A 55,810-nucleotide genomic window follows, 5' to 3' on the forward strand; every position below is an offset into this window, starting at 1 on the left:
GTGGAGCTGCATGACAAAGTCATCGGGCATTATCTGAACATAAAACACTATCAATAAGTTGGAGTCATTACCGCATGGTTCACAACCCGGGCTACGACTTTAACGATGAAATCATCTCCACCGGCGCGTCGTTTTTCTCGCGCCTGGTTGAATCTTACTGCCGCTAATACAGGATGTTGCTATGAAAAAGTTTATGCTGCCGCTGCTCGCGCTGTTAATTTCCGCGCCTGCGCTGGCGAATGAAATTAAGGAAATTCGTTTCGGGGTAGACCCGACCTTCGCGCCGTTTGAATCAAAAGATATCGACGGCAAGGTTATCGGCTTCGATGTGGATTTAGGCAACGCGATTTGCCAGAAGCTACAGGCGAAATGCGTCTGGGTGGAAAATAATTTCGACGGCATTATTCCGGCGCTGAAGGCGCGCAAGTTCGACGCCATTCTCTCCGGCATGTATGTCACCGATAAACGCAAAGAGCAGATTGATTTCACCGACAAGCTCTATAACGGCCCGGTCTTTTTAGTGGCGCGCAAGGGCGCCTTTACTGCGCCGGATATTAAAGAGTTGAAAGGAAAAACCATCGGCGTGGAGCAGGGTTCCGCCCAGGAAACGTATGCCAATAAATACTGGCGCAACGCGGGCGTGAATGTGGTGGCGTATCAGGGTGCGGACCGTGTGATTCAGGACCTGGAGTCCGGGCGTATCGACGGCGCCGTACTCTCGGGCGTGATGGCGGAATACAGCTTCCTGAAAAAGCCGCAGGGAAGAGATTACGCCTTCGTGGGCGGCGCGCTTCAGGATAACGAGCTGTTCGGCGCGGGTGCGGCGATTGGCCTGCGTAAAGACGACGCTGCGCTTCGCGAAGCGATCAACGGCGCGATTGCCCAGATCCTGGCAGACGGCACCTATAAAAAGCTGGCCTCGCAATATTTCAGCTTCGATATTTACTCCGGCGCGTAATAAAAAGAGCGGCTTGCGGGCCGCTTATTTTCCCTCCCTGAATTGATGAATTTCCCCCGCTCCCGGCTTGCTTTACACTTCGCGTAACTTAGTGAAAAGGAAAAGCGTTATGGCGGGGTACTGGAAAGATTTTCGCGACCGGGACAACAGCTGGCAGGGGCTGGAATTTGTTATTCAGGATAAACCCGCTGCCGGGCTCGCCATGGAGATGCTGAGCGGCCACGCCAGCCGTATGGCGCTCAACGCCCAGGGGACGCCGCTCTTCTGGGCCTCGGTGCTGGCAGACCACTCCGGCGTCTGGCTGGTGTTCAATGCCGACCATTCCTGCGCGCAGGCGCTGCTGCCGCCAGTCACCTCTGCTGATGTCGAAACCATCAAAAAAGCGGGGCCGGAAGCCCGGCTTTCACAGTGGAGCCGTTACTTCGCGCAGCGCCTGATAGATTCCCCCGCCGCGCTGCTGCCCGCCCGCCGCTGGCTGCTGCGCCCGATGACCCAGGTAAAGCCCGCCGCGCCATATGCGATAAACGCCTCTCTGCCTTTAGCGCAGTGGCGTTTTAACTCTCCCGCCAGTAGCCAGCATATCTGGTGCGACTGGACGCTCTACGGCGAAGATTTCCCGAACCTGACAAACCCGGAAAAAGTAAAGCTGGTGGACTGGTGGTGGGGCGGCAACCTGCTGCTCGGGCGCTACGCCATCACGCCTGAAGAAGGGCGGCTGAAGTGGTGGCGCAAGAAGTGCCGTGAAGGCGCGCTGCCGCCGGTGCTGGTCTGGTATATCGCGGGCCTCGCGTCGTTTGTGGTGCTGGACGGACACTATCGTTTGCAGGCGGCGATAGCAGAGGGTATTGCGCCCGATTTCCTGGTGCTGAGCGAATTGAGCGAGCACGACTATCCGCTGGACCCGGAGCACGAAGCGCGCATCCTGCATGCCCTTGAGATGCAGCAGCGCAAAAATCCGCAGTTCAACGTCGACGGCATCAACCAGACGCTGATGAATCTCTACGACAACCGCTATTACTACGCGCCCACCCACAGCCGCGCCATTTTAGGCAACGGCGAAGCCTGGGCGCAGGAACTCACCGCCTACCTGCAAAAACATGGTCTGGCGGATGCGTATCTGGAGAAGATTTTGCAGCGTCAGGAATAAGCGAAAGCCAGCGCCGCTGGCTTTTTATTGTGGAATTTGTCTCTCTTAAACCCGCTCCAGCCCCAGCATGCCCCGCGCCTGAATAAAGCAGAGCAGCAATATTCCCCAAAGCGCCATGGTCAGGTAGGGACTGATGCCGAGGATATTGAAGCCGCTCTCGATGGTTTGCAGCAGAAACAGCGCCAGCACCATGCCGACGATGCGCCCGGCGCCGCCGTCCGGATTCACCCCGCCAAGCACAGCGGCGAGAATGGAAACCAGCAGGTAAGATTCGCCATACGACGACTTGGCGGAGTTAAGCTTCGACATCATCAGAAACGCCGCCACGCAGCAGAGCAGGGCGGAGATAACGTAAACCCAGATCAGCACGCGGCGGGTATTAATGCCGGAATACCAGGTGGCGCGCTCGTTGGCGCCAATCAGGTAGATGGCGCGCCCGAGCGGGCTTTTCTCAAGCACGACCCACAGCCCCAGCGCCACCGCCGCGAACAGCCACATCGGCAGCGGAATGCCGAACCACTGCGCGCCGTTCAGCCACAGCACCCAGTCCGGGTAGTTGGCGATGGCGCTGCCGCCGGTTATCAGAATGTTCACCCCCTTGAGCAGCGTCATCATCCCAAGCGTCGCCAGAATCGGCGAGACGCGAATGCCAGCAATCAACACGCCGTTGCACAGCCCAATAATCACCGCCGCCCCTGCGCCCGCCAGCAGCGTGGCGACAGCGGTGCCAACGCCTGGCGGGTAGCTGGTGGCGACCCACGCCATGACCAGCGAGCAGGCGTTGGCGGTAGCGATAATCGAAAGGTTAATGCCGCCGCACAGCATGGTCACCGCCATCGCCAGCGCCAGAATGCCCAGCACCGGCATCTGCGAGGCGATGGACTGAAAGTTGCTGGCGGACCAGAACACCTCCGGCATGGTGATGCTGAACGCAATTACCACCAGTGCCAGCAGGCCAATCAGGTAAGTTTCAACGTTATTACGCCACGAACGTTTCATAACAGGCTCCGGTTCTGGTGCTGGCTCCATGCGGTGGCGCTGATGCTAACAACGATGATCGCGCCGGTAATCAGCGTCTGCCAGTAAGAGGAGACGCCAAGCAGGTTAAGGCCGTTCTGCATGACGGCGAGCAGCACAACCCCCAGCAGCGTGCCGGTGAGCGTGCCGCGCCCGCCTGTCAGGCTGGTGCCGCCAAGCACCACCGCCGCCAGCACGGTTAGCTCGTAGCCGAGCAGCGAATCGGGCGCCACGGTCATCACCGTCCACGACTGCACCACGCCCGCCGCGCCGGACATCAGCCCCATATAGCCGTAAACAAAGAGTTGCAGCTTCAGCACGCTAAAGCCGATGCGGCTTGCAGACTCCCGGTTGCCGCCCATGGCGTAAATCTGGCGGCCCACGGCGGTAAAGTTCATGAGAAAGGCGGTAAGCAGCACCACCGCAATCATGGCGATGAGCGGCAGCCCCAGGCCGTAGTCGTAGCCGTCCGCGTCGGTAAATTTAAACAGCATGATCCCTTGCTCGAACCAGGGCGGAAAGTCATACAGCCACACCCCTTTGCTGAGCCACAGCAGCAGCCCGTAAAAGATGTTCAGCGTCGAAATGGTGATGATGATGGAGGGCACCCGCAGCCGGTTAACCAGCAGCGCGTTAACCAGCCCCAGCAGCACGCCAATGCCGCCCGCCGCCAGAAACGCCACGGCGAAGTTGCCGCCAATCTTCTGCAACAGCAGCACCATGCCGTACTGGGCGATGATGGTCATGGCGGGGAAAGAGATATCGATGCCGCCGGAAATCAGCACCACAAACAGCCCGCAGGCCAGGATGGTCAGCATCGCGTAGTTGTTCACCAGGTCGTAGAGGTTGCCGAAGGTTAAAAACTCCTCCGTGCGCCAGGCAAGCGCGGCAAACAGGATGACGATAAGCAGCGCCAGCCAGACTTCATGCCTTTTTCTCAGTTCAGCCATTCACCACCCCGGCAATCTGCTCCTGTGAACTCTGGTCCGGCAGGAAGCTGTGGGTAATACGCCCCTTCTGCATCACCAGAATGCGGTGGCTTTGATACCACGCTTCTTCAATCTCATCGCACACCATCAGCACCGCGATGCCGTGCGAGGCAAGGTCGCTGATGATGTGATAAATCCCCGCTTTGTTGGCGATATCCACCCCAACCGTAGGGCTGTCGAGAATTAACAACTTCGGGGTAATGGCGAGCCATTTAGCGATAGACACGCGCTGCGCGTTGCCGCCGGACAGGGTGTTAACAGCAAGCCGCGTATCAGACGTTTTAATGGTCAGCGCTTTTACCAGCCGGTCGACCAGCGCGCGGGTTTTCGCCTCGCTGATAAGCCCGAAAGCCCCCTTCACCTGGTGAAACACGGTGCTGATGACGTTGTTCTCAATCGACTGGGTCATGACCAGACCGCGCGACATGCGGTCTTCTGAAACGTACCCGATGCCATGACGAATGGCGTCCTGGTTGCTGTGAAAACGCACCGGATGGCCGTTAATCAGGATCTCACCGCGGTCGGGCTTCGTCATGCCGAACAGGCTTAAGCAAAGCTCGGTGCGGCCCGCGCCCAGCAGGCCCACAATAGAGACCACTTCGCCCGCCTCGACCTTCAGCGACACATCCTCATATTCGCCGTGGCGGCTTAAGTTGCGCACCTCAAGCACTGGCGTGCTCTGCGCCCCCTGGCGCAGTTCGCGCACCTGATACTCGAACTCCATGCCGGTCATCAGGAAGCCGAGACGTTTGGTGGTAATGTCGCTCGCCTGCCAGGTGCCGACCAGGTTGCCGTCTTTCAGCACCGAGATGCGGTCGGAAACGGCCATCACCTCTTCAAGACGGTGGCTGACGAACACCACGCAGATGCCGCGCTCGCGAAGCTGGCGCACCACGTGCAGCAGTCCTTCCACCTCCTGATGGGTGAGCGAAGCGGTGGGTTCATCCATGATGATAAGCCGCGCGTCCTGCGCCAGCGCCCGGCAGATGGCGACAAGCTGGCAGCGGGCGATAGATAACGACTCCACTGGCGCATCCAGCGGCAGGTGAACATTAATGCTCGCCATCGCCTGCGCCGCCGCCCGGCGAAGCGCGCCGCGCTTTACCAGCAGGCCATGGTGGTAGTGGTTAATGGCGATGTTCTCCCAGACGTTGAGGTTGGGGAACAGCGATAAATCCTGGTAAATCACCTGAATGCCCTGCGCGACGGACGCCGCCGGGTGCAGGCGCGGCCAGCTTTTGCCGCCAAGCGTTATCTGCGCGCCGTGATCCGGCTGGTAAACGCCGGAGATAATCTTAATCAGCGTCGACTTCCCGCAGCCGTTCTGCCCCGCCAGGCAATGCACTTCGCCCGGCATAAAGTCGAGCGAGACATCGTTAAGAGCGCGGGTGCCGTGAAACGTTTTGCTGACGTGACGAAGGGAAAGGAAAGGTTCCATAGCATCCCCTGGTGTTAGCGCGGGGCGGTCGCCCACCCCGAAAAAGGTTTAATAGAGGGAGTCGATATTCTCTTTATTGACCAGCAGCACCTTGTGAAAGCGGATGATGCGTTTGTCAGTATCCACGTCCGCTTTGCCGAGGTTTTTCAGCTCAAAACCGGGCTTGATCTCTTCGCCTTTAAACAGCGTGCTGGCCACGGCGGTAAGCGCGTAGCCTGCGGTCGCCGGGTCGTAGGTAATGCCTTCGGTAATGTCGCCGCTTTTGATTAACGACGCCGCCTGCGACGGGATCATCATGCCGTAGACCGCCACTTTGTTTTTGGCGCGCTTCTCTTTGACTGCGCGACCTGCGCCGATCGGGCCGTTGGAGCCAAAGGAGACGACCGCTTTGAGATCCGGGTAGGTTTTCATCATATCGAGCGTGGTGCGGCGCGAGTCGTCCACGCTTTCCGCCACGGGCATACGCTTAGTGACCTCATGCATCTCCGGGTATTTCTCTTTCTGGTACTTCACCAGCAGGTCCGCCCACAGGTTGTGCTGCGGCACCGTCAGGCTGCCGACGTAAATCACATAGCCGCCTTTGCCGCCCATGCGCTTCGCCATATGCTCTACGTACTCGGCGGCGAACTTCTCGTTATCGATGATTTCCACATCCCAGTTGGCGCTGGGCTGGCCGGGGGATTCATTGGTCAGCACCACGATGCCCGCGTCCCGCGCTTTCTTAAAGACCGGCTCCAGCACGTTGGCGTCGTTCGGCACGATGGTAATGGCGTTGACCTTGCGGGCAATCAAATCTTCGATGATTTTCACCTGCTGCGGGGCGTCGGTGCTGGCCGGGCCAACCTGTGACGCATTGACATTAAACGCTTTGCCCGCTTCGACCACGCCTTCGCCCATGCGGTTAAACCACGGCATGCCATCAACTTTGGAAATGTTTACCACCGTTTTTTGCGTCGCGCTTTCGGCTGCATAAAGGGGCGCAGAGGCACACGCCATGCCGAGCAATAAAAAAGAAACCGTATTCATAACAAGTCGTTTATTCATGACGTTGCCTCGTAACAGGTCAGGTGCAGAGGGGCGGGCGAGATAACGGCCCGCAGGGTAGGGAATATCTGTAAGATTTATTTAATGAATATATTGGAGAGTAAACAGGCGATTACTTCCGAGATAGTTAATAAGCTGCTACAGATATGGATAAAAAACCTCTTTTCCCCGTTTGTGACTGGTTTCACACGAGGTTGTGCAACGGCTTATAAATTAAACATGAAAATGTATTATGGCGTTTTTTAGCGCAATGAATAACCTGGGAAATTATTTTGCTTATTCCCTGAACTCAACCGAAAAATAAATAAAATGGCGCTGAAACGCGCCATCGTATTTACACGCCCGCCATACGCAGCAGCGCGGGAATTTGCGACAGCAGATAGAGCATTAGCCCAATCGCGCCGCCGACCAGCGTGCCGTTAATACGGATAAACTGAAGATCTTTGCCGATATTCAGCTCAATTTGTTGCGACATATCCCGCGCGTCCCAGCTTTTTACCGTGTCGCTGATGTGGCGGGTAAGGAACGCGGCAAACTCCGGCGCCACGCTGGTGGCCGCCCGCTCAAGATGCTCGTTTAGCGAAGCGCGCAGCGCGCCATCGTTGACCAGCGTTTCGCCGAACCACTGTCCGGCATCGGCGATGCGCTGGCGGGTGCGGGAGTCTTCGCTGTTCATATCCGCCTTAAGCCAGCCGCGCAGGTCTCCCCACAGCTCGCTCAGGTAACGGTTAAACGCCTCGTCTTCCTTGAGATAGCTTTTGATGTTTTCCGCCCGCGCCGCCATTTCCGGGTCGCTTTTCAGCCTGTCGATAAATTTCAGGGTGGCGCGGTCAAAGGCCTGGCGCAGCTGGTGGGCCTGATCCTGGCTGATGTCGTCAAGCATGGAGTTCACGGCGCTTGATACCAGCTCGGCGCTTTGCTCGCCCAGCCACTCGGTAGGCAGGATTTTTGCTTTACGCGGATGCTCGGTTTTGAGCCAGTGCACGACCTGGCGGGCGATAAACTCGCGCGAGCTCTCTTTTTGAATCAGCTTAATGAGCTGCGCAATAAGCGAATCCAGCAGTACCTGGTGGCGGTTGTTCTTCGTCAGGCTTTCCAGCACCAGCGCGCTGGAGTGCGTAAGGTCGACTTTATCAATCGCTTTATGCACCGCACGACGCAACAGCCCCTGAATGCGGCTGTCGTCGGTCAGTTCCAGAAAGCCGCTCATCACCTGTAAAAGCTGCTGGCCGACGCGCTCTGCGTTCTCCGGCTTGCTAAGCCAGGCGCCGATGATGTTTGCTGGTTCATGACGGCGAATGAGCGCCACCAGCGATTGGGTGTCGAGAAATTTCTCCTGCACAAAGCGCCCGAGGTTATCGCCGATGCGGTCTTTGTTGCGCGGGATAATGGCGGTGTGGCGCGAGATAAACGGCAGCGGCACGCGGCGGAACAGCGCCACCACGGCAAACCAGTCCGCCAGCGCGCCGACCATCGCCGCCTCTGATATCGCCTTCAACCCGCTCACCCAGAAGTTCGGCGGCAGAAAGAGCGTAGTGATAAAAGTTGCTATCGCGACCAGCAGCAGCGACAGCGCCAGCCGCTTGGTACGTTTGAGTTCAGCTAATTTTTCCATGGGTTAAGCATAGAGGCGAAGGGGGGGAAGGTGCAAAGATGTTATGTGCGGCCTCAATGCGGCTAAAGGTTTAAGCGAGGGGAAAGATGGGCTCGCTTATTCTCTTGCTCATCAATAGTGAGCTCCCAGCCCGCGCAGGTGTCATGTTTGAAAGCAGCAGTATTAACTGGAACACGGCATCGGTCGCCTGGCGGACTACAGGGCAATAGGGGGTAATTTTCCATTCGTTACAAGGCGCGAATTAACTTCTTAATGGTGCAAAGCACTCTGCTAAGCCAAAGAAAAAAGTGAAGCAGCAAAGTAAGTCAGGCCCGATGCCTTTGATTTGCCGGGCCAGGCTTCAATATCAAAAACTCACTTTCCAGTCATGTTATGCCGGATCTGTCTTCTTACCCATTACCCTTTCAATTAGCTTTAAAAGCTCTTTCTGACGCAGCTCGTAAAAGGTAAAAAAATCATCTTCACGCATCGGCGTAACTGGCAAGCGATGGCTTTCCAGCAGCTTATTCATTGAAGCCTCGTCCAGTTGAACCTGCTGATGTGATTGTAGCGCCGCCAGGTAAACAGAAGGGGCTGAGCCGCCAATCATTCTGTTTGCTTTATAAGAAATTGGCGTTTTGTTAATAATCGAATCGTACTGACGTTTTGTAATGCCATTTTTCTCGCACCAGTCTTTGGGAAAAATATGATGAATATCTAACGCAACTTCATCAGCCTCAAGGTGCCTGATTTGAGACTTCCAGAAAAGATCGTATGCGCCTTCACGCATCACCAGAATGTTAATTCCTTTATAGGCTGCGCTTAAACGAGAAGTAAGAGAACTAAGGCGATCAATCTGGAATGTTGCATCGTTGATTGTACGTGGTACGTCACCGGACATCTCAATCCAGTCTGATAATTCTTCCACATCATTTGCCATGCGGCTTTCAACCGCACCGCCGTAGAGCTCACCCAAAACACCACACCAGTACCAACGTGTAAGTTTCTGATAGATTTGGGGTTCGCGCCAACGTTCGTTATCTCCCATAATAGCCAGTACAGCAGCAAGGGGGGCCAATTGAGTGCGATAAGGTAAATCCCGTTGTGAAGTAAAGCACTCCTGACGCAGAAATTTGGCTGTCCTCAGGAACCCCTGTTCAACGACATCGGCCCACTTCAAGTAAGCAGAAAGCGGCAATTCCAGCACAGAGGCACGCTTGGCGCTTACGGGGGAGATCTGTTTCCCTGTTTTGCCCGCTGCGAGATCGGCACGCCTTTTTTCCAGTGTGTGAAGCATGGTGATAGTCTGGAGAAAATCGGTATTTTCTACACCACGCAGAACAGGCTCTTTAGTAAGACGTTGCATGCGGGATGAAACACCGCGTTGTTCGCTACCGTACCAGTCATCACGCAAGTTATAACCATCGGCAGCGTAACTTGCAGTCACCAGTTCAAATACAGAAAGCGGTACGCCGCCAGTATTTACCTTTTCGAATACCAGACATACTGCTTCTTTGCTGGTCTCTTTCTTCAGTACAATAAGCGGAAGTTGATAATCGTTAAAAGCGTCCAGAATATGCGATTTAAATTCGAAGAATTGTGGCACAGCAGAGCTGTTCATTTTATATAGATCTTGTAGCCATCCCATGGCTTCCAGAATTTCAGAACAAGGAAAATAAAGCTGCTGACATTCTTGTTCTCGTGTAGAAAGATCTAAAACGATATTGCGCCCAAAATCATTGCGAATCTGACGATTGCCATCAGTGGCTATTAGCGCGTCATCCAGTTTGTCTGGCCCAGCCAGGGCTGTTGGAATATGAATGTAGTAATAACGGTCAATTGGCTTCCCTTTTTCTGTTGTTGTTTTTACCGGGCCAGAGAGTTTTAAAACCTGGGTCAGAGTGGTTAAGCGTTGCTGACCATCCAGAATCAGTTTTTCCGGGGCCGACAGCGCCTGCGGTGGAACATTTTCCACGGGCCTGACCTGGAAGCGCACCTCACCGCCTGTCTCAAGCAACATTACCGCTCCGACAGGAAACGAGCGCCCAAGGCTTACCAGTAAGCTGCGGACATGCTCATCATCCCATACCCAACCGCGCTGAAAGTCTGGTAGCTGTATTTTGCCGCTTACAATCTCTTTGAGAAGGTCTTTAAGAGGAAGCCTGGTGCTATCAAAAGTCGACATAAGCACATCCTTGCTGAGTGTTTAAATCTATATACATTTTTTATAAAGATATCCGGCATTAAGCATGCATTCGGATCCATGTATTGTCTTTTTAAAACCTTATGTAGCCTTTACGCATGCCGGTAACATTGTAAATCTTCCTTACGGCTTTGCTTCAAAAAACGCCGGGTCAATATGTTGTTCCTGCAACCACGGGTGGGCGCGCAGATATCCATATATCTCTTCTTTCGTAGTCAGAAGAGGGTAGCCGTATATGGCATCAAGCTGGCTTAGCGTGACGTGCAGCAGCGGGTTGCGGCAATACTGCTGAACAGACTCGTGCTGCTCGCGATGCTCTTTTTGCAACTGCGCTATTAGCCAGAGGGTGGGCCGCCACCAGTCATAAGCGAAATCGACATGCTTTATCACGTCTTTTGCCGCCTCTTTATGAGAAAGCATGGCGAAAAAGTTGAGTGCGTCGTCAAGCTTCAGCCGGGCGGCGCGATCATAGTCGATGATCTCTTCGCGGCTTTTATCTGCCAGCTCCGGCTTAAGCGTTTTGTAATGGGCCATCACGGAATCCGGAAACGGCCTGCGTTCAATCGGAAAGAGGCGGCTGGTAAGAAAACGTGCGTACTGGCTGTCTTTCACCGCCAGCAGCAGACAAAAGAAGGCGTGATCTTTGGTTTTCTGAAAGTCGCTGGCGGTATAAATAGTAAATAGCTCCAGAATAGAACGCTCGACTAATTCTTTAGATGCGCGTCGGGATTCCGCCGTCTGGTAATAGAGCGAACCAATTACTCCGGTAAAGGCCAGCGCTGTAAAAAGCACGTTGAACATATTAAACAGGGTATTTGTGGGTTCACTGACATCCGACATCGCTATATAGCGGGATAATATGTAAACCAGCAGCCAGACAATAAAAATGGCGACGGTAGGCACAAGCACATAGCGTTTTTTCATAAACTCATTCCTGAGAAGGGCGCCGTACGCCAGGCCATGGCGATCCGGCAAAAAGAGAGCCATCTTAGGGAATCTGCCTGGCGATTCATACGCCATATTCTGGCAGGTCTGCTTTTAAACGCGGCGCTTACCGCTTCGCCGCTTTCCCCGCCACCACGCTAATAAACTCCTGCACCTGCTTTTGCTTGCGCGCCGAGAGCTTGCAAACCTTGCGCAGCGCCGTCATTAGCTCCGGCTCTTGCGGCGCCTGCGCGGCGGGGCGGGCGGTGATGACGAGGCAGCCCGCCATCACGCGAATGTCCGCCTCAGTGCCGGTAGCAAAACCTGCGGCTTCCAGCCATTTGCCCTTCAGGTTCAGCGCCGGAATAGACTCATGGTCGCTGTAGCGGGTCGAGTAACTGACTTTGATGCGGTGCAAGGCCGCCGCTTCCACGCATGGTTCCATCGCGGCGTTATTCTCAATCGGCGTCATCATGATCTCCTTCCTGAAGCTGGTTACGGTATGCATAAGCCGCAAAACGCCATGACTACGCGTAAAGGCTTACGTGGAATGATGCTGTGATTATATACAGCTAAATTCGCTGGGCTATTTATGTAATCCGAAACCAGAGCTTCGGTTTCTGTTTCTTCTTCGCTACAAAACCAGACTTGTTGTCAGAGCAGAAAAAGGGCGGAGGATAACGCGTTAATTGCGCATCTTTTTATGGGCGTTATAGTACGGCGGGCCTGTTCAAAACCCACGGCGATTTACTGCCGGCATGTTCCCGGCACAGCGTTAAGCATGCCCGGTCCGTACTGGTTAACGTTGTTATAAGGATGCTCTATGCAAGAAGAGGAACTCCAGGCGCTGCTTGATAAACTGACGACGCTGCCTGCCATTGAGAAGCGTGAGCCCAATATGTTTTCTATTGGCGCCCGAGGCCACTATGAAAACCCCGTCAGCGATGTGCTTGCGTTTTTTCTGTGGCCCGAGGCAGAGCACGGGCTGGGAAACCGCGTTCTTGAGGCGCTGCTCTCTTGCCTGCCGCAGGGGCAGGCGCTGGATGCGTCATTAGTTTGCGCGCCTGAGCGAGAAGCAAGTACGGAAAAAGGCAACCGAATCGATATGTTGCTGGAATCGGACGAATGGGTGTTGGTGCTGGAAAATAAAATTCGGCATCAACAAAATAACCCTTTTGAAGATTATCAGGATCACCTTAAAACGGAGGCGGCCTACCGCCACAAAGATTTTTACTACGTGGTGTTGTCGCCCGAAGGCAAAGCCCCGGCAGGCTGGCACGGCATTGCTTATAAAGCGTTGTTAACGGCCCTTTCGGAATGTTTAGGCAAAGCTTTTATTACCGGTCCGGTAAATAAATGGCTGGTTCTTTTACGCGAATTTATTCTCCATCTGGAGTCGTTAATGATGAAAAGCGCTATTCCTGAGACCACAGAACGTTTTGTACTGGAAAATCTTGATCAAATTCAGGAAATGCTAAACCTGAAAAACAACGTAATTAAATCAGTTCAGGAAGAGGGGCTACGCTACCTGGAAAACCATTTTGCTGACCAGGGGTATGAAATATCAACCCGCCTTAACCACTGGTATGGTTATCCGGCCTTACGTTACGCCTTTTCACACTGGGTAAGCGCATCAGACGTGGTGCTGTATCTCAACGCAACGCCGGGAGAAACGTTTGATGTTCGTACCTACGCCTGCAACCTCACCAGCGAGGCGCTTCGTGAAGAAGCAAAAGCTTGCCTGAACCATGAAACGTATGAAGCGCCCTGGAATGAAGGCCAGGGAAAAATTATCGGCTTTCAGGTGTTAATTGACCAAAAAAATGTTGATAAGCACGCTTTATTTGCGGAAATCGCCAGACAAATGGCAGTGCTCGACGATTTCGAACTGACAAAGCGCGGCGAATAACCCCCTCAGGCCGGGGTAACGTTATCCCGGCCGCCAAATGTGACCTTCACTCCAGATCCTGCTTTACCGCCTGCCTGCTGCACCAAAACTGCACTATGCTGCACACTTGTTGATCATTTGTTAAACAAAAGTATTTCTTATGACCCCGTCAGGCCTGTTATTACGCGCCGTTTCGCGTTCGGCGTGAACCTGGCATACGCCGTGCATTGTTAGTCACGTAACAGCGTGATGCGCGATGACAGCGAGATAACATCGAGGCGGTAATGGCGAGCAAACCTGAACTGATTGCCCGAATCGAAGCGACATTCAGCCAGCAAACCCCGAGCGGCAAGCGCGTGGCGGGGTGGCTGCTGAACCACGCGGCGCAAATTCCGTTTGAGACGGCGGACAGCATTGCGCGCGCAACCGGCACCACCGGCATTACCGTTGGGCGCTATCTGCGCAAGCTCGGCTACCGCAACCTGGACGATGTCAAAAGCAGCCTGCGCGAGCAGCCCCAGGCGCCGTATCAGCCGTGGGGCATTAACGAGCGTCTCGATTCCTGGCAGCAGCAGCGCGACCTGCCGGATCGCGCCCGCCAGTCGCTGGCGCTGGAGCTTGACGCCATCAATCACGTTTACCAGCTGGCGCAGAGCGAGGCGTTCCACCGCGTGGCGAAACGGCTCGCCAGCGCCGACGCGGTGTTTATCCTCGGCATCCAGTCCACGCGCGGCATCGCCAATGCGTTTTTCAGCCACCTTGAATACCTGCGCCCGCGAGTCAGTTACGCCGAAGGGCTTTCAGGCAGCTGGCTGGAGTCGCTGAACTCTGAATACGACCATCCCTATGTGGTGGTGACGGATACCCGCGCCTATTCCAGCGTGGCTCGCCAGTATTGCCGGGTGGCAAGCAGCCGCAACATCGGCCTTGCGCTGGTGACCGATGTCTGGTGCCCCTGGGCGCGGGATTATGAACTCGACCTTCTCCAGGTAAAAACCGATACCGGCCACTTCTGGGATTCGCTCGCGCCGGTGAGCTGTCTTTTCAACCTGCTGCTTTCGGCAGTGGTGGATGAACTCGGCGAGCGGCTGGCAGGCCGGCTTGCGGCAAACCGCCAGTTGCAGCAGGAATTTGGTCAATTTGAACGTTAAACAGGACACGCGCCATGACTCAGCAATCTGAACTGGTCGATATCGAAGCCGCTTTCCCGGCGCTGCTTATCGATCTGAAATACGCCAGCGCCGACAACATCACCGGCGCGCCGATTTACCGCGAAGCCCGCTGCCTGCTGCACCCGGACGCCGCCGCGGCGCTTGAGAAAAGCATTCATATCGCCGCGCTGGCGGGGTTCCGGCTGATGGTGTACGACGCGTACCGCCCACAGCAGGCCCAGGCGCTGCTCTGGCAGGCCTGTCCCAATCCGGAATATGTGGTCGCGGTAGATATCGGTTCCAACCACAGCCGGGGCACGGCGATAGATCTCACGCTGATGGACGATCAGGGCCGCACCCTCGACATGGGCGCAGGTTTCGACGAAATGCACGACCGCTCGCACGCCTGGCACCCTTCCGTGCCGCCTGCCGCCCAGCGCAACCGCCTGCTGCTGAACGCCATCATGCACGGCGGCGGCTTTGTGGGCATTGAAAGCGAGTGGTGGCACTTCGAACTGCCGAACGCCGCCAGTTATCCGCTGCTGAACGACCTGTTCGGCTGCTACGCGCCAAAAACCATAACGACACTTCCCCTTTGATCCGGAGCTTTGTGATGAAGACAACACACACCTGCGTTTCGCTGTTACGTCCGGCCCTGATTGCCGCCGCTGTCGCCCTCTCTTTGCCTGCCGCCCAGGCGGCGGTGCCCAAAGACATGCTGGTCATCGGCAAAGCGGCGGACCCGCAAACCCTCGACCCGGCGGTCACTATCGACAATAACGACTGGACAATCACCTATCCCGCTTACCAGCGGCTGGTGCAGTACAAAACCGAGGGCGGTAAAGGCTCCACAGAAGTGACGGGCGACCTGGCCGAAAGCTGGCAAACTTCCGATGACCAGAAAACCTGGACCTTTACGCTTAATAAAAATGCGAAGTTCGCCGACGGCTCGCCGGTCACCGCCGACGCAGTTAAGCAGTCGTTTGAGCGGCTGCTGAAAATCAACCAGGGCCCGTCCGAAGCGTTCCCGAAAGATCTGAAAGTGGAAGCGGTAGACGAGCACACCGTAAAATTTACCCTGGTGACGCCGTTTGCGCCGTTCCTCTATACGCTCGCCAACGATGGCGCTTCTATCATCAACCCGGCGGTGCTGAAAGCGCACGCAGCGGATGATGCGCGCGGCTTTTTAGCCGAAAACACCGCGGGTTCCGGCCCGTTTATGTTGAAAAGCTGGCAGAAAGGGCAGCAGCTGGTGCTGGTGCCAAACCCGCACTACGCGGGCGCCAAACCCAACTTTAAGCGCGTGTCGGTGAAGATTATTGGCGAAAGCGCTTCGCGACGCCTGCAACTTTCCCGCGGCGATATCGACATCGCCGACTCCCTGCCGACCGACCAGCTCAACGCCCTGAAGCAGGAAGGCAAAGTGGCGGTGGCGGAGTTTCCGGCGCTGCGCGTGACCTATCTTTACCTCAACAACAGCAAAGCGCCATTGAACCAGCCGGAGCTGCGCCGCGCCATTTCGTGGTCCACCGACTATCAGGGCATGGTGAAGGGCATTCTGAGCGGCAACGGCAAGCAGATGCGCGGGCCGGTTCCGGAAGGGATGTGGAGCTATGACGCAAACGCCATGCAGTACACCCTGGATGAAGCGAAGGCGAAAGCCGCGTTTGAGAAGGTGGCGGACAAGCCAAAAACGCTCAGCTTCCTTTACTCAGATAACGACCCGAACTGGGAGCCGATTGCGCTCTCCACCCAGGCGAGCCTCAGCAAGCTTGGCATTAACGTGAAGCTTGAGAAGCTTGCCAACGCCACCATGCGTGACCGCGTGGGCAAAGGGGATTACGACATCGCCATCGGCAACTGGAGCCCGGACTTCGCCGACCCGTACATGTTTATGAACTACTGGTTTGAGTCGGACAAAAAAGGGCTGCCGGGCAACCGCTCGTTCTATGAAAACCCGCAGGTGGACAAGCTGCTTCAGCAGGCGCTTGCGACCACCGATCAGGCGTCGCGCACGAAGGATTATCAGGAGGCGCAGAAAATCGTGATTGCCGACGCCGCTTACGTTTATCTCTTCCAGAAGAACTACCAGCTGGCGATGAATAAAGAGGTAAAAGGCTTTGTCTTTAACCCGATGCTGGAGCAGGTCTTCAACGTCGCCACCATGAGCAAGTAAGCCGTAACGCGCGGGGCCGAAACTGCGGTCCCGCGAGGGGGAGCCTATGACTTTCTGGACTATTTTGCGCCAGCGCAGCTGGGGGCTTGTTCTGGTAATGGCGGGCGTCTGCGTCATTACTTTTATTATTTCGCATATGATCCCGGGCGATCCGGCGCGCCTGCTGGCGGGCGATCGCGCGACGGATGAAATCGTGCAGCACATCCGCCAGCAACTGGGGCTGGATCAACCGCTCTACGTGCAGTTTTATCGCTACGTGGCCGATCTTTTTCAGGGCGATCTGGGGACGTCGATCCGCACCGGGCGGCCGGTGCTGGCGGATCTCAAAACCTTCTTCCCGGCGACGCTTGAGCTGGCGCTCTGCTCGCTGGTGCTGGCGATGGTCATCGGCATTCCGCTCGGCATTCTCTCCGCCGTTTACCGCAACCGCTGGCTCGACCATCTGGTGCGGCTGATGGCGATCACCGGCATCTCTACCCCCGCTTTCTGGCTGGGGCTTGGCGTCATAGTCCTTTTTTACGGCCACTGGCAGATCCTGCCGGGCAGCGGGCGGTTGGATGACTGGCTCGACCCGCCCGCCCGCGTTACCGGCTTTTATCTGATCGACTCGCTGCTGGCGGGCGAGCCGGAGGTCTTTTTCAACGCTCTCCAGCATCTGATCCTGCCGTCGCTGACGCTCGCTTTTGTACACCTTGGCATTGTGGCGCGCCAGATCCGCTCCGCGATGCTTGAGCAGCTCAGCGAAGATTACATCCGCACCGCCAAAGCGAGCGGGCTGCCGGGCTGGTACATCATTTTGCGCTATGCGCTGCCCAATGCGCTTATTCCTTCCGTCACGGTGCTTGGCCTGGCGCTGGGCGACCTGCTGTACGGCGCGGTACTGACGGAAACGGTCTTTGCCTGGCCGGGCATGGGCGCTTATGTGGTGGCCTCTATCCAGGCGCTCGATTTTCCGGCGGTGATGGGCTTTGCGGTGGTGGTGTCGTTTGCTTACGTGCTGGTTAACCTGCTGGTGGACCTGCTTTATTTGTGGATCGATCCGCGCATCGGTCGGGGGGATACGCAATGATGTTAACCGAAGAGAGAGCCGTCGCCCCTGTGCGCCGTCGCCGCATCGACTGGGCGAAAACCTTCTGGCTGCTGCGCCGCAGCCCGCTGACGCTGGCAGGCGGCATCATCATGGCGCTGATGCTGCTGTTAATGATCTTCTCGCCGTGGCTGACGCCTTACGATCCCAACGCGCTGGATCTCACCGCGCGGTTGCAGCCGCCATCCGCGCTGCACTGGTTCGGCACCGATGAAGTGGGGCGCGATCTTTTCAGCCGCGTGCTGGTGGGCAGCCAGCAATCCGTCACAGCCGGGCTGGTGGTGGTGGTGATTGCAGGCGGCATCGGCTCGCTGCTCGGCTGTTTATCCGGCGTGATCGGCGGGCGCGGCGACGCCGCCATCATGCGCCTGATGGATATTATGCTCTCTATTCCTTCGCTGGTGCTGACCATGGCGCTGGCGGCGGCGCTCGGCCCCAGCCTGTTTAACGCCATGCTCGCTATCGCTATTGTGCGCATTCCGTTTTATGTGCGCCTCGCGCGCGGGCAGACGCTGGTGGTGCGCCAGTTCACTTTCGTACAGGCGAGCCGCACCTTTGGGGCTTCGCGCTGGCATTTGATTAGCTGGCACATTCTACGCAACGCCCTGCCGCCGCTGGTGGTGCAGGCCTCGCTGGATATCGGCAGCGCCATATTAATGGCCGCCACGCTGGGCTTTATCGGCCTTGGCGCGCAGCAGCCTTCGGCGGAGTGGGGTGCCATGGTGGCGATTGGCCGCAACTATGTGCTCGACCAGTGGTGGTACTGCACCTTCCCGGGCGCGGCGATCCTTATCACCGCCGTGGGCTTTAACCTGTTTGGCGACGGCATCCGCGATCTGCTGGATCCAAAAGCGGGAGGACGAAACTGATGAGCGACACCGTACTGCAAATTGACGATCTGCAACTGAGTTTCCCGGTCTGGCGCGGCGAAGTGAGCGCGCTGAACCGCGTCTCCGTTGAGGTAAAGCGCGGCGAAATAGTGGGCCTTGTAGGGGAGTCCGGCTCGGGTAAGTCGGTAACGGCGATGCTGGCGATGCGCCTGCTGCCGGAGGGAAGCTACCGCATTCGCAGCGGAAGTATTTCGCTGCTGGGCGAAGATATATTGAATGCCCGCGAAAAACAGCTGCGTCAGTGGCGCGGCGCGCGGGTATCGATGATTTTCCAGGAGCCGATGACGGCGCTCAACCCGACGCGGCGCATCGGCAAACAAATGGTGGAAGTGATCCGCCAGCATCAGTCGCTTTCCCGCGATGCGGCGAAGCAAAAAGCGATCGCCCTGCTGGATGAAATGCAGATCCCGGACGCAGAACAGGTTATGGCGCGCTACCCGTTCGAGCTTTCCGGCGGCATGCGCCAGCGGGTGATGATTGCGCTTGCGTTCTCATGTGAGCCGCAGCTGATTATTGCCGATGAGCCGACCACCGCGCTGGACGTGACGGTGCAGCGCCAGGTGCTGCGCCTGCTGAAGCAAAAAGCGCGGGCGAGCGGTACGGCGGTGCTTTTCATCAGCCATGACATGGCGGTGGTCTCGCAGCTTTGCGACCGCATGTATGTCATGTACGCCGGGGCAGTGATTGAGAGCGGCCCGACAGCGCAGCTGATTGACCGCCCGGTGCACCCGTATTCGCTCGGGCTGCTGCGTTGCGCGCCGGAGAACGGCGAGCCGCGCGCGCCGCTGCCCGCCATCCCGGGCACGGTGCCGAATCTTACCCAACTGCCGACCGGCTGCGCTTTTCGTGACCGTTGTTTTGCGGCAGGGCCGCGCTGCGGCGAAAAGCCAGCGCTGCGCCCGTGCGCAGCACCCGGCCAGCAAGCCGCCTGCTGGTATCCGCAAGGAGAGGTAACCCATGTCTGACATCCTGCTGGAACTTGATGACGTACATGTGAATTTTCCGGCGCGCCGCAACTGGCTTGGGCGTGTAACTGAACGGGTTCATGCCATAAACGGTATGGATCTGCAAATCCGCCGCGGCGAAACGCTTGGCATTGTCGGCGAGTCGGGTTGCGGCAAAAGCACGCTGGCGCAGCTGCTCATGGGCATGCTGAAACCCAGTTCGGGCGAATGCAGCCGCGTCCGCGCGCCCAACTCCTGGGCGGGGAGCGGCATGCAGATGGTGTTCCAGGACCCGCTTTCGTCGCTCGACCCCCGGTTGCCGGTGTGGCGCATCATCACTGAGCCGGTCTGGATCCAGAAGCACAACAGTGAAAACGAGCGCCGGGCGCTGGCGGAGAAGCTGGCTTTGCAGGTGGGCATCCGTCCGGAGTATCTCGACCGGCTGCCGCACGCCTTTTCCGGCGGCCAGCGCCAGCGCATCGCCATCGCCCGGGCGCTCTCTTCAGAGCCCGATATCATCGTGCTGGACGAGCCTACCTCGGCGCTGGATATCTCGGTGCAGGCACAGATCCTCAATCTGCTGGTGACGCTCCAGCAGCAGCGCAACCTCACCTATGTGCTGATTTCGCATAACGTTTCGGTGGTGCGCCACATGAGCGACCGCGTGGCGGTGATGTACCTTGGGCAGATTGTCGAACTGGGCGAGGCGCAGCAGGTGCTTGGCGCGCCGCAGCATCCCTACACGAGGCTGCTGCTGGAATCGGTGCCGCAGGCGGGGCGGGCGTTGCCTGAAGACGCGCCGCGCAAAACCGAACTGCCCGGCAACCGCAGGCTGCCGCAGGGCTGCTACTTTCGCGACCGCTGCCCGCTGGCGACGCAAGGCTGCGAACAGCCGCAGGCGCTGCGCGAAGGCAAGGACGATTGCGCGGTCAGGTGCTGGCGGGCGGCGGAGGTTAAGCAGGCCAGATAAAACAGAACCCGCCAGCGGCGGGCTCTTTCATGCCGTTTTCAGGGCATGGATAAGCGCAGGGTTAAGCTCAAGCAGACGTAGCATTTTGAGAGCAACACCGGAAGGGATTCGACGTTTCTGCTCCCATGAGCGAACAAGATCGACGCTTGCACCCATCGCTTCAGCAAATTCCTGCTGCTTCATACCGAAACGCTGGCGCAGAATTTTGACATCCGGCACAGGATGCCTGTGCACCTGTTCCGACGCTGGCTGGGTTTCGCCTTTCTCAATCGCCACCATTTCGTTAATGCCGGTCAGAAGCTCATTAAACAATTTGTCGTCCATAAATGCCTCCTCGCTTTAGAAGGTTTCGTCGCTTCAGGCGAATTAATTCATCTGTTGTAGCGCGGATTTGATCTGCGCTTTTTGTTGATTGGTCAGGTTCTCCTGCGTGTTTTTTGGGTACATGACGATCAGGTAAATTCTGCCGCTGGCCGCTCTGACATAATAAATGATCCTCAGGCCGCCTGATTTACCAGAACCCGGACGATTCCAGCGAACCTTTTTGCACCCGCCCGTTCCCGCTACGGTATCGCCCAGTTCATGGTTCTCCAGCAACCAGGCCTGGAATTCACGGAGCTCGTCCTCCGCCATAAGATTTTTTCTTGTCCTGGTGAAAGCGGCGGTCTCAATAAATTCAAGGTATTCCACGTTTGTCGTCACTCCATGACGCTTAACTATTATTATCGTACAGGGTACGACAGTCAATTTTATGTCGTCGCCAGTAAACGAAGGTTTTAACAAAGTGGCTGTGCTTACATGCCTTGAGGAAACATTACCGTAGAAGATTTCCGGTTGCTTAAAAATAGGTCCCGGTATTTTCCTGGTTCAGCGCAACTGCGAACTGCTTCGATAAAATAAAATGGCAAGCGATTACGTCCGCGAAGTAACTAATGCTATGCAAAAACGAAGACAGGCCGGACCACAGCCGCGGGACCATGAAAACCCTTCACTTTGTGTAAAGTTTTTCCGATATGTGCCGAAACCAGTGACTCTGTCGTACCGGAAATGAGAAACCATGTTAAACCGAGTCAAAGTTGTTACCAGCTTATTATTTGTGCTGGGGCTATTTGGGATTTTACAAATGGCTTCCGGTGGTCTGTTCTTCAATGCCATCAAGAATGACAAAGAGAACTTCACTATTCTGCAAACCATCCGCCAGCAGCAGTCGACGCTGAATGCCAGCTGGGTGGCGTTGCTCCAGACCCGCAACACCCTGAACCGTGCCGGTATCCGTTACATGATGGATGCCAATAACATGGGCAGCGGTGCGACCGTAAACGAGTTGATGCAGATTGCCAGCACCACGCTCAAGCAGGCGGAAGAGAAGTGGGCCGCCTATCAGGCGCTGCCGCGCGATCCGCGCCAGAGCGAACAGGCCGCGGTAGAGATCAAGCGCAACTACGATATCTATCATGGCGCGCTGTCTGAGCTTATCCAGCTGCTGGGCGCCGGCAAGATCAACGACTTTTTCGACCAGCCGACCCAGAAATACCAGGATGGCTTCGAGAAAGAATATAACGATTACATGCAGCAAAACGACGGCCTCTATCAGCTGGCGGTAGATGGCAACAACGGCTCTTACAGCCTCGCTATCTGGATCCTGATTGGCGTGCTGGCGGTCGTACTGGCTGTGATCATCGCCGTCTGGTTCGGCATCCAAAAAGCGCTGCTCGCGCCGCTCAACAGCCTGATTGAGAGTATTCGTCATATCGCCAGCGGCGACCTGGCGCGCCGCATTGAAGTGGAAGGCAGCAATGAAATGGGCCAACTGGCCAACAGCCTGCGCCATATGCAGGGCGAACTGGTTCGTACCGTAAGCGTGGTGCGTACCGGCGCTGACGCCATCTACAGCGGCGCCAGCGAAATCTCAGCCGGCAATAACGATCTCTCTTCCCGCACCGAGCAGCAGGCGGCGTCGCTGGAAGAGACCGCCGCCAGCATGGAACAGCTGACCGCGACGGTGAAGCAGAACGCCGAGAACGCCCGCCAGGCAAGCCAGCTGGCGCTGAGCGCCTCCGAAACGGCGCAAAAAGGCGGCAAAGTCGTGGATAACGTGGTGCAGACCATGCGCGACATCGCTGGCAGCTCGCAGAAAATCGCTGATATCACGAGCGTTATCGACGGTATTGCATTCCAGACCAACATTCTGGCGCTTAACGCCGCGGTGGAAGCCGCGCGCGCAGGCGAACAGGGCCGTGGGTTTGCTGTCGTCGCAGGCGAAGTACGCAACCTGGCGCAGCGCAGCGCGCAGGCCGCGAAAGAGATCAAAGGCCTTATCGACGACTCCGTCAGCAAAGTTGACGTCGGCTCCACGCTTGTGGAAAGCGCGGGCGAAACCATGGGGGAAATCGTCAGCGCTGTAACCCGCGTAACGGACATCATGGGAGAAATCGCCTCTGCTTCTGATGAACAGAGCCGCGGTATTGATCAGGTGGGCCTGGCGGTTTCTGAAATGGACCGCGTCACCCAGCAGAACGCCTCGCTGGTGGAAGAATCCGCCGCCGCCGCCGCCGCGCTGGAAGAGCAGGCAAGCCGTCTGACGCAGGCCGTTACTGTGTTTCGCATCAAACAGGATGCGCGTGAAGCGGCGCAGGCGCCGGTTGTGCCGAAAGCGCCCGCTGCGCCGGTGGTCTCCCGTAAACCTGCCGTTGCCGAGGGCGGCGATAACTGGGAAACCTTCTGATCCCACGCTGGTAAACGAAAAACCCCTGTCCTGCGACAGGGGTTTTCTTTTTTAACGCAGCGGAAATAAACGGCGTCGCCTGGTAAAACATACGGAATATTCTTAGCTATATTGAACGGCGTTTAAAAATTAAATTCGCAGAGATTTTTTATTTACGCTTCGCTTATTTTCATCAGGGCTTCTGTTAAGCGAGACGGTAAAAGAACTCGCGTTGCGTAATTAATCGTCAATTTTCAGGCTTTGATTTTTATTAATTACGTACGCCAGCAGCATTTTTATATTTATTAACAATTTCATTTGCTCCGCTTTAATTTCTCTCCCGTGCCGTAGTCTATGCTTATAACTATGTGATTGAATAATGACTATTTATTAAGTGAACGTTTTCAGGATAATCGACCAGAGCCAGGAATCGCTATGTCAGATAAACATGATGATAACGAAACGACAAAGCCAGGCGCAGAGCAGACGCTAACGCTGGCCGAAGAACAGGCGGAAATCACTAAAACGAAAGTTGTGGATCGCCGCGTTCGCTTAACCCGAACTACCCACTCAGAGGAGAAAGTGCTCGAAACAGAATTATCTCAGGAACAGGTCGTCGTCGAGCATGTCCTAAAAAATGTACCTGTTGAAGAAAATAACATTCCGCAGGTTCGTGAAGAAGGGGATACGTTAATTATCCCGGTAATAGAAGAGCAAGTTGAAATTATCAGGCGTTATGTCCTGAAAGAGGAAGTCCATATTCGTAAAGTGAAAACGACCGAACCTTATCAGGAAACTGTTATTTTGCGACGCCAGGAGTTTGATATTTCCACGGACGAGGAATAAACGGAACGTAACCCAAAACCGAAGCACGAGGAGAATCTGTTATGGCACATGAGAAAATCGTTACTGCTTTTAAACAGCTGCAGCAGGCGGAAGTGGCAAAAGAGAAACTGATTGCAGAAGGTATCGCGGAACACAATATCGATATCATCTCAGGTGAACGGCTGCGGGTTGAAGATAAAGAGATACGCCACCCAAGCTTCTGGCAGCGTCTGTTTGGCGATGACGTTGATGATGATTACGCAGAAGAGTACAACCAGGCGATTCGTACCGGCGGCGTGCTGCTGACGGCGCGCGTACATAAAGATGAAGCGGATCGCATAGAAGCGTTGCTGGATGAATACTCATCCGATTATGCATCGTCTGGCTCTTATGGCAGCTACGGCGCCGGTAAAAATGCGGATAACGCAGAGCTCGACCGCGAATTTATGGGTGAAACCGACGACGTGACCGGCACCGGCCGTAGCACAGGCAGCCTGAACAGCGGGCTTGCTGGCGTGGGCGTAGCGGGCGCAGGCGTTGCGGGTAGCACCATTAACGATCCTTCCCAAAAAGTGCCTGGCACCAGCGACGACACCGTCCCGGATGCAGATGACGTTACCCGCGATCGCACCCTGACGGCACAAGGCGGCGCTGACTATGTAGGTGACGATACGCTGCGCGATCGCGATGTGACGGGCCGCACCGGTACTGGCCTTGTGGATGATGATGACATCAGTAACCGCGGCTACACCGGTACGCCTGGCAGCGCGGTATCCACCGCCGCCGGCGCGCTAACGGGCGACGAGCGTGACGAGACGCTGAAGCTGGCTGAAGAGCAGGTGGATATCGGTAAACGCCGCGTGAGCGACGGCGTGGTCCGTCTGCGTCGTTATACGGTTGAAGAAGATGTTTCTGAAGATATTTCGCTTTTCGATCAGCACGCCGATATGTTCCGCCGCGCCGTCGACGAACCGGCTTATCTGAACGATGTCGACTGGTCTGAAAGAACCATCGAAGTGGAAGAGTCTCACGAAGTGCCGACGGTTAACAAAACGGCCCGCGTGCGTGAAGAAGTGGGGCTGCGTACCGAAGGTAATGAGCGCGTGGAAACAGTGAAAGATACTGTGCGCCGTCAGGAAGTGGAGGTGGATAAATCAGGCACCGATCGCCTGACCAGCGACACCGACCGCGACCGCCTGACGGATGACGACGATCCGCTGCTGCGTAAATAATCCCTGAGCAAAACCCGCCCGCGCTGTTTCGCAGTGCGGGTTTTTTTGCCCTTAACCCGCCACTATCTCTACCAGGTTGCCATCCGGATCTTTCAACACCGCTTCATAAAAGCCGTCGCCCGTCATGCGCGGCCCGCTCAGCAAAATGCCCGCTTCTTTCGCGCGCGTTGCCAGCGCCTCGACAGCTTCTTTGTCGCCTACGTTGAGTGCGATGTGCGCCCAGCCGGTATGTTCTTTATCCGCAGGTCCGCCAGGAAGCGAGGGGAGCGACATCAGTTCAAGCGTGGCGCCTTCCTGTAGCGTTACAAAGCGCGACATAAAACCAGGGCGGTTTTTGCTGACGTAAAGCTCGCCTGCTTCGCCGTGGAACCAGTCTGCCCAGAACTGCGCCTGCGCGTCGATATCATTCGTCCAGAGTGCGATGTGCGTTATTTTCACGGCTCTTTTCTCCTTCATACGGGGTGGCATAAAGCAGGGCGCCGCCGTGCTGGCGAACTTCCAGCTCCATTTCCGGGTGGGCGCCGCGTAGGGTCACAAGGTAGTCAACATCGCCTGCGCCCATAAAGCGGTACGGGGCGAAGCGGCCGGGCTTGTCGCTGCTGCACAACACGGCAACGCTGCCCGCATGGGCCAGAAGCTGCTGCTTGAACTGTGCATCCTGGTAATGAAGCGCGCCGAAGCCGCTCTCTGTTTCAAAGGCGCAAACGCCGATAAACGCCACGTCGAAGCGAAAGGGTCTCAGCTGTTCCAGCGCCCGGATATCCAGCGCGCCGCCTGTCTGCTCGTTCAGCTCTCCGCCGAGCATAATGGTGCGGATCCCCGGCTTCGCCAGCAGCTGGGCTGCGATATCAACGCTGTTGGTCACTACGGTCAGTTCACTGTCGCGCGGCAGCAAATCCGCCAGCAGCAGGTGCGTGCTGCCTGCGTCCAGAAATAAAAGCTGTCCGGGGCAGAGGATTTGTAGCGCCGCCTGCGCCAGCGCCTGTTTTTCGTCGGCGCTTATGGCAAGTCGCATCAGCGGCGTGCCGCTGGCTGGCGACGGCAGCAGCGCGCCGCCATAAGTGCGTTTGCAGCGCCCCTGGCGCGCCAGCTCGCGCAGGTCGCGGCGAATAGTCGCTTCGGTAGCGCCAAGGCGCAGCGCCAGGTCGGCGGCCATCACTTTGCCATCTTCTTTCAGGATATTCAGGATGATGGTTTGCCGTTCGTCGGGGAAAAGCTTCATACGGGCAGGCTTCGGTTAAGGTGAGCGATCATGAATGTAGATGAATGTACAAAAATGAACATCTGACAGGATAAAAAATGCGATCCGGGTAACGCTTTACCGGATCGCACGGGCGAACGCAGAGACGAAAAAGGCGTTAGCGGCCTGCGAGCAGATACTTTTCCTGCTCCGCCTGCGGCACCATGCCGCCGCCGGTTGCCCAGACCAGATGCGTGGCGTGGTTAAGCTGCGCTGGCGTAAAGCGGGAGAGGTAGTCTGATGTCAGCCGCCACGGGCCTGGCATGCCTGCCAGCGCGGAAGGCTCAAGCGTGATGCGCTCTTCTTCATGCAGCAGGCGCAGCAGCGAAAAAAGCGTTTCGTCGGCAACGGTAACGTAGCCGTCGATTAAACGCTCCATGGCGCGACCGACGAAGCCGGATGCGCGACCGACAGCCAGACCGTCGGCGGCAGTGACGTTATCAATTCCCAGCTCCTGAACCGAAACCGCATCATGCAACCCCGTATGTACGCCGAGCAACATGCAGGGAGAATGGGTAGGCTCGGCGAAAAAACAGTGGACGTTATCGCCAAAAGCAAGCTTCAGGCCAAAGGCGACGCCGCCCGGACCACCGCCTACGCCGCAGGGCAGGTAAACCAGTAGCGGGTGATCAGCGTCAACGTTGATCCCTTTTGCCGCGAACTGCTGTTTAAGCCTTTCGCCAGCCACCGCGTAGCCAAGAAACAGCGTGCGGGAGTTTTCGTCGTCGATAAAAAAACAGCGCGGGTCGCTTTGCGCTGCCTTACGCCCCTGTTCCACCGCCACGCTGTAATCCTGCTCATATTCCACGACCTCCACGCCGTGTTCGCGCAGCTTATCTTTCTTCCACTGACGGGCATCGGCAGACATATGCACGCTCACTTTAAAGCCAAGCTTTGCGCTCATGATGCCTATCGAGAGCCCAAGGTTGCCGGTGGAGCCGACAGCGATGCGGTACTGGCTGAAGAACTGGCGAAACGCGGCGCTGGCAAGCTTGCTGTAGTTATCTTCTACGCTCAGCAAACCGGCTTCCAGGGCGAGTTTCTCTGCATGGGCCAACACCTCGTAGATGCCGCCGCGCGCTTTAATGGAGCCGGAGATGGGCAGGTGACTGTCCTTTTTTAGCCACAGCGCGCCAGGTAAAGGCGCGCCATAGCGCTGCGCCAGCGCATGTTGCATGGCAGGCACAGGCACTACGTCTGATTCGATGATGCCGTGCGTCGCGCGCGTTTGCGGAAAAACCTCTGCAATATAGGGAGCAAAGCGCGCAAGGCGGGCTTCGGCGTCGCGCACGTCGTTCTCATTCAGCCCCACATAAGGCAACCCTTCGGCGAGAGGGGTGCAAGCAGGGTTAAACCAGGCGGTTTCCCGCAAGGCGATAAGGTCTTTAAGCAAAGGAAAAGCGGCGATGAGTTCGTCGCGGGAGGGCGTGGTCATGGCGTTCTCGCATATCGAAAAAAGAAAAAAGCAGCATAACAGCAAGGGAATGTATCAGGATGCGCCGCAGGCGGGTAACTGCCTGCGGCGGGGGGTTAGCCTTCGGCATTAACCACTTTGATGTCCACCATGCCGATGCCAAGCTGGCGCGGCGAGTGGCCGAGAATATTCCCTTCGTTGGTGGTCTGCGGCTCCGGCGGCACTATCACCAGCGTGTTGCTGCGTGACGGGTTTTCAAAGTGCAGGGTGGTGGTAGAGACATCGTTGCCAAGCGTCAGCACCTGTTCTTTATTCCCCACCCGCACCGGGATTGGCTTGTTAGCGTTCGGGCCAAAGGCTTTGGCGGTGATCACCAGGTCGAATTTTTCCGGCAGCGGCGCGTTATATTCAATCTTCACTTCATTGCCGAGCTGCGCGTTCGACCAGCGCCCCCAGGATTCCGGGCGAGAAATGCCGGTGAACTGTTTAACTTCTTCCGGCGCGCCTGCAACGTTAAAAACGAAGCTGTCGGCTTTATAACGAATATCGTTATCGACGATTTTCAGGAGATCGACGTTGCGCTGATAGCGATCGGTGCTGATAACGGTATCGCGAAAGGCCGCTTTCCCCTGCCAGGTCGCTTTATCCACCCGCTGCACTTTTTGCTCGCCGCCAAGCTGGCCCTGCGAGACGCAAAGATCGGTCGAGAGCGCCAGTTCCGGCGACCAGAGGCGCGCCATTTTGTAGCAGTTATCCACCCACAGGAAATTGTCGCGCGGGGCGAACTCCGCCAGCTGGTAGCGCAGCGGCGCCGAGTATTCGCTTTCCGGCAGCGGCTCAATTTTTTTATCGGAAACGCGCAGCAGAAGCGGCAGATGGAAACGGCTACCGGAAAACGCGATGGTCTTTTTCTGCTGGTCGACCGTGAAATCGTCGATTTTGGTCGGGAAGTTCCACAGGCGAATAATGTCCGGCTTCCAGGCGAGCACCTTTTCTTTCATGTTCAGGAAAACGGCAGAAAGCGACTGGCCGGAAAGGCTGCTGCGCCCAAGACCGATAAAGTTATCGCCTCCCAGAATATCCAGCACCGTTGCGCCGTTATCCATGGTGCTGCGCTTCACCGCGACTACATCCTGCTGCGGTTTGTCGCCGCGCAAAACAAAGAACAGGTTTTCGCGATCCTGCTTGCTCAGGTATTTGTAAGCCGTATTGTTCATCGCCAGGTGATCGGAAGAGACCACGATGACGGTGTTTTTAAAGTAAGGCGAGGCTTTGATTTTGTTGATAAGCGCAGCGATATGCTCCTGGCTACAGGAGACGGCGCTAAACGACTGGTTCGGCTTGCCGTCGAAGGCATAACTTTTACGCTGGCAGGTGCGGGAGACAAAGCCGTCCGGGTGGTGGGTATCTACCGTCAGTGCAAAAAGCGAGAAGCGTTTGCCCGCGCTCGAAAGCGCCTCATATTTTTTCCAGACCTGGTCAAGCACCGTGTCGTCATAAAAGCCCCAGTCGTTACGGTAAGCCGGGTCTTCCACCACGCTTTTTAATTCTTCCGCGCCATAAAGATGGTCAAAACCGTGCGATTTCAGGAACACATCTTTTCCGGCGAAACGCAGGTTTGCGCCCTGCATAAAATAGTTTTCATAGCCGGAATTTTTCAGGATATCGCCAAGGCAGATATTTTGCGGAAAGAAGCTCGACATCGAAGCCGAGGCGTTGCCTTCGAACGGCGCGAAAAGCGGAATGCCGCATTGCGAGGCGACCATGCCGGCGATGGTGTAGTCGGTGCCGGGAAGCTGCATCGTTTTGCTGAAATCGACCCCTTCGTTTTTCAACGCGCTCAGCTCCGGCGCCAGTTGCGGGAACGCCTGCTCGTCGAAATAGGTGCGCTCCAGGCTCTCGCCGTAAATATAAACCAGGTTTAACTGCGGGTCGGGAATGGTTCTATTCGGTTCTTTGTAATAGGTCGCGAAGTCCGGATCGCCGTCGCGGGTTTGCGATTTAACCAGCTCGGTTATCTGACGAAACGCCGGGCTGGCGTCTACCGACGCCAGCGCCAGCACCAGCGCCAGCAGGCTGTAGCCAAGATGGTGAGGATGACGGCGGCGGCGCAGCACCCATGCAAGCAGGCTGAACACGCCGACCAGCACGACGATTAACCCGGCGGCAGGCAGAATGTATTTTGTTACGCCAGCGCCGGTCAGGCTGTTGGTAAGGGTATAAAGCACAGCATCGTTGATGCCGTCGCCGGTAAAATAGTTACTGGCGTAAAGGGTAATGTTCAGGATAACAAACAGCCCTAATACCACCAGCGTGGCGATAAACCACCACGTATTGCGGCCCGCTTTAAAGGCGTAAATCGCCACGGAGGCGAGAAAAAAGACCACGGAAAGCAATTCTGACACTACCGCACCCTCACAAAACGGCTCACGCCGACAGGCTTAATACCACTTTTTCAGCGCAACAATCTAACTTTGCTGTCACGCTCCTGCAATTCTAGTGTCATGGTTTTGTGCTGTTGTTCGGAATTGGTTTAGATACGTGAATTTTTGAGGTGTATCTCATCCCGCTGTTGCGGCGAATCGTCAGCGGTAAAACGTTTATCCGGGCGGCGGGGCGGAGAGCGCTGGCAATACGAAAGTCGTCGGGCTTGGCTAACCAGTTTCTCAGGCAGACAGGCGAAAAGAGGGGAAGAAAACGTTCCCGGCGCGCCGCAGAGCGCCAGGATAAATATCAGGAGAGGAAGTTAACGCCCTGTTTCAGTACGATGTCGCAGGCTTTGGTTTTTACCTTCTGCGCCAGCGGCGTGGTGCCGATGTTATTCAGATTCAAAGGCTGACCGTCGCCCGTATCAAGCAGACCCTGCGCGCCCTGTAAAAAATCCGGCTCTTGCTGCTGTTCTTGCGGCGTGGTGATGCCGAGCTTTTCCATAACCTGGTTTTTAATATTCTCTGTGCTGGTGGCGCTAACCAGTTTCTGCTTAATGCAATATTGCAGAATGCCCGCCGCATTAGGCATGGTTTCCGCGCTCAGCGTTGAGGCGCCGCCGTTAAGCAGGCCGGTGAGCGAGGAGAGCGACAGGCCGCCCGGTTGGGATGGGGTGGCGTTAGCGCCGTTGCCGCTCTGTTGGCTAAGCTGGGTTGCGGCGCTGGAAAGGGATTCCTGCCAGCTTGCGGCCTGGACGCCGGCGCTCATCATAAGGCCTGCGGCGATGGCCGCGAGGCAGATTCGTTTTACTGCTTTCATCACGCTTACTCTCTGTTGTGGCTATAACGCCGGAACACTGGCCCGAGTATAACGACGCCGGTGAAGGAAATAAGCCCTCGCTGCGCGTTAACGCGCAAAACAGCCCGCATAGCGGCAATTTCCAGTTTTTTCCTGGAAGGGAGTACGCATTTTGCCAGATAAAGAGTGGCTGAAAGCCTGACGGATGGGCAGAGTGAACGTTAGCGCGTCAACAGGGAGCCGTTAATATGCGCCACAAAAAGCGCCATTTTCGCGGTATCCGGCAGTTCATCAGCGCCTGTCGGGCCATTAAGCAAAGCGGGTTATTGCCGGGCTTCGGGCATAAAACCGTGACGCAGGGGGTGGGGATGATTGAACTCGATTTTTCTCGCCATGCGTTGCTTAAAGAGCGCTACCCGCGCCACGGCGCCCGATGGGATGACGCAGAGCTTACGGCGCTGATAGCCAGCTTTGCGAAGGAGGATTTTGACGCTAAAGCCTTCGCCCGTCGCTGGCGGCGTAAGCCAGATTCAGTGCGGGCGAAGCTTATCAGTTTGCCTCTGGTGGACGAAAGATACCCGTGGGCAGGCGGCTTAATACTCTTTGCCGGTTACGCGGCTGCGGTAGCTTTCCCAGTTAAAGTTAACCCACAGGCTATTACCCAGCCGCATACGATCCATGACCCGCTCGCCAAGAAGGCGGGTCATTTCTTCCATGTTCTGGTTGGTCAGCATGCCGGTCGGGCGTTTTGAGGATGATCGACGATCGACCAGTTGGTTAATGATCACTTTCTCGTAACGCGATTCGCTTTGCATGCCGATCTCGTCGATAACGAGAAGATCGATGGTGCTGAGATCCTTAAGCAGTTGTTCTTCGCTGGTTTCGCGGTTGCCGAAAGTGTCTTTCATCGCCGACATAATATCGGCCACGGTAATGACCATCACCGACTTGCCGCGCAACAGCAGTTCATTACAGATTGCGGCGGCAAGATGGTTTTTGCCTGTGCCGGGTTTGCCCGCAAAGACGAAACTGGCGAGGTTGCCATCAAACGCTTCGACATACTGCCGCGCTTTATTAAGCGCATTCATCTGGCCTTCGTTTTCAACCCGGTAGTTGTCGAAGGAGCAGTTCTGGTGCAGCGGGCGAATGCCGGAGCGGTTAAACGTACGCTGCATTTTCATCGCCCGGTTTTCACGCTCAATGGCTTCCGAGCGGATGCGCCCCTGTTCCTGTTGCCAGGCGAGAAGCTCTTCGCCGGTTTTAAACGCGGGCGTGACTTCGGGCGGCATGAGCCGCTTCAGGCGCGTCATCAGGTCAGTGACGTTTTTCATTTTTAACCTCGAAAGCCGTCGGGGATCTGGTCATCCGGCTGTGGAATGGCATTCACGTCGCGTCGTGCGGAACTGGTAAACGTAGCGCGATTCATTTGTACGCTGCGCGCCAGCTTCTGCTGCCACTGGATATGGTGAAACATTTTGCCTTCCGCCTGCCAGTAGGCGACGAAAGAGGCGAGTTCCTGCGCCGTGACGGGCTGGGAAAGCGGAATGCCCCATAGCGCCGCCATACGCTGGAAATCGGCGTCGGGCTGCCAACCCAGATACATGCGAAACTTGCCGCCTGGCGCCGGAACGGGCTGCGCGGGGTCGGCAAACTCTTCATATAACTGTGCGTCCAGAACCACGTCTGTCTGCGGCGCGGCGAGCTGCGCTTCTTTTGCCAGCAACTCTGCCATGCGTTCCGGCGTAACGGCGTAAAAAGCCGGGGCGTTATTTTCAAAAACCGCCACGGCGCCGCGTTCAGCCTTTTCCAGCGCGTGGTCGTGATCGCCCCGGAAGGCGTTGATGTCCACGATGTCGGCGGTTAAAACTCTGGAAGACATAAAACTTTCTCAATCAAAGGGTTAGCTAAGGTTCGCTTGAAGGGGGACGCGAAAAGCGTTTATGGCTTCATAGTAGCACAGACGCGCTCTCTGTTTGAGCGCTCAGGAACGGGAAAGCGAAGATTTGTTGAAAAAAAGAGCAGGCGCGCGCGTTGCCTTACGCGCCTGGATTTCCCCTGGCAGGGCAGTATTGAGGCTTTTGCCGCTAATTCAGCGCATTAATTAATAATGTTCAGCGTTACGTCGATGTTGCCGCGGGTCGCGTTGGAATAAGGGCAAACAATGTGCGCCGCATCGACCAGTTTTTTCGCTTCAGCCGCGTCCATACCTGGCAGATGGATATTCAGTTTCGCTTCGATGCCAAAACCGGTCGGCAAAGGCCCGATGCCCACTTCGCCTTCAATAAACGCCTCTTTCGGCAGAGTGATTTTGTCGCGGGCGGAAACAAACTTCATCGCGCCCAAAAAGCAGGCGGAGTAGCCAGCGGCGAACAGCTGTTCCGGGTTGGTCACTTCGCCGCCCATGCCGCCCATTTCTTTTGGCACGCCAAGTTTTACGTCAAGCACGCCGTCTGAGGAAGTCGCGCGGCCATCACGGCCTCCGGTGGCTTTTGCTTTAGCGGTATAAATGACTTTTTCTAATGACATGGCAGGTTCCTCATCGTTTCTCGTTGATTGTTTAACTGCGCTATATTATAGTGCGCTATTTAAATGGGATTTTTTAAACCCTCCCGCAGGAGGGCGTTACGCTTTATTCAGGCTGTCGCGAAAAACTTCAAGCTGCTGCTTCAGGCTGACCAGCGTGTCGACGTCGCAACTTGCGGCGCAGCGTACGGATTCCGGCAGCGTTAATGCTTTCGCCTGTAAATCCCGCCCGGCCTGGGTGAGCGTCACCACGACCTGGCGTTCATCTTCCCGCGAGCGTTGACGCAGCAGCAGGCCAGCGCTTTCCATCCGCTTCAGAAGCGGCGTAAGGGTGGCGGAATCCAGAAACAGCCGCTCGCCAATTTGCGAAACCGTGATGTCGTCCTGCTCCCACAGCACCATCAACACCAGATACTGGGGGTAGGTAATGCCAAGCGGCGCCAGCAGTTGCCGGTACAGCTTATTCAACGCAAGGCTTGCGGAATAGAGCGCGAAGCAGAGCTGGTTATCCAGCCGCAGCGTTGTATCTTCGTTATCGGGCATGGTCGTCTTCATATGTATGAATATAGGTAGCGCACAATTTAATTGCAAGTTATTTTTTAAGGGCAGATATAACGCAAGACAACCTGAACGGCCATTTCCCGATAATAGTCGAGTTGCGCGCGGTTGTCGGTCTCTTCCTCAAAGAGCATAGAGAAGGTGTAGCTGTTAGCGACATGGTGAAAGCTAAAGCTGCTTATCAGGCGGTGAACGTCGCGGGCGTTAACCTGTTTGCTGAAAAGCTGTCGCGCCTGCCCGCGAGCGAGGATCTCTTCCAGCAGCGTCAGGGCGCTGCGGTTGATATCCCGGATCCAGGCGGACTCGCGCATATAACGGCCGCGCTGCATATTCTCCATACAAATAATGCGGACAAAATCCGGGTGCGCGGCATGGTAGTCGAAACTCGCTTCCACCAGTTGCACCATCGCTTCGACCGGCGGCATCGCGCCCAGGTTTAACGCTTTCTCGCTGGCGCGGATTTGGGTGTAAACATACTCCAGCACCTGCACATAGAGCCGCTCTTTGGTTTTAAAGTGGTAGACCACCATGCGTTTGGTGGTGCCTGCCTTTTCGGCTATTTGCTCCATACGCGCGCCGTTAAGGCCATACTCGGCAAAGAGAGAGATGGCGCTGAAGAAAATTTTTTCTTTCAGGCTCGCTTCGTCAAAGCAGCCGGGAAGGTAAACCTCATGATTTTCCACTACAACTCCTTGGTCCCGCAGGGATGAGCAGGCCGATTATGGCAGCGCGAGCGCGATGCACAAGCCTGCGCACGCATTTCTCTGCGTTAAGCCAAAAAGAGAGTCAGGCGGCTTAGACGCGCGGCCGTTTGCGGTATAGCCACAATCCCGGCAGCGACAGGCCGACAGAAAGCGCGCCGACAATAGACGAGGCCTTTAAGAAATGGGTCACCAGCGCGATGAGATAAGCCTCATCATAGCCGAAGTGGCTGAGCTTAACGGCGGAAACCATCGCCGTGTAGGCGGAAATGCCAGGGAACATCGGGATCACCGCCGCGACGGTAAATACCTTCGGGTGCGCTAAATACCAGCGGGACCATTGAATGCCGATGCTGCCGACGAGTATGGCGGAAAGAAACGTACTCCATTCAATATTTAACCCGCTGAGCATCATCGCCGTGCGTGAAGTATGGCCGATGGCGCCAAGAAGGGCGCACCACGGCAGCGCGCGCAGGGGCACGTTAAAAACCATGGCAAACCCCACCGCCGGAATTGCCGACAGCGCCATATCCTGTAGCAACAAAACCGCTATGTTGATTATGCCCATCCCGGCAATCCCCATAACGCCAGCGCTATTATCGCCCCGATGCAGGTGGCGAGCGCCAGCATGCTTGCCATCGCCCAGCGCGCAAGCCCGGTGTTGACGTGGCCTTTGAACATATCAGCGACGGCGTTAATCAGCGGAAAACCAGGCACCAGCAGCAGGATGCTTGCCGCCATCGCTACGGTCGGCACCTGCGTAAAAGGCGGTAGCCGCAGCATCATGCCCGAGATGGTTGTCGCCACAAACGCGGTAATGCAAAAGTTAATTTGTGGATGAAGATGCTGGCTGGTTAATACCTGACGCACATACATGGCGACAGTGCTGGCGACGAAGGTGACCAGCGCGCCATCCCAGCCGCCGTTATTCATTTTGCAAAAGCAGGCGCAGGACAACCCCACCATGATCACCACCAGCCAGCGCGGGTAGCGCAGCGGTTTGATCTGCGCGAAGCGCTTTTCGACATCCCGATAATCCAGCAGCTTGTGCTCAGCCATGATAACGATGTGCTGCACCTGGGTGACGACATGCATGTTAATACCGCGATCGACATTCTTTCTTGTGGTGGTGATGCAGCGGTGGTCTTTGATGGTGGTTAAGACAATGGAGTTAGCGGAGATGGCGCTCTCCACTCTGTCCACACCCAGCGCCCGCCCAAGCCGCGTGGAGAGTTCTTCAATCAGCGCGCTTTCCGCGCCGTGCTGCAACAGAAAAAGGCCGCACTCGATGCAAAGCCGGGTGATGGCGCGCTGCGGTGAACGTTCGGCTTCCATGATTAACCTGCCGTAAAGTGAAGCGCCCGAAGAGCGCAAAAGGCGAGGAAAGGTTGTAGCACAAGGCGAAAACGGCGCAGGCGCAGACAGATCAATTTTTCAGCGGGTTGCTGCCGTTTTTAACCACCGCAGTAAAAGTTGAGCTGCGCCGCAAAAATGAGTAAGTGTCGAAAAGTGCAACTTTTAACTCGAAATTGACCTTCTCATCCTGTTCCCCACGGTGAAAAATGCATTTTCACGCATTTATGAAACATAAAAACAACAATTTCATAACTAACCGAGGCGAGCGACCCTATGAAAACTCAGGTTCTGATCATCGGCGCCGGGCCATCCGGCTTGCTGCTTGGACAGTTGCTGCATAACGCAGGCATCGACAACATTATTCTTGAACGGCAAACGCCGGAATATGTCCTTAGCCGTATCCGCGCCGGCATTCTGGAAAGCGGTACTGTGGAGCTGTTGCGTGAAGCGGGCGCGCACCGGCGCATGGAGGCGGAAGGGCTGGTGCATGACGGGGTTGAATTTCTGGTTGATGGCCGACGGATCCCGCTTGCGCTAAAAACCCTGAGCGGCGGAAAGTCGGTTATGGTGTACGGCCAGACCGAAGTGACGCGTGATTTAATGCAGGCCAGAAGCGAAGCTGGCGCGCAAACGCTGTATGGGGTCAGCGACGTAGCGTTGCACAATCTTAAAGATGGCGCGCCTTATGTGACGTTTACCAGAGAGGGCGAGCCGTGCCGCATTGAGTGTGATTACATTGCTGGCTGCGACGGGTTTCACGGCGTTTCGCGCAAAGCGATCCCTGCCGGCGTGCTGCGCGAATATGAATGCGTTTATCCGTTCGGCTGGCTTGGCCTGCTTGCGGATACGCCGCCCGTTCACCACGAACTGATTTACGCTCACCATGAACGGGGCTTTGTACTTTGCAGCCAGCGCTCGCTAACGCGCAGCCGTTATTATTTACAGGTGCCTTTGACAGATAACGTGCAAACCTGGACTGACGAGCGTTTCTGGGAAGAGCTGAAGCGGCGCCTGCCGCAGGAGCTGGCGGGCAAAGTCGTGACGGGACCTTCGCTTGAGAAAAGCATCGCGCCGCTGCGCAGCTACGTAGTGGAACCGATGCAATACGGTTCGCTGTTTCTGGTAGGCGATGCGGCGCATATCGTACCGCCGACGGGAGCGAAGGGGCTTAATCTGGCGGCTTCAGACGTTAACTATCTCTATCGTATTTTATGCGGCGTTTACCAGCAGGGACGACAGGACTTATTGAGCCTCTATTCGCAGCTGGCGCTGCGGCGCGTCTGGAAAGGCGAACGGTTCAGCTGGTTTATGACGCGTCTGCTGCACGATTTCCAGGAGCAAAGCGCGTTTGATCGGCGAATGCAGCAGGCGGAGCGCGACTACTTTTTAGGGTCGCAAGCCGGGCTTACGACGATCGCGGAAAATTACGTAGGACTGCCTTTCGAAACGGTACGGTAAGCGGCACGATCTCTTCTACAATTTTTAAAAATGCGCAAAGAAGCGAGAGCATGACCACTGTTACGCCAGTTCCTGTATTTACGCTCTATGGTGAAAGCCTGAACTGGCCGACGCCGGATCTGCTGCACTGCGAATCTATCCATAGCCGCAGCAGCCTTTATGAGTGGCATATCCGCATTCATCAGCATGCGGATATCGTTCAGCTGCTTTACCTGCATAAAGGCAGTGCGGAAATAGAAATTGAAGGGGTAAAGACGCATGTGTCTCAGGCCTGTATTCAGGTGGTGCCGGCGCTGTGCGTCCACAGCTTCAAATTTTCCCCCGGTACGCAGGGGTTCTCGCTCTCTTTTTCTTCTCCGCTGGTGGCGCTTTTCGAACAGCGCTTCGGCCAGCCGCTGGAAGTTCTTGCCCGGCCCGGCTGTTTGCCGGTTAACGCGTCGCGTCATCGCATAAATGCGTTATTCAGCACGCTGCAAAGCGAATATGAAGGTGACGGACTGGCGCGCGAAATAATGCTGCACTCGCTTATCAGCGCGTTACTGGTCTGGCTGAACCGCCAGTGTTGCGCCGGCGACGGGGGAGTGCAACGACCTCAACGAAACAAAGCGGTAATGCGCCAGTTTTCAAAGCTGCTGGAGCGGCATTACCGCGAGCAGCTCCCGGTGACGGAGTACGCGCGGCGGCTGGGGCTTTCTGTCACCCACCTTAATACCTTGTGCCATGAGTTTCATGGCGCCAGCGCGCTGGCGCTTATGCATCAGCGCCTGATTCTGGAAGCCCGCAGGATGCTGCTTTATAGCACCATGACGATAAGTCAGATTTCGGAACATTTGGGGTTTAGCGACGCAACCTACTTCTCCCGTTTTTTTCGACGCCAGGTCGGCGTCGCGCCCAAAACGTTTCGAAGCGCCGCCGCATCGGCTTCCTTTTCTTTAGAGAAACAAAAATGAAACCGGTTTATATAATTTCTTTGCGATATTACTTATTAAAATGACCGTTAATTCATATCTATTAATACACAGTTTTCTGTTATTTCTAATAAAGCTGTATGAGTAAGTGAAGAAGTCCACTATTGTATTTTTGCCGCGTTGACACTGCCTCCGGGCGTTCATAAAATGACTGCTGCTCATTCCGGTGAGGTAAAAGATCCTATTTGTATTGAAACAGCGCGTAGACTTTTCTGGTTAACGTCTGAATAACTTTTCTTTTTATTTGTCTTATTCATCAACTTAAATTAATCGGAAGCCATGCTTTTTGCCGGAAGGATTTAGCCGGAGGAACTATGTTACCAGGACGTTGTAAGCAAGGTATTATCGTCAGTACGTTGCCTGTTATGCATAACGGGCTTGAAGCTATTATTGCGCAGCATTTTCCAGATATTGAATTACATCATTTCCAACGTAGCGCTGAACTCCCTTCCGTGGTCGTGCAGCGCGCGAGTGTGATAATTATTGAACTTCCTTTTGAGGCTGAGGAAGCGCAAACAGAATGCGAGGCTTATTATAAGTTTATCGCGCAGCAACCCGATATTCACTGGATCTTCATGGTGCCGAAAAGCGTGTTCAGTCTGGCGGTTGAACACCTGATGCGGCCTGAAACCACGCTGCTTGCCACGACAGAAACCGTAGAAGGCGTAGTGAATGCGGTTCGCCTTGGCTGCGCGCGAGCGGAACGTATCAGCCAGCTATTGTTGTCGCCTTACAATGTGCATATGCAGGAGCCTGTGCGCTTCGCTTCTACGCTGACGATTTCAGAACGGCAAGTATTACGCTTGCTCGGTAAAGGATGGGGTATTAATCAAATAGCCCAACTACTTAAAAAAAGTAATAAGACTATTAGCGCGCAGAAAAATAGCGCCATGAAAAGATTGTCGCTAAAAGGAAATGCAGAAATGTACGCCTGGATTAATAGTTTACAGGGCGTTAAGGAACTTAATTTGCTTTCATTGCAAAAGGAAAAGGCAGAATGGAACACATCGCATCAGATGTAAGAATTGCCCTGATTGAAAGTTGCGTGATGAGCGCCGTAGGTTTAAGTATATTATTGCAGGGAAATAACGCGCCGCGCTATCAGGTGTTTACTTTTACGAACCAGAGTGAATTTATGGCCGCGCAGGAAGTTGAACCCTTTTACGCGGTTATTTTTTCATTGCCCGGCACGCGTGAACACCGGCGCGAATGCCTGAGCTTCTTTGGCGAAATCGCGAAAACATGGCCAAAAATGAAGCGGTTGGTTATGGCGAACAATGAATCTGAAGCGAGTCTGATAAACCAGCTCTCGCTGACTACATTTCACGGCGTGCTGAATAAATCCCTGCCGCTTAACGCCTTTGCAGAAAATCTCCTCGCTGTGCTGAACGAAAACAATAAGCAAGCTGACCATGCAAGCAAAACAAACCCGATCAAAACAGCGCCGCGGCTTTTAAGCCCGACCGAGCGCACCATCTTACGTTATTTAACAGATGGTTATTCCATTTCGCAAATCGCCTCTCAGTTAGAGCGCAATATCAAGACCATTCGCGCGCATAAGTTTAACGCCATGCTCAAACTTGGCGTGCATACCGATGCCGGTTTGCTTAACGCCGCGGATATGCTGCTGCATCGCGCAACGCCATTTTAATCTTCATGCTCCGGCGGGAAACCTGGCCGGAGCTTTTTCGCTTTTACCACGTTACTTTACTGGCAGACATCCACCCACCGGGCGGCGGTCAGTTCTGCAAGTCGCGATGGCGAAATACGCACGGCGCTGTGAATGGCCCCGGCTGCGGGCAATACTTCCTGATACGCTTTAAGCGACACATCACAATAAACGGCCAGAGGATGCTCAAGGCCAAAGGGGCAGACGCCTCCCACCGGGTGCCCTGTCCAGGTGATCACTTCATCAGTGCTTAACATGCGCGCTTTGGCGCCAAAGGCCGCTTTCAGTTTTTTATTGTCCAGCCGGGCATCGCCTTTCGCCACAATAAGAATGATTTCATCTTTTACTTTTAAAGACAGGGTCTTGGCTATTTGTCCGGGTTCAACGTTGTGCGCGGCGGCGGCCAGCGCAACGGTAGCTGTGCTTTCGTTAAGTTCAATAATAACGATGTCGGGCGCTTTCTCGGCAAAAAATTGCCGTACAGATTCCAGACTCATGCGTTTCTCCTGCTGAAGACTTTCCTTTACTGATATAACCAGAACGGGCTGATGATTGTTATTGATTAACGGACTGCTAACAAGTCAGTGTTTTCTGGATCTTCTTCACAATCACAGAAACCGGTTACTGTAACCGGTTGCAGCCCGGCTCTACGCGATTAATACTGGTTCCGTAACCAACCCTGTATCCCGTAAATAATAAGAGCCGTCTATGAAACGTATCCTTGTATGCTGTGCCGCCGGTCTGTCGACCGGCATGGTAGTAAACCGTATGAGGCAGGCCGCAGAGCAGCATAATATCGCTGTGGAACTTAATGCGGCGGGCATTAACGCGTTTACCGAAACTTTTTCTCATTACGACTGCTGCCTGTTGGGGCCGCAGGTAAAAACCCACCTTGAAGCGTGCAGGGCGCAGGCAGCGAGTAGCCAGATACCTGTATCCGTCATTAATGCAATGGATTATGGAATGATGCGCGGCGACAAAATTCTCGCTGACGCACTCGCGTTATTAGCCTGACAGGAGAGCCGCTATGTCTGCCAACCATGCCGCCTTTAATGTGATTTTTCGTTTCGTTGAAAATTATGTCAGCCCCATCGCCGGACGTATCTCTTCACAACGCCACGTCATGGCTATTCGCGACGGCTTTATTTCCGCTATGCCGTTTATGATTGTCGGTTCTTTTTTACTGGTTTTTGCCTATCCGCCTTTTTCACCGGATACCACCTGGGGTTTTGCTCGCGCCTGGCTCGATCTCGCAAAGCAGTTTGAAGGGCAAATTTTGACGCCGTTTGATATGACGATGGGCATTATGTCTATCTACATTTGCGCGGCCATCGCCTATAACCTCGGCAAGCATTACGCGAAATCTCATCAGCTTGATCCATTCATGTGCGCTATGTTGGCGCTGATGGCCTTTTTGCTGGTGGCGGCGCCAAAAACCAAAGGCACTTTGCCGGTGGACAGCCTGGGCGGCACCGGCATTTTCACGGCTATCCTGGTGGCGATCTACTGTGTGGAGATGATGCGTTTTCTGAAGGCGCACAACATCGGCATTCGTTTACCGGATCAAGTGCCGCCGATGATCAAAAACTCCTTCGACTTGCTGATCCCGGTGCTGGTGGTCGTGCTGACGCTTTACCCGCTGAGCCTCTTTATTCAGGCGCAGTTCGACATGCTGATCCCGCAGGCCATTATGGCTATCTTTAAGCCGTTGGTTTCGGCGGCGGATTCCCTGCCTGCCATTTTGCTGGCGGTGCTTGTCGGCCACCTGCTTTGGTTCGCCGGCATTCACGGCGCGGCTATTGTTTCCGGCATGCTGCAAATGTTCTGGCTGACCAACCTTGGCATGAACCAGAGCGCGCTGGCGCAGGGCGCGCCGTTGCCACATATCTTTATGGAAGCGTTCTGGACGTTCTTTATCGTGGTGGGTGGTTCCGGCGCGACGATGGGGCTGGTGCTCTGTTATTTGCGCAGCCGCTCGGTGCATCTGCGTTCTATCGGCCGTCTTAGCGTAGTCCCCAGTATTTTTAACATCAACGAACCGGTTATTTTCGGCACGCCTATCGTAATGAACCCGGTCTTCTTTATCCCGTTCTTGCTGGCGCCGATGGTTAACGCCATCATCGCATGGGCGGCGATGAAGCTTGATTTAATTGGCCGGGTGATTTCTGTCGTGCCGTGGACCGCGCCTGCGCCGATTGGCGCCGCATGGGGGCTGGGCTGGGATTTCCGCGCGGCGATCCTGGTGGTGGTGTTAGCCGTTATTTCTGCTGTTATCTACTTCCCGTTCTTTAAAGTCTATGAAAAGCAGCTGCTGGCTCAGGAAGCCGCAGAAGCGCAAGCGCAAAAAGAGACGGAAGAAGAAGGGCGCCAGGTGGCGTAATGAAAACGGCGGGGAAACCCGCCGTTGCTTATTTAAGCGTGCAGTCGCCGCATTGCTGCACGTCCGGCAGGCGATAACGCTGGCAGCAGGTACGGCGAACCAGCAAGCCTTCGCGCAGCACCACCGTGCGATAGAGCGGATTATCTTGACCGTTGCGCAGCTGTTTTTCAAAAAAGCAGGCTTCACGAAGCGCGTTTACCGTTCCCTCGCCAAGAAAACTCTTCCACTCACCGAAACACCAGTTAAGCAGATATCCCGTGTTACTCCAGATAAGCCGGCCATTGATATCGCCGGTCTCTTCAAGCGCATTTACAACCGGCTGCAAACATTCCGCCACCAGTTTTTCAACGCGTTCGCGAGCGGATAACGCGCTGGCAAGATAATCTTCCTGTACGTTCAGCCAGAAGCAGGCAGCGCGGCCAGTTTCATGAAATTCGACATGAATATGGGAAGGCGTAACGGCAATAGCCTGGGGTTGCGTCAGCAATGCCAGCATCAGCGGCGGCGCAAGCAGACCGAGATACCACTGCGCCCAGAGTGAAACCAGCGGCTTAGCCTCGCGTGGCTGCGCAGGATGATTGCGGTAAATATGATCGGAATAGAGAGCCATCAGGGAAGCCAGGCGGGCGGGATGCGCCCACTGCGCCAGCGTCATCGCCGCGTCAGGCGGCGTTTCATTCAGCCGAATGATGTCATTAAAGTGCGCGCGGTGCGTGGTGAACGCCTCGCGTATAGACTCTGCCAGCGTAGAGGAGGGCTGGTAGAGCGGTGTGCGCCAGATAAGATCATCAGCAATCTGAAATGAGTGGTAAGCCATGACCCTGCTTAATAGCAAATCTAAATGATAATGATTGCCAATCCTAACTATAGGCGGAGCCGATAGCAAGCAGATTCACCGGAGCGACTTAGGAAAATAGCGTTGCCGCACAATTCAGGCGGCATGGCGGGGATCGGCAAAAAGAATATGGTTTCGTCCCTGATTTTTCGCTGCATACAGCGCCGCGTCGGCCTGACGCAAAGCCATTTCAATGTCCTGATCTTCAAGCGGCGCAATGCCAATACTCAGCGTTACGTTAGTCGCCACGCTTTCATTAAACATATGGGGAATGCGCAAATCATAAACGCGCTGCCGAATGCGTTCTGCCGCCTGACAGGCACGCTGGGCATCGGAATTGGTTAAGAGCACCAGAAACTCTTCGCCGCCGTAGCGGGTAACGATATCCCTTGAACGCACCGAATCCCGAATAGCCGCAGAAACCCGCGTCAGCGCCTGGTCGCCCATCATATGCCCGTAATGATCGTTATAGGCTTTGAAATGGTCGATATCCATCAGCATAACAAAGTGCTGACCGGTACCCAGCGCCAGCACATGCTCCAGGCGGTTCTGGAAGCCGCGTCGGTTATAAAGCCCGGTGAGCGGATCCATCATACTCAGATCGGTTAGCGTCTCTTTCTCTTCCAGCAGCTTTAACATCAGCCCTTGCGAAAAAGTGTCGCTGCGTTTCTGGATAATATGCTGGATAGCAATGCCCACCATGGGCAGCGCGACAGCATAAAACATCCGCATTAAATGCTGCGCCTGATCGAGCCAGATAACCGTAACGACCACCGGCAGACAGTGGCAGATAAACGCGCTGAGATTATTAATGAAGGATAAAGAGCCGATAAACAGCACGGTTAACAAGGCCACCAGCAGGTAGGAAAGGTCAAGGCCTGGCACGGTAGTAAATTTAAGGGCGATCTGTCCGGCCCACATTAGCCCGAAAAGCAACGAGATCAGGTTAATGTTGATGCGTCGGTGGCTGTTTCGCGCATGCCAGATAAGCAGGCCAACACTACTGGTAAGCACGGCGACAAGAGGTAAGGTGACGCGTTCCACTGAGTAAAGCGGGCTCGCTATGCTAAACAGTGCGGAAAACGCGTTCAGGAAAAGAAACAAGCGTAGAGAAAGTTGGTACTTTTCTTTAAGTAAGGCTCGCCAGGTTTGCGCTGTCATATATAAGTCGTTATTTATCAGAGCCGTAACAAAGTTTAAAAGCCAGATGAAAAAAATAACGGGCGAAACAAGAGTTTCGCAAAAGTTAAATGTAAGTTTAATAATGCTGTAATGGTGAGCAATTTATCACCTTCACGAATGTATGTCATTACCCCGCCGGCCAGCAAAAATCACCTTTATGATAAATCCTGACAAATGAGAATTTTTATCATATGATATTGGTTATCATTATCGGTGTGAGAGGGATAAGCATGTTGCAAAAGCGGCTGGAAAGCGGATGGGGAATTATCGTACCCGGACTGCTGGTAACTTTGCTGGCGTTGAGCGATTTAACCTTTGCGCAGTGGCGTATTGTCGTCGTGGTGGCGCTGCTTGCTACGTCGTTGATGCTGTTTCACAAACGGTTGCGCCATTTCCTGCTGTTGCCGTCGTGCATTGCTTTCGCGAGCGTATTAATGCTGATTGTGATGAATCTGAAGGGATGAAACCAGGAAGGAAGCGAGACGTTCAGAAAGTGGTGCGAGGGGGGGGACTTGAACCCCCACGTCCGTAAGGACACTAACACCTGAAGCTAGCGCGTCTACCAATTCCGCCACCTTCGCATACCAGCAATACCGGGAAGTATTGCAACCACGGAGGCGCATTCTAGATGTTTTCTGAGCTTCGTCAACACTTATTTCATGCCGCATTTCTGAGTGGCGCAAAAAGCGGCATTTTTGTGACAGGGAACGATTAGCGCTTCGCGTTACGGCCCATGACTGCACGATAAACCTTAAAGCGTCCGGTCTGTGCCAGCACTTCATGGTTGCCGAACATTTCATCCAGCAGATTGGGGTACGGAAGAAACGCGTTGGCAACAATGCGCAGTTCGCCGCCGTTATTCAGGTGTTTTACCGCGCCGCGAATCAACGTCTGCGCGGCCTCAAAGCTGGTCTGCAACCCGTCATGGAATGGCGGATTTGAAATAATCATATCAAAGCGGCCTTTCACTTCGGAAAAGACGTTGCTCGCAAACACGTCGCCTTCAAAGCCGTTTGCCGCAAGCGTCGCGCGGCTTGCTTCTACCGCAGGGGCGCTCACGTCGCACAGCGTCAGCCGAACTTTCGGCGAATGGCTGGCCAGCGCCGCCGCCAGCACGCCAGCGCCGCAACCTACGTCCAGCACTTTGCCTTTGGTGTGCGGTGAAAACGTCGCGAGCAGCAGATCGCTGCCGACATCCAGCCCGTCGCGGCTGAAGACACCCGGCAGTGTCTTAATGGTTAATGCATCCAGCGCATATTCATCCCACCAGGCGTCTTTATCAAAGGCGGGTTGCGTTTCGAGACGGCCATGATAAAGGCCGCAGCGGCGGGCGCTGTCTATTTTGGTCAACGGACAGTACGCCTCAAGCATTTGCTCGGCGCTACGCACGCCGCTGCGGTTTTCACCAACAACAAATACATCGCAGCCTACAGGCAGGAGAGAAAGCAGATTCATCAACTGGAATTGCGCTTCCGGCTTGTTTTTCGGCCAGTAGTAAATAAGGGTATTGCTGTCGGCGATGAATTCAGCATCGGCGACCAGGCCGTATTGCGCCCGTTCTCCCATTGGCTTGCTGAGCACCTGCCAGTGGTGGAACTGTTGCGTATGCGCGCGGCTTGCCGCCGTTTCGAAGCGCGCGGGCAGGTCATCCTGCATATCGCCGGCGAACAGCACGCGGCTTTCCAGAAAATCATCACTGTGGCGTAGCAGAACTTCGCTTGCCGGGGAAAAAGCGGACATGAAAAACTCCTCAGGAAACTTGAGGGGCGATTATAGTGGTTTGTTGGCGCAGGTTCGACGAATTTGCTATATTTGCGCCCCTCCGGCTTTCACTCAGGCACCGTTATGACATCCCGACGAGACTGGCGTTTACAACAACTGGGCGTTACCCAGTGGGTATTACGTCGCCCCGCCGCGCTGCTGGGCGAAATAGCGATTACCCTGCCGGCGCATATTCGTCTGGTGATGGTGGCGCAAGCGCTGCCCGCGCTAAATGAGCCGATTGTGCAGGATGTGCTGCGCGCTTTAAAGCTGCGCCCGGATGAGGTAATGCAGCTCACGCCGGAGCGGGTAGCGATGCTCCACGACGGCGCGCATTGCAACAGCTGGTGTCTTGGCGTAACGGAGCCGTTAGCGCTGCCGGGCGCGAAACTCGTCTCGCCGGGGCTGGAAGGGCTTCGGCGCAGCAGTGCGGCCCGCGCCGCTTTATGGCAACAAATTTGCGAAAATGATGACAATTTCTTCCCTGGAGCCGACTGATCTCGCCGCGGCTTACGCCATTGAAATACGCAGCCACGCTTTTCCCTGGAGTGAAAAAACGTTCGCGACCAATCAGGGTGAGCGCTACCTCAACTACCGGCTTGATCTACAAGGCGAGATGGCGGCATTCGCCATCACTCAGGTCGTGCTCGACGAAGCCACGCTGTTTAACATCGCGGTCGACCCCGCTTATCAGCGGCGCGGGCTGGGCCGACAGTTGCTTGAACATTTAATTAGCGAGCTGGAAACCCGCGGGGTACTCACCCTCTGGCTTGAAGTGCGGGCCTCAAACGTCGCCGCCATCGCGCTTTATGAAAGCCTGGGCTTTAACGAGGCGACGATCCGCCGTAACTACTACCCCACTAAAGAGGGGCGCGAAGACGCGATAATCATGGCTCTGCCGCTGGGCTGATAACAAAAGAAAGGTGATGTAATGAAGTGGGACTGGATACTCTTTGATGCTGACGAAACGCTGTTTACCTTTGACGCTTTCGGCGGCTTACAGCGGATGTTTCTCGATTACAGCGTGACGTTTACCGCTGAGGATTATCAGGATTACCAGGCCATCAACAAGCCGCTCTGGGTTGATTATCAGAACGGCGCCATCACGGCTTTGCAGCTTCAGCATCAGCGCTTTGAAAACTGGGCCGAGCGCCTGAGCGTGCCGGCAAGCGATCTTAACCGCGCGTTTCTCAATGCCATGGCGGAGATTTGCGCGCCGCTGCCCGGCGCCGTCTCTTTGCTTGATTACCTTAAAGGCAAGGCGAAGCTTGGCATCATTACCAATGGCTTTACCGCGCTACAGCAAATTCGCCTTGAGCGCACCGGTCTGCGCGACTATTTTGATCTGATTGTGATTTCAGAAGAGGTCGGGGTGGCGAAGCCAGACCCGCGCGTTTTCGATTATGCGCTGGAGCGCATGGGCAACCCGCCGCGCGAGCGCGTGCTGATGGTGGGCGATACGGCGGAGTCCGACATTCTCGGCGGCATTAACGCCGGTATCGCCACCTGCTGGCTGAACAGTCACGGCCGTACCTTGCCGGAAGATATCGCCCCCGACTATCAGGTCACCTCGCTAAGCGAACTGGAGCAACTGCTGTGTAAACAATAATTGTCTGCCCGCCCCTGATGGGTACAATAGCCGCATTTTTCGACTCACACGCTGCGTGGCGCTTTGCCGCGCGCTTACACAGAAGATTTGATTATGACGTTGTCTCCTTATTTACAAGAGGTGGCCAAACGCCGCACGTTTGCCATCATCTCTCACCCGGACGCCGGTAAAACCACCATTACGGAAAAGGTGTTGCTGTTCGGACAGGCGATTCAGACCGCCGGTACGGTAAAAGGCCGCGGCTCCAGCCAGCATGCGAAGTCCGACTGGATGGAGATGGAAAAGCAGCGCGGTATTTCTATCACCACTTCCGTGATGCAGTTCCCGTATAAAGAGAGCCTCGTAAACCTGCTCGACACCCCGGGCCATGAAGACTTCTCTGAAGATACTTACCGCACCCTGACGGCGGTAGACTGCTGTTTGATGGTTATCGACGCGGCGAAAGGCGTTGAAGATCGTACCCGCAAGCTGATGGAAGTGACCCGCCTGCGCGACACGCCGATCCTCACCTTTATGAACAAGCTCGACCGCGACATCCGCGACCCGATGGAGCTGCTCGATGAAGTGGAAAGCGAGCTGCGCATCGCCTGCGCTCCGATCACCTGGCCGATTGGCTGCGGCAAGCTCTTTAAAGGCGTTTACCACCTTTATAAAGATGAAACTTACCTGTACCAGACGGGCCAGGGCCACACCATCCAGGAAGTGCGCATCGTTAAAGGGCTGAATAACCCGGAGCTGGATAACGCCGTGGGCGACGATCTGGCCCAACAGCTGCGCGATGAACTGGAGCTGGTGCAGGGCGCATCCCATGAGTTCGATCAGGAGCTGTTCCTGAGCGGCGAAATCACCCCGGTCTTTTTCGGCACCGCGCTTGGCAACTTCGGCGTTGACCATATGCTGGACGGCCTGGTGGAATGGGCGCCTGCGCCGATGCCGCGTAAAACCGATACCCGCGAAGTGGAAGCGAAAGAAGAGAAGTTCTCCGGCTTCGTCTTTAAGATTCAGGCCAACATGGATCCGAAACACCGCGACCGCGTGGCGTTCATGCGTGTTGTCTCCGGCAAGTACGAGAAGGGCATGAAGCTGCGCCAGGTGCGTATCGGCAAAGACGTGGTTATCTCCGACGCGCTGACTTTTATGGCGGGCGACCGTTCCCATGTGGAAGAGGCTTATCCGGGCGACATTATCGGCCTGCATAACCACGGCACTATCCAGATTGGCGACACCTTTACCCAGGGCGAAATGATGAAGTTCACCGGCATTCCGAACTTTGCGCCGGAGCTGTTTCGCCGTATCCGCCTTAAAGATCCGCTGAAGCAAAAACAGTTGCTCAAAGGGCTGGTGCAGCTTTCGGAAGAGGGCGCTGTACAGGTGTTCCGCCCTGTCGCCAATAACGATTTGATCGTAGGCGCGGTGGGTGTGCTGCAATTTGATGTGGTTGTGGCGCGCCTTAAGAGCGAATACAACGTTGAAGCGATTTACGAATCGGTCAACGTTGCGACTGCCCGCTGGGTTGAGTGCGCGGATGTTAAGAAGTTTGAAGAATTCAAACGTAAAAACGAAGTGCAACTGGCGCTGGACGGCGGCGATAACCTGACTTACATCGCCCCTACTATGGTCAACCTGAACCTGACTCAGGAACGTTATCCGGACGTGGTTTTCCGTAAAACTCGCGAGCATTAATTTTCCTTACGGGGCGGGGCGCAAGCCGCGCCCCGCCTCTTTTCCCCGCCTTTTTCGCCTTCTCTTTTCCGCTTGCGGAACTTTCTTAAATTCCTGCTTTTTCTGCCGTTTTGCCGCTTTTTCGCCTTAGCCACCAGGCGTTTTTGAGAGAGTGATCTATATTTAACACTGTGATGACAAGGTCACTGGTTTAAACAACCATTCAATGCGTGTTTGGCAGTATTTAAGCCGTGAAGTCATCACTGATTTGATATTAAAAACTGACTTAAGCCAGTGCGGCGAGAGTTACTGAAACAGCGGGAAGTTGATAACAGTACGCTTCACTGTCTGAGCGGCCTTTAGCAAGACTTCGCGTTTTGCTGTTTAGGAAAAGCCAGTGTCGTTATGGCTTAAGGCTCAAATTCTGAGCAAACTACAGGAATGAATCGATGAACAAGACTAAGATTTCGAAAACTCTGCTGGCTGTGATGTTGGGTTCTGTCATGGCGACTTCTGCGGTTCACGCGGAAAGCTCCGTTACCGATAAAACCAAATCCGCTGCCGATTCCGCAGGGCAAAAAATCGATAGCTCTATGAATAAAGTCGGTAATTTCATGGATGACAGCGCCATCACCGCAAAAGTTAAAGCGGCCCTGGTGGACGATGAAAACATCAAGAGCACCGATATCTCTGTGGAAACCGAGAAAAACGTGGTCACCCTCAGCGGCTTTGTAGAAAGCCAGGCGCAAGCCGAAGAGGCCGTTAAAATTGCGAAAGGCGTTGAAGGCGTTAAATCCGTCAGCGACAAACTGCACGTTCGCGATGGTAAAGACCAGTCGGTAAAAGGTTACGCGGGTGATGCTGCTACCACCAGCGAGATCAAAGCCAAACTTCTGGCTGATGACATTGTGCCGTCCCGTATGATTAAAGTGGAAACCACTGACGGCGTCGTTCAGCTCTCCGGTACCGTTGAATCTCAGAAACAGTCTGACCGGGCCGAAAGCATCGCTAAAGCCGTTGATGGCGTGAAAAGCGTCAAAAACGATCTGAAAGTGAAGTCGTAACACCCCAGACCCACTCTCCCGGTCTTAGCCGGGAGAGAAGGTAAGTATGACCACCAAGAAAACACCGTCAGTGGGTCAGACGCTCACTAAGAAGCGGTTACAGTTTAACTATGGTAAAGGAGAGTCTTATGTTTCGTTGGGGCATTATTTTTCTGGTTATCGCGTTAATCGCCGCCGCTCTGGGCTTTGGTGGCCTGGCTGGTACGGCAGCAGGTGCTGCGAAGATCGTATTCGTCGTCGGTATTATTCTGTTCCTGGTCAGTCTTTTCATGGGCCGTCGTCGCCCATAGTGTGATAAAACTGTAACAGGCAGACGGGAAGGCCAGTCTTTATGACTGGCTTTCACGTTTCATAAGCAAAAATAAGCGCGCCTGAAGGCGCTAAAAAAAGCAGGATGGCAAGGTGGGACAACGTATTCCGGTTACGCTCGGCAACATTGCGCCGCTGGCGTTAAAGCCGTTTCGTCCCGGCAAGCTGGCTATTGTCTGCGAAGGTGGCGGTCAGCGCGGGATATTTACAGCCGGTGTGCTGGATGAGTTCATGCGCGCCGAATTTAACCCCTTCGATGCTTTCTACGGCACCTCTGCTGGCGCGCAAAATCTCTCTGCTTATGTCTGTAATCAGCCCGGCTATGCCCGGCGCGTGATCACCCGCTATACCACAACCCGCGAATTTTTTGACCCGTTGCGCTTCGTGCGCGGCGGGAACCTTATCGATCTCGACTGGCTGACAGAAGAGACCGCCCGCAAAATGCCGCTGGCAATGGACAGCGCGTCGCGGCTGTTTGACGCGGGTAAAGAGTTTTATATGTGCGCTTGTCGCAGCGACGACTATTCGCCCGGCTACTTTGCGCCGCAAAATCAGACCTGGCTTGATATCATCCGCGCTTCCAGCGCGATTCCGGGTTTTTACCGCACAGGCGTAATGCTTGATGGCGTGAGCTATCAGGATGGCGGTATCAGCGACGCCATTCCGGTGCAGGAAGCGGCGCGCAAGGGCGCAACCACGCTTGTGGTGATCCGCACTGTGCCTTCGCAAATGTATTACACGCCACAATGGTTTAAACGCATGGAGCGCTGGCTCACCGACAGTAGCCTGCAACCGCTGTTAAACCTCGTGCAGCACCATGAAACCAGCTATCGCGCCATTCAGGAATTTATTGAAAAGCCGCCCGGCAAGCTGCGTATTTTTGAAATCTATCCGCCTAAACCGCTAATGAGCATGGCGCTGGGCAGCCGTCTGCCGGCGCTGCTGGCGGATTACAAAACCGGCCGCCTGTGCGGACGCTATTTTCTGGCGACGGTTGGCAAGCTGCTGACCTCGAAGCCGCCGCTGCATCGTCATCGCGTAGCAACGCCGCCGACGCTGGTGGTGCCGCCTGCGACCGTGGCGAACGACGCCGTCGCGACAACGCCTGTCTTCGCGCCGGAAGCGAACGATGCGGCGTTTGATAATGAGGATCTGGCCTGATGCGGCGCTTTATCGACACCCACTGCCATTTTGATTTCCCGCCCTTTACGGGCGACGAAGCAAGAAGCCTTGACCAGGCGGCGCAGGCAGGCGTTGAGAAAATCATCTTACCGGCCATTGAAGCGGAACGTTTTGGCGCTGTCTTGTCGCTCGCGCAGACCCATAGCCGCCTTTACGCCGCGCTCGGCCTGCACCCTATCGTGATTAACAAACATAACGATGCTTCGCTGGCGTTGCTGGAACATCACCTAAAAAATCGCCCGCCGAAAATGGTGGCGATAGGGGAAATCGGCCTCGATCTCTATATGGAAAACCCGCTCTTTGAGCGCCAGGAAGCGATTCTCGACGCGCAGTTGACGCTGGCAAAGCGTTATCAACTGCCGGTTATCCTCCATTCCCGCCGCACGCACGACAAGCTCGCGATGCACTTAAAGCGCCATGATTTGCCGCGCCGGGGCGTGGTGCATGGTTTCGCCGGCAGTCTGCAACAGGCGCAACGCTTTATTGATATGGGCTATAAGATTGGCGTGGGCGGCACGATCACCTATCCCCGCGCCAGCAAAACGCGCAACGTCATCGCGCAACTGCCGCTTTCAGCGCTGCTTCTGGAAACCGACGCTCCGGATATGCCGCTTAACGGCTTCCAGGGCCAGCCTAATCGCCCCGAGCGCGTCAATGGCGTATTCGACGTGCTTTGCGAACTGCGTCCCGAGCCGCCTGAGCTTATCGCCGAGACCATTTTGCAAAATACCTTACGCCTCTTTGCCTTTCCGCCAGCACCCTAATGTGAACTGCCGCAAATTATTGACTGAAAAACTCCGTCTGTTTCGCAAAAATTTGTTTAGCCGCACAACGATTAATACCCTGTCGTTATAATCGCCTCGTTTTCTGGAAACGAGCTTGTTATTTACTGACTACACAGGGACATTGTATGCAAATCCTCATGGGGCTTATCGGCATGATTACGCTGCTGCTGATAGCCGTACTTCTCTCCAGCCATCGTAAGGCCATCAATCTTCGCACTGTGCTGGGCGCCTGGCTTATTCAGGTCGGCATCGGCGCGCTGGTGCTTTACGTTCCGGTGGGCCGCAAAATCTTGCTCGCCATGTCTGAAGGGGTAGCGAACGTTATCGCTTACGGCAATAACGGCATCAGCTTTCTTTTCGGCGGCCTGGTCTCTGACAAAATGTTCGAACTGTTCGGCGGCGGCGGGTTTATTTTCGCGCTGCGCGTGTTGCCGGTTATTGTGTTCTTTTCCTCGCTGATTGCGGTGCTTTATTACCTTGGCATCATGCAACTGGTGATCCGTATTCTGGGCGGCGCGCTGCGCGCGGTGCTGAAAACGTCCCGTACCGAATCGCTTTCCGCGACGGCGAATATTTTTGTCGGCCAGACGGAAGCGCCGCTGGTAGTGCGTCCTTATATCGCCACCATGACCCGCTCCGAGCTGTTTGCGGTGATGTGCGGCGGTCTGGCTTCGGTGGCTGGCTCTGTGCTGGCCGGGTATGCGCAAATGGGCGTCCCGCTGGAGTATCTGATTGCCGCCTCGTTTATGGCGGCGCCGGGCGGTTTATTATTCGCCAAGATTATTTTGCCGGAGACCGAAACGCCTAACGACGCGCCGCGGCTGGAAGCGGCGGAAAACGATCCGGATCGTCCCACTAACGTGCTGGACGCGGCGGCGTCAGGCGCCTCCTCGGGCATGCAGTTAGCCTTAAACGTGGGCGCGATGCTGCTGGCCTTTGTGGCGCTGATAGCGCTGCTCAACGGCATGCTGTCCGGCATTGGCGGCTGGTTTAACCATCCTGAACTCTCCTTGCAGCTTATTCTTGGCTGGGTCTTTGCGCCGCTCGCCTGGCTTATTGGCGTTCCCTGGAGCGAGGCGACGGTAGCGGGTTCGTTTATCGGCCAGAAGCTTATCATCAACGAGTTTGTCGCCTACATGAACTTTGGCGAATACCTGAAAGAGGATGCCGCTGTAGCGGCGGCGGGCTTGCAGGTCTTGTCGGATCACACCAAAGCGATTATCTCTTTTGCGCTGTGCGGGTTCGCAAACCTCTCTTCTATTGCGATTTTAATCGGCGGACTGGGCAGCATGGCGCCGAACCGCCGCCACGAGGTGGCGCAGCTTGGGTTAAAGGCGGTAGCGGCCGGTACCCTTTCTAACCTCATGAGCGCCACAATTGCCGGGGTTTTCCTCGCGCTGTAACTGGCGCCCTTCGCTTTAATACGCCTTTCATAAAAATGCGCCACTTCCTTTCCGCACCGGGGGAAAGTGGCGTAAACCTCTGCATACCGCCACGCCGCGCATTATTCTTAAGTCAAAAGCCAGCAGGTAAATTCAGTGACTTGTTATTATTTTAACATTCACGGCGCGAACGTCCGGTGCGCTGATCATTGGGATGCCCGCTGAAGCAGGACGTTTTCGCTGGGATATTGTTAGATTAATCACATATAATGGTTGTATGAACGCAAACCTGTTTTTGTAATTTGTGAAACGCGACACAAAATCATCGCTGGTGCAGATGTTAGAATTTTAACATTGACTGCGGTGATAAGCGGTGAGACGGAACTCAACGCGCTGGCGGCTAACGCCACGCTTCTTCATGGAACCAGGCCCGCTCCAACGTGTTGAGTTTCTCCTCTGAGAATCGTTTTTTTGTTGGAGATTGTTATGACTGATTTAACCAAAAGCAGCCTGCGTGCGCTGCAACTGATGGACCTCACCACCCTGAACGACGACGACACCGATGAAAAGGTGATTGCGCTTTGTCACCAGGCGAAAACCCCGGTGGGCAACACGGCTGCCATCTGCATCTACCCGCGTTTTATTCCTGTTGCGCGCAAAACCCTGCAAGCGCAAGGCACGCCGGAGATCCGTATTGCTACGGTGACCAACTTCCCGCACGGCAATGACGATATCGACATCGCGCTGGCGGAAACTCGCGCGGCGATTTCCTACGGCGCGGATGAAGTGGACGTGGTATTCCCGTACCGTGCGCTGATCGCCGGCAACGAGCAGGTTGGCTTTGAACTGGTAAAAGCCTGCAAAGACGCCTGTGCGGCAGCCAATGTGCTGCTGAAAGTGATCATCGAAACTGGCGAACTTAAAGAAGAAGCGTTGATCCGCAAGGCGTCGGAAATCGCTATCAAAGCGGGCGCAGACTTCATCAAAACCTCTACCGGTAAAGTGCCGGTTAACGCCACCCCGGAAAGCGCGCGCATTATGCTGGAAGTTATCCGCGATATGGGCGTTCAGGAAAGCGTAGGTTTTAAACCGGCGGGCGGCGTTCGCACGGCGGAAGACGCAGCTAAATACCTGGCGGTCGCTGACGAACTCTTCGGCGCCGACTGGGCCGACGCCCGTCACTACCGCTTTGGCGCCTCCAGCCTGCTGGCAAGCCTGCTGAAAGCGCTGGGCCATGGCGACGGCAAGAGCGCCAGCCAGTACTAATCTCTTCTGCGGCGGGCCTCCGCCGCTTTTAACCTGATGACATCAGGGGGTTACCTTGTTTCTCGCACAAGAAATTATTCGTAAAAAACGCGATGGCCAG

58 protein-coding genes, 1 tRNA gene and 1 pseudogene (1 of these 60 cut by a window edge) are annotated in these 55,810 nt (G+C 55.4%); 33 read left to right on the plus strand and 27 right to left on the minus strand.

The annotated features are described in order from the left end of the window. From DW56_RS23115 to DW56_RS04130, 4 genes and pseudogenes are all read left to right on the plus strand, one after another. Positions 1-57 carry an IS1 family transposase gene (locus tag DW56_RS23115; RefSeq protein WP_003032489.1) on the plus strand — a complete coding sequence of 19 codons (57 nt, stop codon included), beginning with the start codon at positions 1-3 and terminating at the stop codon, positions 55-57. 17 nt (positions 58-74) lie between these two features. Continuing rightward, positions 75-167 (plus strand): annotated as a pseudogene (locus DW56_RS22825) (hypothetical protein); the annotation flags it as partial. Between the two features lie 14 nt (positions 168-181). After that, positions 182-958, plus strand: coding sequence for a lysine/arginine/ornithine ABC transporter substrate-binding protein (locus tag DW56_RS04125; protein WP_024552586.1), 777 nt, complete (start codon positions 182-184; stop codon positions 956-958). Positions 959-1,067: 109 nt separating this feature from the next. Continuing rightward, positions 1,068-2,105 (plus strand): hypothetical protein, encoded by a 1,038-nt coding sequence (locus DW56_RS04130; protein ID WP_024552587.1) that lies wholly within the window; start codon positions 1,068-1,070, stop codon positions 2,103-2,105. 45 nt (positions 2,106-2,150) lie between these two features. Here the strand turns inward: DW56_RS04130 and DW56_RS04135 are convergent, their stop codons facing one another. From DW56_RS04135 to symE, 8 genes are all read right to left on the minus strand, one after another. After that, the gene (locus tag DW56_RS04135) at positions 2,151-3,104 is read right to left on the minus strand and encodes an ABC transporter permease (RefSeq protein WP_024552588.1); all 954 of its coding nucleotides are present in this window, start codon (positions 3,102-3,104) and stop codon (positions 2,151-2,153) included. Further along, positions 3,101-4,072, minus strand: a complete 972-nt coding sequence (locus DW56_RS04140; protein WP_024552589.1) for an ABC transporter permease — start codon at positions 4,070-4,072, stop codon at positions 3,101-3,103. Before DW56_RS04140 ends, DW56_RS04135 begins: the two co-directional genes overlap by 4 nt. Further along, on the minus strand, positions 4,065-5,549 hold the full coding sequence (locus DW56_RS04145) for a sugar ABC transporter ATP-binding protein (protein WP_024552590.1): 1,485 nt from the start codon (positions 5,547-5,549) through the stop codon (positions 4,065-4,067). The genes DW56_RS04140 and DW56_RS04145 overlap by 8 nt, the downstream gene beginning before the upstream one ends. 48 nt (positions 5,550-5,597) lie before the next feature. Next, positions 5,598-6,593, minus strand: a complete 996-nt coding sequence (locus DW56_RS04150; RefSeq protein WP_024552591.1) for an autoinducer 2 ABC transporter substrate-binding protein — start codon at positions 6,591-6,593, stop codon at positions 5,598-5,600. Positions 6,594-6,927: 334 nt separating this feature from the next. Further along, positions 6,928-8,208 (minus strand): DUF445 domain-containing protein, encoded by a 1,281-nt coding sequence (locus DW56_RS04155; RefSeq protein WP_024552592.1) that lies wholly within the window; start codon positions 8,206-8,208, stop codon positions 6,928-6,930. Positions 8,209-8,578: 370 nt separating this feature from the next. Then, the gene (locus DW56_RS04160; protein ID WP_024552593.1) at positions 8,579-10,372 is read right to left on the minus strand and encodes a GmrSD restriction endonuclease domain-containing protein; all 1,794 of its coding nucleotides are present in this window, start codon (positions 10,370-10,372) and stop codon (positions 8,579-8,581) included. Between the two features lie 141 nt (positions 10,373-10,513). After that, complete coding sequence (locus tag DW56_RS04165; protein WP_024552594.1) at positions 10,514-11,314, minus strand: hypothetical protein; 801 nt, start codon at positions 11,312-11,314, stop codon at positions 10,514-10,516. 127 nt (positions 11,315-11,441) lie between these two features. After that, on the minus strand, positions 11,442-11,786 hold the full coding sequence (symE, locus tag DW56_RS04170; protein ID WP_024552595.1) for an endoribonuclease SymE: 345 nt from the start codon (positions 11,784-11,786) through the stop codon (positions 11,442-11,444). A 351-nt stretch (positions 11,787-12,137) separates the two neighbouring features. On the opposite strand from symE, the gene DW56_RS04175 reads away from it, so the two are divergent. From DW56_RS04175 to DW56_RS04210, 8 genes are all read left to right on the plus strand, one after another. Further along, positions 12,138-13,223, plus strand: coding sequence for a PDDEXK-like family protein (locus DW56_RS04175; RefSeq protein WP_024552596.1), 1,086 nt, complete (start codon positions 12,138-12,140; stop codon positions 13,221-13,223). Positions 13,224-13,486: 263 nt separating this feature from the next. Further along, positions 13,487-14,353, plus strand: a complete 867-nt coding sequence (locus DW56_RS04180; RefSeq protein WP_024552597.1) for a MurR/RpiR family transcriptional regulator — start codon at positions 13,487-13,489, stop codon at positions 14,351-14,353. A 14-nt stretch (positions 14,354-14,367) separates the two neighbouring features. Continuing rightward, on the plus strand, positions 14,368-14,952 hold the full coding sequence (ddpX, locus tag DW56_RS04185) for a D-alanyl-D-alanine dipeptidase (protein ID WP_024562246.1): 585 nt from the start codon (positions 14,368-14,370) through the stop codon (positions 14,950-14,952). A gap of 116 nt (positions 14,953-15,068) precedes the next feature. Further along, positions 15,069-16,529, plus strand: a complete 1,461-nt coding sequence (locus DW56_RS04190) for an ABC transporter substrate-binding protein (protein ID WP_411431244.1) — start codon at positions 15,069-15,071, stop codon at positions 16,527-16,529. A gap of 46 nt (positions 16,530-16,575) precedes the next feature. Beyond that, positions 16,576-17,598 (plus strand): ABC transporter permease, encoded by a 1,023-nt coding sequence (locus DW56_RS04195; RefSeq protein WP_029589734.1) that lies wholly within the window; start codon positions 16,576-16,578, stop codon positions 17,596-17,598. Beyond that, entirely contained in the window at positions 17,595-18,485 is an 891-nt protein-coding gene (ddpC, locus tag DW56_RS04200; protein WP_024554508.1) for a D,D-dipeptide ABC transporter permease, read from the plus strand. The genes DW56_RS04195 and ddpC overlap by 4 nt, the downstream gene beginning before the upstream one ends. Then, positions 18,485-19,471 (plus strand): ABC transporter ATP-binding protein, encoded by a 987-nt coding sequence (locus DW56_RS04205; protein WP_024554509.1) that lies wholly within the window; start codon positions 18,485-18,487, stop codon positions 19,469-19,471. Before ddpC ends, DW56_RS04205 begins: the two co-directional genes overlap by 1 nt. After that, positions 19,464-20,420 (plus strand): ABC transporter ATP-binding protein, encoded by a 957-nt coding sequence (locus DW56_RS04210; protein ID WP_024554510.1) that lies wholly within the window; start codon positions 19,464-19,466, stop codon positions 20,418-20,420. Before DW56_RS04205 ends, DW56_RS04210 begins: the two co-directional genes overlap by 8 nt. Positions 20,421-20,447: 27 nt before the next feature. Here DW56_RS04210 and nadS read toward each other — a convergent pair whose 3' ends face one another. Together nadS and DW56_RS04220 are read right to left on the minus strand one after the other, a co-directional pair. After that, complete coding sequence (gene nadS, locus DW56_RS04215) at positions 20,448-20,744, minus strand: NadS family protein (protein ID WP_024554511.1); 297 nt, start codon at positions 20,742-20,744, stop codon at positions 20,448-20,450. 42 nt (positions 20,745-20,786) lie between these two features. Continuing rightward, positions 20,787-21,110, minus strand: coding sequence for a type II toxin-antitoxin system RelE/ParE family toxin (locus tag DW56_RS04220; protein WP_029589735.1), 324 nt, complete (start codon positions 21,108-21,110; stop codon positions 20,787-20,789). 367 nt (positions 21,111-21,477) lie between these two features. Here DW56_RS04220 and tsr point away from each other — a divergent pair, with 367 nt between their 5' ends. From tsr to DW56_RS04235, 3 genes are all read left to right on the plus strand, one after another. Further along, entirely contained in the window at positions 21,478-23,145 is a 1,668-nt protein-coding gene (tsr, locus tag DW56_RS04225; RefSeq protein WP_024554513.1) for a methyl-accepting chemotaxis protein, read from the plus strand. A 414-nt stretch (positions 23,146-23,559) separates the two neighbouring features. Continuing rightward, positions 23,560-23,970 (plus strand): DUF2382 domain-containing protein, encoded by a 411-nt coding sequence (locus DW56_RS04230; protein WP_049293020.1) that lies wholly within the window; start codon positions 23,560-23,562, stop codon positions 23,968-23,970. Between the two features lie 41 nt (positions 23,971-24,011). Next, entirely contained in the window at positions 24,012-25,181 is a 1,170-nt protein-coding gene (locus DW56_RS04235; protein ID WP_024554515.1) for a YsnF/AvaK domain-containing protein, read from the plus strand. A gap of 51 nt (positions 25,182-25,232) precedes the next feature. On the opposite strand, the gene DW56_RS04240 is transcribed toward DW56_RS04235, so the two are convergent. The 12 genes from DW56_RS04240 to DW56_RS04295 form a co-directional block, all read right to left on the minus strand. Then, positions 25,233-25,619 carry a VOC family protein gene (locus tag DW56_RS04240; RefSeq protein WP_024554516.1) on the minus strand — a complete coding sequence of 129 codons (387 nt, stop codon included), beginning with the start codon at positions 25,617-25,619 and terminating at the stop codon, positions 25,233-25,235. Then, positions 25,585-26,403, minus strand: coding sequence for a DeoR/GlpR family DNA-binding transcription regulator (locus DW56_RS04245; protein WP_024554517.1), 819 nt, complete (start codon positions 26,401-26,403; stop codon positions 25,585-25,587). Before DW56_RS04245 ends, DW56_RS04240 begins: the two co-directional genes overlap by 35 nt. Positions 26,404-26,539: 136 nt before the next feature. Continuing rightward, positions 26,540-27,856 (minus strand): D-serine ammonia-lyase, encoded by a 1,317-nt coding sequence (dsdA, locus tag DW56_RS04250; protein WP_024554518.1) that lies wholly within the window; start codon positions 27,854-27,856, stop codon positions 26,540-26,542. Positions 27,857-27,951: 95 nt separating this feature from the next. Continuing rightward, positions 27,952-30,240, minus strand: coding sequence for a phosphatidylglycerol--membrane-oligosaccharide glycerophosphotransferase (opgB, locus tag DW56_RS04255; protein ID WP_024554519.1), 2,289 nt, complete (start codon positions 30,238-30,240; stop codon positions 27,952-27,954). A 328-nt stretch (positions 30,241-30,568) separates the two neighbouring features. Beyond that, a complete protein-coding gene (locus DW56_RS04260; RefSeq protein WP_024554520.1) occupies positions 30,569-31,081 on the minus strand; it encodes a YjjA family protein in 513 nt (170 codons plus the stop codon). 572 nt (positions 31,082-31,653) lie between these two features. Beyond that, a complete protein-coding gene (dnaC, locus tag DW56_RS04265; RefSeq protein ID WP_024555376.1) occupies positions 31,654-32,391 on the minus strand; it encodes a DNA replication protein DnaC in 738 nt (245 codons plus the stop codon). A 2-nt stretch (positions 32,392-32,393) separates the two neighbouring features. Then, on the minus strand, positions 32,394-32,939 hold the full coding sequence (gene dnaT / locus DW56_RS04270) for a primosomal protein DnaT (RefSeq protein ID WP_024562266.1): 546 nt from the start codon (positions 32,937-32,939) through the stop codon (positions 32,394-32,396). Positions 32,940-33,157: 218 nt separating this feature from the next. Continuing rightward, the gene (locus DW56_RS04275) at positions 33,158-33,586 is read right to left on the minus strand and encodes an organic hydroperoxide resistance protein (RefSeq protein WP_024553335.1); all 429 of its coding nucleotides are present in this window, start codon (positions 33,584-33,586) and stop codon (positions 33,158-33,160) included. 96 nt (positions 33,587-33,682) lie between these two features. Next, positions 33,683-34,138 (minus strand): MarR family winged helix-turn-helix transcriptional regulator, encoded by a 456-nt coding sequence (locus DW56_RS04280; RefSeq protein ID WP_024553336.1) that lies wholly within the window; start codon positions 34,136-34,138, stop codon positions 33,683-33,685. A 44-nt stretch (positions 34,139-34,182) separates the two neighbouring features. Then, on the minus strand, positions 34,183-34,824 hold the full coding sequence (locus tag DW56_RS04285) for a TetR family transcriptional regulator (protein WP_024553337.1): 642 nt from the start codon (positions 34,822-34,824) through the stop codon (positions 34,183-34,185). Between the two features lie 112 nt (positions 34,825-34,936). Continuing rightward, entirely contained in the window at positions 34,937-35,410 is a 474-nt protein-coding gene (locus tag DW56_RS04290) for a threonine/serine exporter (protein ID WP_024553338.1), read from the minus strand. Then, on the minus strand, positions 35,401-36,177 hold the full coding sequence (locus DW56_RS04295; protein WP_024553339.1) for a threonine/serine exporter family protein: 777 nt from the start codon (positions 36,175-36,177) through the stop codon (positions 35,401-35,403). The genes DW56_RS04290 and DW56_RS04295 overlap by 10 nt, the downstream gene beginning before the upstream one ends. A 294-nt stretch (positions 36,178-36,471) precedes the next feature. Between DW56_RS04295 and pobA the strand changes: the two genes are divergently transcribed. The 4 genes from pobA to bglJ all read left to right on the plus strand — a co-directional run bounded on the left by pobA (position 36,472) and on the right by bglJ (position 40,275). Beyond that, the gene (pobA, locus tag DW56_RS04300) at positions 36,472-37,656 is read left to right on the plus strand and encodes a 4-hydroxybenzoate 3-monooxygenase (RefSeq protein WP_024553340.1); all 1,185 of its coding nucleotides are present in this window, start codon (positions 36,472-36,474) and stop codon (positions 37,654-37,656) included. Positions 37,657-37,706: 50 nt separating this feature from the next. Further along, positions 37,707-38,606: a helix-turn-helix domain-containing protein gene (locus tag DW56_RS04305; protein WP_024553341.1), complete on the plus strand. Its 900-nt coding sequence runs from the start codon at positions 37,707-37,709 to the stop codon at positions 38,604-38,606. 332 nt (positions 38,607-38,938) lie between these two features. Then, positions 38,939-39,646 (plus strand): helix-turn-helix transcriptional regulator, encoded by a 708-nt coding sequence (locus DW56_RS04310; RefSeq protein ID WP_081711400.1) that lies wholly within the window; start codon positions 38,939-38,941, stop codon positions 39,644-39,646. After that, complete coding sequence (gene bglJ / locus DW56_RS04315; protein ID WP_024553343.1) at positions 39,622-40,275, plus strand: DNA-binding transcriptional activator BglJ; 654 nt, start codon at positions 39,622-39,624, stop codon at positions 40,273-40,275. Before DW56_RS04310 ends, bglJ begins: the two co-directional genes overlap by 25 nt. Positions 40,276-40,331: 56 nt before the next feature. Here the strand turns inward: bglJ and DW56_RS04320 are convergent, their stop codons facing one another. Beyond that, positions 40,332-40,790, minus strand: coding sequence for a YbaK/EbsC family protein (locus tag DW56_RS04320; protein WP_024553344.1), 459 nt, complete (start codon positions 40,788-40,790; stop codon positions 40,332-40,334). 211 nt (positions 40,791-41,001) lie between these two features. Here DW56_RS04320 and DW56_RS04325 point away from each other — a divergent pair, with 211 nt between their 5' ends. Beyond that, complete coding sequence (locus DW56_RS04325) at positions 41,002-41,307, plus strand: PTS sugar transporter subunit IIB (RefSeq protein ID WP_024553345.1); 306 nt, start codon at positions 41,002-41,004, stop codon at positions 41,305-41,307. 13 nt (positions 41,308-41,320) lie between these two features. Then, positions 41,321-42,673, plus strand: coding sequence for a PTS sugar transporter subunit IIC (locus DW56_RS04330; protein WP_024553346.1), 1,353 nt, complete (start codon positions 41,321-41,323; stop codon positions 42,671-42,673). 28 nt (positions 42,674-42,701) lie between these two features. Here the strand turns inward: DW56_RS04330 and fhuF are convergent, their stop codons facing one another. Both fhuF and DW56_RS04340 read right to left on the minus strand, forming a co-directional pair. Continuing rightward, positions 42,702-43,490 (minus strand): siderophore-iron reductase FhuF, encoded by a 789-nt coding sequence (fhuF, locus tag DW56_RS04335; RefSeq protein ID WP_024553347.1) that lies wholly within the window; start codon positions 43,488-43,490, stop codon positions 42,702-42,704. A 114-nt stretch (positions 43,491-43,604) separates the two neighbouring features. Beyond that, positions 43,605-44,669: a GGDEF domain-containing protein gene (locus tag DW56_RS04340; RefSeq protein WP_024553348.1), complete on the minus strand. Its 1,065-nt coding sequence runs from the start codon at positions 44,667-44,669 to the stop codon at positions 43,605-43,607. A 212-nt stretch (positions 44,670-44,881) separates the two neighbouring features. Here DW56_RS04340 and DW56_RS04345 point away from each other — a divergent pair, with 212 nt between their 5' ends. Then, on the plus strand, positions 44,882-45,154 hold the full coding sequence (locus DW56_RS04345; RefSeq protein WP_024553349.1) for a DUF1435 domain-containing protein: 273 nt from the start codon (positions 44,882-44,884) through the stop codon (positions 45,152-45,154). Between the two features lie 30 nt (positions 45,155-45,184). Here DW56_RS04345 and DW56_RS04350 read toward each other — a convergent pair. Together DW56_RS04350 and rsmC are read right to left on the minus strand one after the other, a co-directional pair. Further along, positions 45,185-45,271: transfer RNA gene (locus tag DW56_RS04350), tRNA-Leu, on the minus strand. A 130-nt stretch (positions 45,272-45,401) separates the two neighbouring features. Beyond that, positions 45,402-46,430 carry a 16S rRNA (guanine(1207)-N(2))-methyltransferase RsmC gene (gene rsmC / locus DW56_RS04355; RefSeq protein WP_024553350.1) on the minus strand — a complete coding sequence of 343 codons (1,029 nt, stop codon included), beginning with the start codon at positions 46,428-46,430 and terminating at the stop codon, positions 45,402-45,404. 105 nt (positions 46,431-46,535) lie between these two features. Between rsmC and DW56_RS04360 the strand changes: the two genes are divergently transcribed. From DW56_RS04360 to deoA, 11 genes are all read left to right on the plus strand, one after another. After that, positions 46,536-46,949, plus strand: a complete 414-nt coding sequence (locus DW56_RS04360; protein WP_024553351.1) for a DNA polymerase III subunit psi — start codon at positions 46,536-46,538, stop codon at positions 46,947-46,949. Next, positions 46,918-47,361 (plus strand): ribosomal protein S18-alanine N-acetyltransferase, encoded by a 444-nt coding sequence (gene rimI, locus DW56_RS04365; RefSeq protein WP_024553352.1) that lies wholly within the window; start codon positions 46,918-46,920, stop codon positions 47,359-47,361. Before DW56_RS04360 ends, rimI begins: the two co-directional genes overlap by 32 nt. A 21-nt stretch (positions 47,362-47,382) precedes the next feature. Next, positions 47,383-48,060: a pyrimidine 5'-nucleotidase gene (gene yjjG / locus DW56_RS04370; RefSeq protein ID WP_024553353.1), complete on the plus strand. Its 678-nt coding sequence runs from the start codon at positions 47,383-47,385 to the stop codon at positions 48,058-48,060. 93 nt (positions 48,061-48,153) lie between these two features. Next, a complete protein-coding gene (gene prfC, locus DW56_RS04375) occupies positions 48,154-49,743 on the plus strand; it encodes a peptide chain release factor 3 (RefSeq protein ID WP_024553354.1) in 1,590 nt (529 codons plus the stop codon). 428 nt (positions 49,744-50,171) lie between these two features. Next, positions 50,172-50,786, plus strand: a complete 615-nt coding sequence (gene osmY, locus DW56_RS04380; RefSeq protein WP_024553355.1) for a molecular chaperone OsmY — start codon at positions 50,172-50,174, stop codon at positions 50,784-50,786. Between the two features lie 128 nt (positions 50,787-50,914). Next, positions 50,915-51,076, plus strand: coding sequence for a DUF1328 domain-containing protein (locus DW56_RS21280; protein WP_002437547.1), 162 nt, complete (start codon positions 50,915-50,917; stop codon positions 51,074-51,076). Positions 51,077-51,188: 112 nt separating this feature from the next. Continuing rightward, positions 51,189-52,256 (plus strand): patatin-like phospholipase family protein, encoded by a 1,068-nt coding sequence (locus DW56_RS04385; RefSeq protein ID WP_024553356.1) that lies wholly within the window; start codon positions 51,189-51,191, stop codon positions 52,254-52,256. Then, on the plus strand, positions 52,253-53,041 hold the full coding sequence (locus tag DW56_RS04390) for a TatD family hydrolase (RefSeq protein WP_024553357.1): 789 nt from the start codon (positions 52,253-52,255) through the stop codon (positions 53,039-53,041). Before DW56_RS04385 ends, DW56_RS04390 begins: the two co-directional genes overlap by 4 nt. Positions 53,042-53,187: 146 nt before the next feature. Further along, complete coding sequence (locus DW56_RS04395) at positions 53,188-54,465, plus strand: NupC/NupG family nucleoside CNT transporter (RefSeq protein WP_024553358.1); 1,278 nt, start codon at positions 53,188-53,190, stop codon at positions 54,463-54,465. Between the two features lie 465 nt (positions 54,466-54,930). Continuing rightward, the gene (gene deoC, locus DW56_RS04400; RefSeq protein ID WP_024553359.1) at positions 54,931-55,710 is read left to right on the plus strand and encodes a deoxyribose-phosphate aldolase; all 780 of its coding nucleotides are present in this window, start codon (positions 54,931-54,933) and stop codon (positions 55,708-55,710) included. 55 nt (positions 55,711-55,765) lie between these two features. Beyond that, positions 55,766-55,810, plus strand: partial view of a thymidine phosphorylase gene (deoA, locus tag DW56_RS04405; protein WP_024553360.1) — the 5' portion only. Its footprint extends 1,278 nt past the window's final position; only the first 45 of its 1,323 coding nucleotides appear in the window; its start codon is at positions 55,766-55,768; the stop codon falls past the right edge of the window.

The sequence above is a fragment of the Franconibacter helveticus LMG 23732 genome (assembly GCF_000463115.2).
Classification (GTDB): domain Bacteria; phylum Pseudomonadota; class Gammaproteobacteria; order Enterobacterales; family Enterobacteriaceae; genus Franconibacter; species Franconibacter helveticus.

What these genes read in the sequence shown, in the direction of transcription:
- DW56_RS04125 (WP_024552586.1), top strand. Translation starts at nt 182, where the DNA reads ATGAAAAAGTTTATGCTGCCGCTGCTCGCGCTGTTAATTTCCGCGCCT.
- DW56_RS04130 (WP_024552587.1), top strand. Translation starts at nt 1,068, where the DNA reads ATGGCGGGGTACTGGAAAGATTTTCGCGACCGGGACAACAGCTGGCAG.
- DW56_RS04135 (WP_024552588.1), bottom strand. Translation starts at nt 3,104, where the DNA reads ATGAAACGTTCGTGGCGTAATAACGTTGAAACTTACCTGATTGGCCTG.
- DW56_RS04140 (WP_024552589.1), bottom strand. Translation starts at nt 4,072, where the DNA reads ATGGCTGAACTGAGAAAAAGGCATGAAGTCTGGCTGGCGCTGCTTATC.
- DW56_RS04145 (WP_024552590.1), bottom strand. Translation starts at nt 5,549, where the DNA reads ATGGAACCTTTCCTTTCCCTTCGTCACGTCAGCAAAACGTTTCACGGC.
- DW56_RS04150 (WP_024552591.1), bottom strand. Translation starts at nt 6,593, where the DNA reads ATGAATAAACGACTTGTTATGAATACGGTTTCTTTTTTATTGCTCGGC.
- DW56_RS04155 (WP_024552592.1), bottom strand. Translation starts at nt 8,208, where the DNA reads ATGGAAAAATTAGCTGAACTCAAACGTACCAAGCGGCTGGCGCTGTCG.
- DW56_RS04160 (WP_024552593.1), bottom strand. Translation starts at nt 10,372, where the DNA reads ATGTCGACTTTTGATAGCACCAGGCTTCCTCTTAAAGACCTTCTCAAA.
- DW56_RS04165 (WP_024552594.1), bottom strand. Translation starts at nt 11,314, where the DNA reads ATGAAAAAACGCTATGTGCTTGTGCCTACCGTCGCCATTTTTATTGTC.
- symE (WP_024552595.1), bottom strand. Translation starts at nt 11,786, where the DNA reads ATGACGCCGATTGAGAATAACGCCGCGATGGAACCATGCGTGGAAGCG.
- DW56_RS04175 (WP_024552596.1), top strand. Translation starts at nt 12,138, where the DNA reads ATGCAAGAAGAGGAACTCCAGGCGCTGCTTGATAAACTGACGACGCTG.
- DW56_RS04180 (WP_024552597.1), top strand. Translation starts at nt 13,487, where the DNA reads ATGGCGAGCAAACCTGAACTGATTGCCCGAATCGAAGCGACATTCAGC.
- ddpX (WP_024562246.1), top strand. Translation starts at nt 14,368, where the DNA reads ATGACTCAGCAATCTGAACTGGTCGATATCGAAGCCGCTTTCCCGGCG.
- DW56_RS04190 (WP_411431244.1), top strand. Translation starts at nt 15,069, where the DNA reads ATGCTGGTCATCGGCAAAGCGGCGGACCCGCAAACCCTCGACCCGGCG.
- DW56_RS04195 (WP_029589734.1), top strand. Translation starts at nt 16,576, where the DNA reads ATGACTTTCTGGACTATTTTGCGCCAGCGCAGCTGGGGGCTTGTTCTG.
- ddpC (WP_024554508.1), top strand. Translation starts at nt 17,595, where the DNA reads ATGATGTTAACCGAAGAGAGAGCCGTCGCCCCTGTGCGCCGTCGCCGC.
- DW56_RS04205 (WP_024554509.1), top strand. Translation starts at nt 18,485, where the DNA reads ATGAGCGACACCGTACTGCAAATTGACGATCTGCAACTGAGTTTCCCG.
- DW56_RS04210 (WP_024554510.1), top strand. Translation starts at nt 19,464, where the DNA reads ATGTCTGACATCCTGCTGGAACTTGATGACGTACATGTGAATTTTCCG.
- nadS (WP_024554511.1), bottom strand. Translation starts at nt 20,744, where the DNA reads ATGGACGACAAATTGTTTAATGAGCTTCTGACCGGCATTAACGAAATG.
- tsr (WP_024554513.1), top strand. Translation starts at nt 21,478, where the DNA reads ATGTTAAACCGAGTCAAAGTTGTTACCAGCTTATTATTTGTGCTGGGG.
- DW56_RS04230 (WP_049293020.1), top strand. Translation starts at nt 23,560, where the DNA reads ATGTCAGATAAACATGATGATAACGAAACGACAAAGCCAGGCGCAGAG.
- DW56_RS04235 (WP_024554515.1), top strand. Translation starts at nt 24,012, where the DNA reads ATGGCACATGAGAAAATCGTTACTGCTTTTAAACAGCTGCAGCAGGCG.
- DW56_RS04245 (WP_024554517.1), bottom strand. Translation starts at nt 26,403, where the DNA reads ATGAAGCTTTTCCCCGACGAACGGCAAACCATCATCCTGAATATCCTG.
- dsdA (WP_024554518.1), bottom strand. Translation starts at nt 27,856, where the DNA reads ATGACCACGCCCTCCCGCGACGAACTCATCGCCGCTTTTCCTTTGCTT.
- DW56_RS04260 (WP_024554520.1), bottom strand. Translation starts at nt 31,081, where the DNA reads ATGAAAGCAGTAAAACGAATCTGCCTCGCGGCCATCGCCGCAGGCCTT.
- dnaC (WP_024555376.1), bottom strand. Translation starts at nt 32,391, where the DNA reads ATGAAAAACGTCACTGACCTGATGACGCGCCTGAAGCGGCTCATGCCG.
- dnaT (WP_024562266.1), bottom strand. Translation starts at nt 32,939, where the DNA reads ATGTCTTCCAGAGTTTTAACCGCCGACATCGTGGACATCAACGCCTTC.
- DW56_RS04275 (WP_024553335.1), bottom strand. Translation starts at nt 33,586, where the DNA reads ATGTCATTAGAAAAAGTCATTTATACCGCTAAAGCAAAAGCCACCGGA.
- DW56_RS04280 (WP_024553336.1), bottom strand. Translation starts at nt 34,138, where the DNA reads ATGAAGACGACCATGCCCGATAACGAAGATACAACGCTGCGGCTGGAT.
- DW56_RS04290 (WP_024553338.1), bottom strand. Translation starts at nt 35,410, where the DNA reads ATGGGCATAATCAACATAGCGGTTTTGTTGCTACAGGATATGGCGCTG.
- DW56_RS04295 (WP_024553339.1), bottom strand. Translation starts at nt 36,177, where the DNA reads ATGGAAGCCGAACGTTCACCGCAGCGCGCCATCACCCGGCTTTGCATC.
- pobA (WP_024553340.1), top strand. Translation starts at nt 36,472, where the DNA reads ATGAAAACTCAGGTTCTGATCATCGGCGCCGGGCCATCCGGCTTGCTG.
- DW56_RS04305 (WP_024553341.1), top strand. Translation starts at nt 37,707, where the DNA reads ATGACCACTGTTACGCCAGTTCCTGTATTTACGCTCTATGGTGAAAGC.
- DW56_RS04310 (WP_081711400.1), top strand. Translation starts at nt 38,939, where the DNA reads ATGTTACCAGGACGTTGTAAGCAAGGTATTATCGTCAGTACGTTGCCT.
- bglJ (WP_024553343.1), top strand. Translation starts at nt 39,622, where the DNA reads ATGGAACACATCGCATCAGATGTAAGAATTGCCCTGATTGAAAGTTGC.
- DW56_RS04320 (WP_024553344.1), bottom strand. Translation starts at nt 40,790, where the DNA reads ATGAGTCTGGAATCTGTACGGCAATTTTTTGCCGAGAAAGCGCCCGAC.
- DW56_RS04325 (WP_024553345.1), top strand. Translation starts at nt 41,002, where the DNA reads ATGAAACGTATCCTTGTATGCTGTGCCGCCGGTCTGTCGACCGGCATG.
- DW56_RS04330 (WP_024553346.1), top strand. Translation starts at nt 41,321, where the DNA reads ATGTCTGCCAACCATGCCGCCTTTAATGTGATTTTTCGTTTCGTTGAA.
- fhuF (WP_024553347.1), bottom strand. Translation starts at nt 43,490, where the DNA reads ATGGCTTACCACTCATTTCAGATTGCTGATGATCTTATCTGGCGCACA.
- DW56_RS04340 (WP_024553348.1), bottom strand. Translation starts at nt 44,669, where the DNA reads ATGACAGCGCAAACCTGGCGAGCCTTACTTAAAGAAAAGTACCAACTT.
- DW56_RS04345 (WP_024553349.1), top strand. Translation starts at nt 44,882, where the DNA reads ATGATATTGGTTATCATTATCGGTGTGAGAGGGATAAGCATGTTGCAA.
- rsmC (WP_024553350.1), bottom strand. Translation starts at nt 46,430, where the DNA reads ATGTCCGCTTTTTCCCCGGCAAGCGAAGTTCTGCTACGCCACAGTGAT.
- DW56_RS04360 (WP_024553351.1), top strand. Translation starts at nt 46,536, where the DNA reads ATGACATCCCGACGAGACTGGCGTTTACAACAACTGGGCGTTACCCAG.
- rimI (WP_024553352.1), top strand. Translation starts at nt 46,918, where the DNA reads ATGATGACAATTTCTTCCCTGGAGCCGACTGATCTCGCCGCGGCTTAC.
- yjjG (WP_024553353.1), top strand. Translation starts at nt 47,383, where the DNA reads ATGAAGTGGGACTGGATACTCTTTGATGCTGACGAAACGCTGTTTACC.
- prfC (WP_024553354.1), top strand. Translation starts at nt 48,154, where the DNA reads ATGACGTTGTCTCCTTATTTACAAGAGGTGGCCAAACGCCGCACGTTT.
- osmY (WP_024553355.1), top strand. Translation starts at nt 50,172, where the DNA reads ATGAACAAGACTAAGATTTCGAAAACTCTGCTGGCTGTGATGTTGGGT.
- DW56_RS21280 (WP_002437547.1), top strand. Translation starts at nt 50,915, where the DNA reads ATGTTTCGTTGGGGCATTATTTTTCTGGTTATCGCGTTAATCGCCGCC.
- DW56_RS04395 (WP_024553358.1), top strand. Translation starts at nt 53,188, where the DNA reads ATGCAAATCCTCATGGGGCTTATCGGCATGATTACGCTGCTGCTGATA.
- deoC (WP_024553359.1), top strand. Translation starts at nt 54,931, where the DNA reads ATGACTGATTTAACCAAAAGCAGCCTGCGTGCGCTGCAACTGATGGAC.